This window comes from Streptomyces sp. NPDC005266 (genome assembly GCF_040607655.1).
Lineage (GTDB): Bacteria > Actinomycetota > Actinomycetes > Streptomycetales > Streptomycetaceae > Streptomyces.
The window spans coordinates 136,686-193,754 of sequence record NZ_JBEXHC010000006.1; the positions used below are offsets into that span (position 1 = coordinate 136,686).

Annotated in this window: 55 protein-coding genes, 4 tRNA genes and 1 pseudogene (1 of these 60 cut by a window edge); 50 read left to right on the top strand and 10 right to left on the bottom strand. The window is 69.4% G+C overall.

Features of this window, described 5'->3' with window-relative positions:
* The coding region (locus ABZU99_RS14130) for a pentapeptide repeat-containing protein (protein ID WP_356227846.1) at window positions 1-962 on the bottom strand (962 nt) is incomplete at its 3' end.
* 26 nt (window positions 963-988) lie between these two features.
* On the opposite strand from ABZU99_RS14130, the gene ABZU99_RS14135 reads away from it, so the two are divergent.
* The 9 genes from ABZU99_RS14135 to ABZU99_RS14175 all read left to right on the top strand — a co-directional run bounded on the left by ABZU99_RS14135 (window position 989) and on the right by ABZU99_RS14175 (window position 10,088).
* The gene (locus ABZU99_RS14135) at window positions 989-1,954 is read left to right on the top strand and encodes a complex I subunit 1 family protein (RefSeq protein WP_355940196.1); all 966 of its coding nucleotides are present in this window, start codon (window positions 989-991) and stop codon (window positions 1,952-1,954) included.
* Entirely contained in the window at window positions 1,954-2,553 is a 600-nt protein-coding gene (locus tag ABZU99_RS14140) for an NADH-quinone oxidoreductase subunit I (protein ID WP_356042964.1), read from the top strand. Before ABZU99_RS14135 ends, ABZU99_RS14140 begins: the two co-directional genes overlap by 1 nt.
* Window positions 2,550-3,122 (top strand): NADH-quinone oxidoreductase subunit J, encoded by a 573-nt coding sequence (locus ABZU99_RS14145; protein WP_356042967.1) that lies wholly within the window; start codon window positions 2,550-2,552, stop codon window positions 3,120-3,122. Before ABZU99_RS14140 ends, ABZU99_RS14145 begins: the two co-directional genes overlap by 4 nt.
* Window positions 3,123-3,524, top strand: coding sequence for an NADH-quinone oxidoreductase subunit NuoK (gene nuoK, locus ABZU99_RS14150; protein ID WP_355940206.1), 402 nt, complete (start codon window positions 3,123-3,125; stop codon window positions 3,522-3,524).
* Complete coding sequence (locus ABZU99_RS14155; RefSeq protein WP_355940208.1) at window positions 3,521-5,539, top strand: NADH-quinone oxidoreductase subunit L; 2,019 nt, start codon at window positions 3,521-3,523, stop codon at window positions 5,537-5,539. Before nuoK ends, ABZU99_RS14155 begins: the two co-directional genes overlap by 4 nt.
* Window positions 5,540-5,542: 3 nt before the next feature.
* Window positions 5,543-7,132: an NADH-quinone oxidoreductase subunit M gene (locus ABZU99_RS14160; RefSeq protein ID WP_355940211.1), complete on the top strand. Its 1,590-nt coding sequence runs from the start codon at window positions 5,543-5,545 to the stop codon at window positions 7,130-7,132.
* The gene (locus ABZU99_RS14165; protein WP_355940214.1) at window positions 7,132-8,694 is read left to right on the top strand and encodes an NADH-quinone oxidoreductase subunit N; all 1,563 of its coding nucleotides are present in this window, start codon (window positions 7,132-7,134) and stop codon (window positions 8,692-8,694) included. The genes ABZU99_RS14160 and ABZU99_RS14165 overlap by 1 nt, the downstream gene beginning before the upstream one ends.
* Window positions 8,695-8,835: 141 nt before the next feature.
* Window positions 8,836-9,699: a zinc metalloprotease HtpX gene (gene htpX, locus ABZU99_RS14170; protein ID WP_355940217.1), complete on the top strand. Its 864-nt coding sequence runs from the start codon at window positions 8,836-8,838 to the stop codon at window positions 9,697-9,699.
* Entirely contained in the window at window positions 9,696-10,088 is a 393-nt protein-coding gene (locus ABZU99_RS14175; RefSeq protein WP_355940220.1) for a YccF domain-containing protein, read from the top strand. Before htpX ends, ABZU99_RS14175 begins: the two co-directional genes overlap by 4 nt.
* Before the next feature lie 76 nt (window positions 10,089-10,164).
* Here the strand turns inward: ABZU99_RS14175 and ABZU99_RS14180 are convergent, their stop codons facing one another.
* Entirely contained in the window at window positions 10,165-10,653 is a 489-nt protein-coding gene (locus ABZU99_RS14180) for a YajQ family cyclic di-GMP-binding protein (protein WP_355940223.1), read from the bottom strand.
* A gap of 189 nt (window positions 10,654-10,842) precedes the next feature.
* Here ABZU99_RS14180 and ABZU99_RS14185 point away from each other — a divergent pair.
* The 3 genes from ABZU99_RS14185 (at window position 10,843) to ABZU99_RS14195 (ending at window position 12,619) form a co-directional block, all read left to right on the top strand.
* Window positions 10,843-10,924: transfer RNA gene (locus ABZU99_RS14185), tRNA-Tyr, on the top strand.
* Window positions 10,925-11,072: 148 nt separating this feature from the next.
* A complete protein-coding gene (locus tag ABZU99_RS14190; RefSeq protein WP_355940226.1) occupies window positions 11,073-11,858 on the top strand; it encodes a GntR family transcriptional regulator in 786 nt (261 codons plus the stop codon).
* Window positions 11,859-11,860: 2 nt separating this feature from the next.
* Window positions 11,861-12,619: a glycosyltransferase family 2 protein gene (locus tag ABZU99_RS14195; protein WP_356042972.1), complete on the top strand. Its 759-nt coding sequence runs from the start codon at window positions 11,861-11,863 to the stop codon at window positions 12,617-12,619.
* 155 nt (window positions 12,620-12,774) lie between these two features.
* On the opposite strand, the gene ABZU99_RS14200 is transcribed toward ABZU99_RS14195, so the two are convergent.
* From ABZU99_RS14200 to ABZU99_RS14210, 3 genes are all read right to left on the bottom strand, one after another.
* Entirely contained in the window at window positions 12,775-13,698 is a 924-nt protein-coding gene (locus tag ABZU99_RS14200) for an FkbM family methyltransferase (protein ID WP_355940231.1), read from the bottom strand.
* Between the two features lie 414 nt (window positions 13,699-14,112).
* On the bottom strand, window positions 14,113-18,114 hold the full coding sequence (locus tag ABZU99_RS14205; RefSeq protein ID WP_356042975.1) for a WD40 repeat domain-containing protein: 4,002 nt from the start codon (window positions 18,112-18,114) through the stop codon (window positions 14,113-14,115).
* Window positions 18,115-18,333: 219 nt separating this feature from the next.
* Window positions 18,334-18,546 carry a hypothetical protein gene (locus ABZU99_RS14210; protein WP_356042977.1) on the bottom strand — a complete coding sequence of 71 codons (213 nt, stop codon included), beginning with the start codon at window positions 18,544-18,546 and terminating at the stop codon, window positions 18,334-18,336.
* 303 nt (window positions 18,547-18,849) lie between these two features.
* Between ABZU99_RS14210 and ABZU99_RS14215 the strand changes: the two genes are divergently transcribed.
* The gene (locus ABZU99_RS14215; RefSeq protein ID WP_356043355.1) at window positions 18,850-19,617 is read left to right on the top strand and encodes a DUF1206 domain-containing protein; all 768 of its coding nucleotides are present in this window, start codon (window positions 18,850-18,852) and stop codon (window positions 19,615-19,617) included.
* 195 nt (window positions 19,618-19,812) lie between these two features.
* On the opposite strand, the gene ABZU99_RS14220 is transcribed toward ABZU99_RS14215, so the two are convergent.
* Both ABZU99_RS14220 and ABZU99_RS14225 read right to left on the bottom strand, forming a co-directional pair.
* Complete coding sequence (locus tag ABZU99_RS14220; RefSeq protein WP_355940239.1) at window positions 19,813-20,478, bottom strand: NAD(P)H-binding protein; 666 nt, start codon at window positions 20,476-20,478, stop codon at window positions 19,813-19,815.
* 24 nt (window positions 20,479-20,502) lie between these two features.
* A complete protein-coding gene (locus ABZU99_RS14225) occupies window positions 20,503-21,780 on the bottom strand; it encodes a hydrolase (protein ID WP_356042980.1) in 1,278 nt (425 codons plus the stop codon).
* A 221-nt stretch (window positions 21,781-22,001) separates the two neighbouring features.
* Here ABZU99_RS14225 and ABZU99_RS14230 point away from each other — a divergent pair.
* The 6 genes from ABZU99_RS14230 to ABZU99_RS14255 all read left to right on the top strand — a co-directional run bounded on the left by ABZU99_RS14230 (window position 22,002) and on the right by ABZU99_RS14255 (window position 24,642).
* Window positions 22,002-22,074 (top strand) — tRNA-Thr (locus ABZU99_RS14230).
* A 57-nt stretch (window positions 22,075-22,131) separates the two neighbouring features.
* A tRNA-Met gene (locus ABZU99_RS14235) sits at window positions 22,132-22,204 on the top strand.
* Between the two features lie 85 nt (window positions 22,205-22,289).
* The gene (rpmG, locus tag ABZU99_RS14240) at window positions 22,290-22,454 is read left to right on the top strand and encodes a 50S ribosomal protein L33 (RefSeq protein WP_355940244.1); all 165 of its coding nucleotides are present in this window, start codon (window positions 22,290-22,292) and stop codon (window positions 22,452-22,454) included.
* A 92-nt stretch (window positions 22,455-22,546) separates the two neighbouring features.
* Window positions 22,547-23,008, top strand: a complete 462-nt coding sequence (locus tag ABZU99_RS14245; protein ID WP_355940247.1) for a MaoC family dehydratase N-terminal domain-containing protein — start codon at window positions 22,547-22,549, stop codon at window positions 23,006-23,008.
* Entirely contained in the window at window positions 23,008-23,439 is a 432-nt protein-coding gene (locus ABZU99_RS14250) for a MaoC/PaaZ C-terminal domain-containing protein (RefSeq protein WP_355940250.1), read from the top strand. Before ABZU99_RS14245 ends, ABZU99_RS14250 begins: the two co-directional genes overlap by 1 nt.
* A 96-nt stretch (window positions 23,440-23,535) precedes the next feature.
* A complete protein-coding gene (locus ABZU99_RS14255; RefSeq protein ID WP_356043358.1) occupies window positions 23,536-24,642 on the top strand; it encodes a UDP-N-acetylmuramate dehydrogenase in 1,107 nt (368 codons plus the stop codon).
* Between the two features lie 101 nt (window positions 24,643-24,743).
* Here the strand turns inward: ABZU99_RS14255 and ABZU99_RS14260 are convergent, their stop codons facing one another.
* Together ABZU99_RS14260 and ABZU99_RS14265 are read right to left on the bottom strand one after the other, a co-directional pair.
* Window positions 24,744-25,763 carry an adenosine deaminase gene (locus ABZU99_RS14260; RefSeq protein WP_356043361.1) on the bottom strand — a complete coding sequence of 340 codons (1,020 nt, stop codon included), beginning with the start codon at window positions 25,761-25,763 and terminating at the stop codon, window positions 24,744-24,746.
* 144 nt (window positions 25,764-25,907) lie between these two features.
* A complete protein-coding gene (locus tag ABZU99_RS14265; RefSeq protein WP_356042984.1) occupies window positions 25,908-27,146 on the bottom strand; it encodes a pyridoxal phosphate-dependent aminotransferase in 1,239 nt (412 codons plus the stop codon).
* Window positions 27,147-27,327: 181 nt separating this feature from the next.
* Here ABZU99_RS14265 and ABZU99_RS14270 point away from each other — a divergent pair.
* The 16 genes from ABZU99_RS14270 (at window position 27,328) to ABZU99_RS14345 (ending at window position 47,302) form a co-directional block, all read left to right on the top strand.
* Window positions 27,328-27,400: transfer RNA gene (locus ABZU99_RS14270), tRNA-Trp, on the top strand.
* A 108-nt stretch (window positions 27,401-27,508) separates the two neighbouring features.
* Complete coding sequence (gene secE, locus ABZU99_RS14275) at window positions 27,509-27,799, top strand: preprotein translocase subunit SecE (protein ID WP_355940258.1); 291 nt, start codon at window positions 27,509-27,511, stop codon at window positions 27,797-27,799.
* 81 nt (window positions 27,800-27,880) lie between these two features.
* Window positions 27,881-28,726 (top strand): transcription termination/antitermination protein NusG, encoded by an 846-nt coding sequence (nusG, locus tag ABZU99_RS14280; protein ID WP_355940260.1) that lies wholly within the window; start codon window positions 27,881-27,883, stop codon window positions 28,724-28,726.
* 173 nt (window positions 28,727-28,899) lie between these two features.
* On the top strand, window positions 28,900-29,334 hold the full coding sequence (rplK, locus tag ABZU99_RS14285) for a 50S ribosomal protein L11 (protein WP_030412999.1): 435 nt from the start codon (window positions 28,900-28,902) through the stop codon (window positions 29,332-29,334).
* 142 nt (window positions 29,335-29,476) lie between these two features.
* Window positions 29,477-30,196: a 50S ribosomal protein L1 gene (rplA, locus tag ABZU99_RS14290; RefSeq protein ID WP_355940263.1), complete on the top strand. Its 720-nt coding sequence runs from the start codon at window positions 29,477-29,479 to the stop codon at window positions 30,194-30,196.
* 128 nt (window positions 30,197-30,324) lie between these two features.
* Window positions 30,325-31,206 carry a hypothetical protein gene (locus tag ABZU99_RS14295; RefSeq protein ID WP_355940266.1) on the top strand — a complete coding sequence of 294 codons (882 nt, stop codon included), beginning with the start codon at window positions 30,325-30,327 and terminating at the stop codon, window positions 31,204-31,206.
* A gap of 276 nt (window positions 31,207-31,482) precedes the next feature.
* Entirely contained in the window at window positions 31,483-32,013 is a 531-nt protein-coding gene (gene rplJ, locus ABZU99_RS14300) for a 50S ribosomal protein L10 (protein ID WP_355940269.1), read from the top strand.
* A 116-nt stretch (window positions 32,014-32,129) separates the two neighbouring features.
* Window positions 32,130-32,519, top strand: a complete 390-nt coding sequence (gene rplL, locus ABZU99_RS14305; RefSeq protein ID WP_355940272.1) for a 50S ribosomal protein L7/L12 — start codon at window positions 32,130-32,132, stop codon at window positions 32,517-32,519.
* Between the two features lie 585 nt (window positions 32,520-33,104).
* Window positions 33,105-36,587 (top strand): DNA-directed RNA polymerase subunit beta, encoded by a 3,483-nt coding sequence (gene rpoB, locus ABZU99_RS14310; RefSeq protein ID WP_355940275.1) that lies wholly within the window; start codon window positions 33,105-33,107, stop codon window positions 36,585-36,587.
* Window positions 36,588-36,686: 99 nt separating this feature from the next.
* Entirely contained in the window at window positions 36,687-40,586 is a 3,900-nt protein-coding gene (locus ABZU99_RS14315; RefSeq protein ID WP_355940277.1) for a DNA-directed RNA polymerase subunit beta', read from the top strand.
* A gap of 328 nt (window positions 40,587-40,914) precedes the next feature.
* Window positions 40,915-41,286: a 30S ribosomal protein S12 gene (gene rpsL / locus ABZU99_RS14320; RefSeq protein WP_014054153.1), complete on the top strand. Its 372-nt coding sequence runs from the start codon at window positions 40,915-40,917 to the stop codon at window positions 41,284-41,286.
* Window positions 41,287-41,288: 2 nt separating this feature from the next.
* Complete coding sequence (gene rpsG / locus ABZU99_RS14325; RefSeq protein WP_137979061.1) at window positions 41,289-41,759, top strand: 30S ribosomal protein S7; 471 nt, start codon at window positions 41,289-41,291, stop codon at window positions 41,757-41,759.
* A gap of 38 nt (window positions 41,760-41,797) precedes the next feature.
* The gene (gene fusA / locus ABZU99_RS14330; protein ID WP_356042993.1) at window positions 41,798-43,918 is read left to right on the top strand and encodes an elongation factor G; all 2,121 of its coding nucleotides are present in this window, start codon (window positions 41,798-41,800) and stop codon (window positions 43,916-43,918) included.
* Window positions 43,919-44,143: 225 nt separating this feature from the next.
* Window positions 44,144-45,337: an elongation factor Tu gene (gene tuf / locus ABZU99_RS14335; protein ID WP_356042995.1), complete on the top strand. Its 1,194-nt coding sequence runs from the start codon at window positions 44,144-44,146 to the stop codon at window positions 45,335-45,337.
* 203 nt (window positions 45,338-45,540) lie between these two features.
* Window positions 45,541-46,203 (top strand): hypothetical protein, encoded by a 663-nt coding sequence (locus ABZU99_RS14340; protein ID WP_356227834.1) that lies wholly within the window; start codon window positions 45,541-45,543, stop codon window positions 46,201-46,203.
* Window positions 46,196-47,302 (top strand): SRPBCC family protein, encoded by a 1,107-nt coding sequence (locus ABZU99_RS14345; RefSeq protein WP_356043000.1) that lies wholly within the window; start codon window positions 46,196-46,198, stop codon window positions 47,300-47,302. Before ABZU99_RS14340 ends, ABZU99_RS14345 begins: the two co-directional genes overlap by 8 nt.
* Before the next feature lie 78 nt (window positions 47,303-47,380).
* Here the strand turns inward: ABZU99_RS14345 and ABZU99_RS14350 are convergent, their stop codons facing one another.
* Complete coding sequence (locus tag ABZU99_RS14350) at window positions 47,381-49,327, bottom strand: PIG-L family deacetylase (protein ID WP_356043003.1); 1,947 nt, start codon at window positions 49,325-49,327, stop codon at window positions 47,381-47,383.
* A gap of 356 nt (window positions 49,328-49,683) precedes the next feature.
* On the opposite strand from ABZU99_RS14350, the pseudogene ABZU99_RS14355 reads away from it, so the two are divergent.
* The 15 genes and pseudogenes from ABZU99_RS14355 to rplE form a co-directional block, all read left to right on the top strand.
* A pseudogene (locus ABZU99_RS14355) lies at window positions 49,684-50,107 on the top strand (Uma2 family endonuclease); the annotation flags it as partial.
* A gap of 511 nt (window positions 50,108-50,618) precedes the next feature.
* On the top strand, window positions 50,619-50,927 hold the full coding sequence (gene rpsJ / locus ABZU99_RS14360; RefSeq protein WP_003948644.1) for a 30S ribosomal protein S10: 309 nt from the start codon (window positions 50,619-50,621) through the stop codon (window positions 50,925-50,927).
* A gap of 13 nt (window positions 50,928-50,940) precedes the next feature.
* Window positions 50,941-51,585 carry a 50S ribosomal protein L3 gene (gene rplC, locus ABZU99_RS14365; protein WP_355940295.1) on the top strand — a complete coding sequence of 215 codons (645 nt, stop codon included), beginning with the start codon at window positions 50,941-50,943 and terminating at the stop codon, window positions 51,583-51,585.
* 7 nt (window positions 51,586-51,592) lie between these two features.
* Window positions 51,593-52,249, top strand: a complete 657-nt coding sequence (gene rplD / locus ABZU99_RS14370; RefSeq protein ID WP_355940298.1) for a 50S ribosomal protein L4 — start codon at window positions 51,593-51,595, stop codon at window positions 52,247-52,249.
* Window positions 52,249-52,575 (top strand): 50S ribosomal protein L23, encoded by a 327-nt coding sequence (gene rplW / locus ABZU99_RS14375; protein WP_355940301.1) that lies wholly within the window; start codon window positions 52,249-52,251, stop codon window positions 52,573-52,575. The genes rplD and rplW overlap by 1 nt, the downstream gene beginning before the upstream one ends.
* Before the next feature lie 47 nt (window positions 52,576-52,622).
* A complete protein-coding gene (rplB, locus tag ABZU99_RS14380) occupies window positions 52,623-53,459 on the top strand; it encodes a 50S ribosomal protein L2 (protein ID WP_355940303.1) in 837 nt (278 codons plus the stop codon).
* Window positions 53,460-53,471: 12 nt separating this feature from the next.
* Window positions 53,472-53,753 (top strand): 30S ribosomal protein S19, encoded by a 282-nt coding sequence (rpsS, locus tag ABZU99_RS14385; protein ID WP_030016988.1) that lies wholly within the window; start codon window positions 53,472-53,474, stop codon window positions 53,751-53,753.
* A 44-nt stretch (window positions 53,754-53,797) separates the two neighbouring features.
* Complete coding sequence (gene rplV, locus ABZU99_RS14390) at window positions 53,798-54,145, top strand: 50S ribosomal protein L22 (protein WP_014054168.1); 348 nt, start codon at window positions 53,798-53,800, stop codon at window positions 54,143-54,145.
* Window positions 54,145-54,966, top strand: a complete 822-nt coding sequence (gene rpsC / locus ABZU99_RS14395; RefSeq protein WP_355940306.1) for a 30S ribosomal protein S3 — start codon at window positions 54,145-54,147, stop codon at window positions 54,964-54,966. Before rplV ends, rpsC begins: the two co-directional genes overlap by 1 nt.
* A 5-nt stretch (window positions 54,967-54,971) precedes the next feature.
* Window positions 54,972-55,391: a 50S ribosomal protein L16 gene (gene rplP, locus ABZU99_RS14400; RefSeq protein WP_009715875.1), complete on the top strand. Its 420-nt coding sequence runs from the start codon at window positions 54,972-54,974 to the stop codon at window positions 55,389-55,391.
* Window positions 55,391-55,615, top strand: coding sequence for a 50S ribosomal protein L29 (gene rpmC, locus ABZU99_RS14405; protein ID WP_009715874.1), 225 nt, complete (start codon window positions 55,391-55,393; stop codon window positions 55,613-55,615). The genes rplP and rpmC overlap by 1 nt, the downstream gene beginning before the upstream one ends.
* On the top strand, window positions 55,615-55,902 hold the full coding sequence (gene rpsQ / locus ABZU99_RS14410) for a 30S ribosomal protein S17 (protein ID WP_014054172.1): 288 nt from the start codon (window positions 55,615-55,617) through the stop codon (window positions 55,900-55,902). The genes rpmC and rpsQ overlap by 1 nt, the downstream gene beginning before the upstream one ends.
* A 100-nt stretch (window positions 55,903-56,002) precedes the next feature.
* The gene (rplN, locus tag ABZU99_RS14415) at window positions 56,003-56,371 is read left to right on the top strand and encodes a 50S ribosomal protein L14 (protein WP_003998823.1); all 369 of its coding nucleotides are present in this window, start codon (window positions 56,003-56,005) and stop codon (window positions 56,369-56,371) included.
* 3 nt (window positions 56,372-56,374) lie between these two features.
* Window positions 56,375-56,698, top strand: a complete 324-nt coding sequence (gene rplX / locus ABZU99_RS14420; protein WP_014054173.1) for a 50S ribosomal protein L24 — start codon at window positions 56,375-56,377, stop codon at window positions 56,696-56,698.
* On the top strand, window positions 56,698-57,069 hold the 5' portion of the coding sequence (rplE, locus tag ABZU99_RS14425) for a 50S ribosomal protein L5 (protein ID WP_355940311.1). Its footprint extends 189 nt past the window's final position; the window shows 372 of its 561 coding nt (coding positions 1-372); its start codon is at window positions 56,698-56,700; its stop codon lies beyond the right edge, outside the window. Before rplX ends, rplE begins: the two co-directional genes overlap by 1 nt.

Genomic DNA, 57,069 nt, shown 5'->3' on the forward strand with positions numbered 1-57,069 from the left:
AGGGCTCGGCGAGCCGGCAGGCGGCTGCGGCCGAGCCGTCGGCGGAGGCCGCGAGCAAGCAGACGGTCGCCGACGCCGAGGCGACGTCGGGCGACACCCAGACCGGCATGACGACGTCCGGCGACACGCAGACCGGCATGACGACGTCTGACGAGTCGGACGCGGCTCCGGCCGAGCGCCCGGTTGGTCGCGCGCGTACCGCGAGCGAGGGCTCGGCGAGCCGGCAGGCGGCTGCGGCCGAGCCGTCGGCGGAGGCCGCGAGCAAGCAGACGGTCGCCGACGCCGAGGCGACGTCGGGCGACACGCAGACCGGCATGACGACGTCTGACGAGTCGGGCTCGACCACGGCCGAGCGCCCGGCCCGCCAGTCGGCCGCCCCGGCGGCCGACGGCAGGGCCGAGTCCCCCGCGCCCGCGGAGCGCCCCCGGCGCCCCCGCTCGTCCGACGCCCCCTGGCACAACCCGCGCCCGGCGTGGGACGACGCGGCGAAATCCGGCTCCACGCCGGAGGTCCCCGGGAGGGGCGACGCCGAGCCCGGCCGCGAGCCGGGAGCGGACGGCGGCGAATCCGGCGCCACGGAGCCGGGCGCCGCGGAGCCGGGCGTCACGGAGCCGGGCGCAACGCAGCCGGCCGCCACGGAGCCGGACGCCACGGAGCCGGCCGCCACGGAGCCGGGCGCCGCGCAGCCGGGCGCCGCGCAGCCGGGCGTCACGGAGCCGGGCGCCATGCAGCCGGGCGCCGCGCAGCCGGGCGCCGCGCAGCCGGGCGTCACGGAGCCGGGCGTCACGGAGCCGGGCGTCACGGAGCCGGGCGTCACGGAGCCGGGCGCCACGGAACTGGGCGCCATGCAGCCGGGCGCCGCGCAGCCGGGCGTCACGGAGCCGGACGCCGCGGAACCGGACGCCACGCAGCCGGACGCCGCGAAACCCGGAACCGACGACTCGAGCCACGACGAGACCCACCCCGACACCCCCTCAGGAGGCACCGCGTGAACGACGTCCTCGACGTCACGCTGCGACTGCTCGTCCTCCTGGGCGCGTTCCTGGTACTGCCGCTGGTCGTCGGGCAGACCGAGCACAAGGTCATGGCGCACATGCAGGGCCGGCTCGGCCCGATGTACGCGGGTGGCTTCCACGGCTGGGCCCAGCTGGTCGCGGACGGGGTGAAGTTCGCGCAGAAGGAGGACGTCGTACCGGCCGGTGCCGACCGGCGGGTCTTCCAGCTCGCGCCGGCCGTGGCGCTGCTCCCGTATCTGCTCGTGCTGGTCGCGATCCCGATCGGCCCCGCCGAGGGCGCGGTCGGTCAGGTTGTCGACGCGGGCATCTTCTTCGTGCTCGCCGTGATGGGCGTCGGGGTGCTCGGGTCGCTGATGGCGGGCTGGGCCTCGGCCAATAAGTTCTCCCTGCTGGGCGGGTTGCGGACGGCCGCTCAGCTCATGGCGTACGAGCTGCCGATGCTGCTGGCGGCCGCGTCCGTGGCGATGGCGGCGGGGACGGTCTCGCTGCCCGGCATCCTCGACGCGTTCCAGTGGTGGTGGGTGCCGTGGCAGATCGTCGGTGGGCTGGTGTTCTTCACCGCCGGGCTGGCCGAGCTGCAGCGTCCGCCGTTCGACGCGCCGGTCGCCGACTCCGAGATCATCTTCGGCGCGTACACCGAGTACACCGGGCTGCGCTTCGCGCTGTTCCTGCTCGCCGAGTACGCGGGGATCGTGATCCTGTGCGGGCTGACCACGGTTCTCTTCCTCGGCGGCTGGCACGGGCCGTTCGCCGGTGATCTCGGCTGGCTGTGGACGCTGCTGAAGACGGCCGTCCTCGCCTTCATCGTGATCTGGCTGCGGGTGACCTATCCGCGGCTGCGCGAGGACCAGCTGCAACGGTTCGCCTGGACCTGCCTCATTCCGCTCTCCCTGGCCCAGATCGCCCTCACCGGCGTCGTCAAGGTGGTGATCTCCTGATGGGTATCCCCGGTTCCGGTCTGGCCAAGGGCCTGGCCGTCACCCTGCGCACGATGACCCGGAAGGCGCACACCGCGCAGTATCCGGAGGTGCAGCCCGAGCTGCCGCCCCGTACCCGCGGGGTGATCGGGCTGTTCGAGGAGAACTGCACGGTCTGCATGCTCTGCGCCCGTGAGTGCCCGGACTGGTGCATCTACATCGACTCGCACAAGGAGACGGTCCCCCCAGCCGCTGCCGGCGGGCGTGAGCGCAGCCGCAATGTGCTGGACCGGTTCGCGATCGACTTCGCCCTGTGCATGTACTGCGGTATCTGCATCGAGGTGTGTCCTTTCGACGCGCTGTTCTGGTCGCCGGAGTTCGAGTACGCGGAGGAGGACATCCGCGATCTCACCCATGAGCGGGACAAGCTCCGCGAGTGGATGTGGACGGTGCCCGCGCCTCCGGCCCTCGACCCGGGCGCGGAGGAGCCGAAGGAGGTCGCGGCCGCCCGTAAGGCCGCCGAGAAGCTCGCCGCCGCCGAGGCGGCACAGGCCGAGGCGGCACAAGCAGACGCCGCCCCGGCGGACGACGACTCCGGCCGGAACGGAGCCACATCGTGAGCTCCGCAACGCAGCTGGCGGCGGCCGCCACCGGCCACGGGTTCCTGTCGCCGACCGGTGTCGAAATCGCCTTCCTGCTGGTCGCCGTGGCGACCTTCGCCGCGGCCGTCATCACTGTCACCACCCGGCAGCTGGTGCACGCCGCCCTGTGGCTGGTGGTGGCGCTCGGCGGGCTGGCCGTGGAGTACCTCCTGCTGACGGCGGAGTTCATCGCCTGGGTGCAGGTGCTGATCTACGTCGGCTCCGTCGTCGTCCTCCTGCTCTTCGGACTGATGCTGACCAAGGCGCCCATAGGCCGCTCGCCGGACGCCGACTCGGGCAACCGCCCGGCCGCGCTCGCGGTGGCGGTGGCAGCCGCGGCCGTCCTGGTGTGGGTGGTCGTGGACGCCTTCCGGACCACCTGGATCGAGCTCGACAAGGGCGTGCAGGGCTCCACCGCGGTCTCCGGTGAGAGCCTCTTCCGCCACTGGGTGCTGCCGTTCGAGGCGCTGTCCGTCCTGCTGCTCGCCGCGCTCGTCGGCGCGATCGTCCTCTCCCGCAAGAGCGGCCAAGGCAAGGAGGAGCGCTAGATGCATCTCGCCTACCCCGCCGTGCTCGCCGTCCTCCTCTTCTGCACCGGCCTGTACGGCGTCCTCGCCCGCCGCAACGTGATCCTGGTGCTGATGTCGGTCGAGCTGATGCTCAACGCCGTCAATCTCAACCTCGTCGCCTTCGACGTGTGGCTCCGCGACACCCTGCACGCGGGCCAGGCCCTCACCCTGTTCACCATCGCCATCGCCGCCGCCGAGATCGGCATCGGTCTCGCCATCGTCCTCCTCGTCCACCGCCATCGCGGCACCGCCGACGTCGACAGGCTCCGGGACCTCGCCGACCCCCCGCCGGCCGGCTCCCCGGCCACTGACGACAGCCTGGCAGCACCCACTGACAACGAGGCTGACCAGGCAATTTCCGCCCGGAGGCAGACCGCGTGACGACCACGACCGCCGCCGTCCTCGTCCCCTTGCTGCCCTTCCTCGGCGCCGTCGCGGGGCTGCTGCTCGGCCGCCGCGCGCCCGGGTTCGTACGCCCCCTCGCCGTACTGCCGACCCTCGCCGCCGCCGCGCTCGCGGTGCTCGTCGCCGTGCGGCTGGGTGGGGGAGAGGGCGCCGGGAAGGCGCCGCTGCACGCCGCCACCCGGCTCGCCGACACCGGGTCGGTCCCCATCGACCTCGCGCTGCACATCGACGGCTTCGCCGCGCTGGTCGCGGTGCTGGTCGGCGTCGTCGCGTGCTGTGTGCAGATCTACTCGACCGGCTACCTGCGCGACGATCCCCGCTACCCCTCCTACGCCGCGCTCGTCTCCCTCTTCACCGCCGCGATGCTGCTCGTCGTCTACTCCGACGACCTCATCGTGCTGCTGGTCGGCTGGGAGATCATGGGCATCTGCTCGTACTTCCTGGTCGGCCACTACTGGGAGACCGCCGCCGCGCGCTCCGCCTCCCTGAAGGCGTTCCTGGTCACGAAGCTGGGCGATGTCCCGTTCCTCATCGGCGTCTTCGCCCTCGCGGGCGACACGGGCACCTTCCGCATCAGCGAGATCGTCACCCGGCTGACCTCGGAGACGGCCGGCGCCCCGCTCGACCACCCCACCCTGATCGCGCTGCTGCTGCTCGCCGGGGTCGCGGGCAAGTCGGCGCAGTTCCCCCTGCACACCTGGCTGCCCGACGCGATGGCCGGTCCCACCCCGGTCTCCGCGCTGATCCACGCCGCCACCATGGTGGCCGCCGGTGTCTACTTCATCGCCCGGCTGCTGCCCGTCTTCGTCTCCTCCGCCGCCGCGCTCGCCGTGCTCGCGGCGATGGCGGCCGTGACGATGGTCGGCTCGGCGCTGGCCGCGCTCGCCCAGGACGACATCAAACGCGTCCTGGCCTACTCGACCATCGGCCAGCTCGGCTATATGACAGGCGCGCTGGCCGTCGACGACCGCGGTGCCGCCGTCTTCCACCTCATCACGCACGGCGCGTTCAAGGCGCTGCTCTTCCTCGGCGCCGGCGTGATCATCCACGCGGCCGGTACGAACTCCCTCGCCGCCATGTCCCGGATGAGCGGCCTCGCCCAGCGCATCCCGGACGCCTTCTGGACGACCACGATCGGGCTGCTCGCGCTCGCCGCCATCCCGCCCTTCGCGGGCTTCTTCTCCAAGGAAGCCGTCCTGGGCGCGGCCGAGCACGCCGCCACCGGCCATGAGTCGGCCGTCCCCACCGGCGTCGGCTGGACCGTGCTCGTCGCCGGGCTGCTGACCGCCCTGCTCACCGCCGCCTACGCCGGCCGTCTGTGGCTGCTGGCCTTCCGCGGCACGGGCGAGCGCGTCCCCGACCACGGGAAGCAGCCGGTCGCCATGAACGTCGTCCTGTGGGTCCTCTTCCTCCCCGCGGCCGGACTCGGACTGGCCTACGGCACCCTGCCGGACTGGTTCGACGGCGAGACCCTCGCCCCGACCCTCACCACCTCGGTCCTCGGCACCGGCACGGCCCTCGTCGGCGCGCTCGTCATGTACGGCGCCTGGCGGCACACCTCGGCGCGGGCCGCCCGCGTCCCCCTCGGCGCCGTGGCCGCCCACCCCGACGCCGCCGACGCCGTCTCCGAGGCCGAGGCCATCGCCACCCACAAGGCCGCGTACGGCTCGATCGCCGGAGCCCCCGACCCCGCCGACCCCGGCCGGCTGCTCCTCGGCCCGCTCCACCGCCACGCGGCCGTCGGCTTCCATCTCGACGCCGTCTACACCGCCCTGTTCGTGCGCCCCGTGCGCGCGGCCGCGCAGCTCGTCCGCTTCCTCGACCGCGAGGTCGTCGAGACGTACGTACGCGGCGCGGGCGGCGCGCCCCGCCTGCTCGGCGCCGCCGTCCGCCGCGCCCAGACCGGCAATGTGCAGACCTACCTCGGCGCGCTGCTCGCGGGCTCCCTCGTCCTGGCCGTGGCCGCCGTCCTCGTCGCAGCGGGAGCCTGACCCGTGAACCACACCGTCCAGCAAGTCCTCCTCGCGGCCGTCGTCGTGCTCCCCCTGCTCGGCTGCGTCGCCGCCCTGCTCCCGGCCCCGCCCGGCCTGCGGGGCCGCGGTCCCGACCAGGCCGTGCTGCGGCACGGCGTGACCGTCACCGGTGTCGTGCTCGCCGCCGCCATCGCCCTGGCCGCCGGCTTCGACCACGGTGACCCGGCCCGGATGCAGGCGCAGACGGACATCGCCTGGATCCCGGCGCTGGACATCCGCGTCCACCTCGGCGTGGACGGCGTCTCGCTGCCGCTGATCGTGCTGACCGCGCTGCTGACCTTCCTCTGCGCGCTCTACAGCTACTTCCACCGGCCCGCCGGGCCGTCCCCCAAGGCCTTTGTCGCGCTGCTGCTGCTCCTGGAGTCCGGCACCCTGGCCAGCTTCGCCGTCCTCGACCTGATGCTGTTCTTCCTGGCGTTCGAGATGGTGCTCATCCCGATGTACTTCCTCATCAACCGGTGGGGAGGGGCGGACCGGGAGCGCGCCGCGTGGCGGTTCATCCTCTACACGCTGCTCGGCTCCGTCGTGATGCTGCTCGGCCTCCTGCTCATCGGGCTGAAGGGCGGCACGTTCGACATGGTGGCCCTCGCCTCCGGCGCGGGGGGCGCGGAGCTCAGCCACACCGTCCAGCTGATCGCGGCGCTGGCCATCATCGTCGGGCTCGCCGTCAAGGCCCCGATGTGGCCGCTGCACAGCTGGCTCCCGGACGCCCACACCGCCGCCCCCACCGTCGGCTCCGTCCTCCTGGCGGGGGTCCTGCTCAAGATGGGCACCTACGGTCTCGTCCGTATCGTGCTGCCGATGGCCCCCGAGGCGGCCCACACCTACGCGCCCTATCTCGCCGCGTTCGCCGTCGTCGGCATCATCTACGGGTCCCTCGCCTGCCTCGCGCTCGCCCGCCCCGGCGCCAAGGGCGACCTCAAGCGCCTGATCGCCTACTCCTCCGTCGGCCATATGGGCTTCGTGCTGCTCGGCATCGCCACCCTCACCCCCACCGGGGTGAACGGCGCGCTCTTCGCCAACATCGCGCACGGCCTGATCACCGGGCTGCTCTTCTTCCTGGTCGGCGCGGTCAAGGACCGTTCCGGCACCAGCGACCTCGACCAGCTCTCGGGCACGAACGGCGCGGCCCTGTACGGGCGGGCGCCGCGGCTGGGCGGACTGCTCGCCTTCGGCGCCGTCGCCTCCCTGGGGCTGCCCGGGCTCGCCGGGTTCTGGGGCGAGATGCTCGCCATGTTCGGCGCCTTCGACCCCGCCGACGGGCTGAGCCGCCCGGCATACCTCACCTATATGGCGCTCGCCGGTGTCGGCACCCTCCTCACGGCCGCCTACATGCTCGTCGTCGTACGGCGCGTGTGCATGGGCGACCACCCCGCCGAGCCCGGCACCGGGGCCGAGCCCTCGCGGCCCGCCCTGCCCGATGTGCACGGCCATGAATTCGCCGCCTGGTCCCCTCTGGTGGCCCTCACCGTCCTCGCCGGACTGTGGCCCGCGGCCCTCCTCGGCCTCACCGACCCGGCCGTGCAGCAGCTCCTCGCGGGAGGCAACTGATGACGACCCCGATCGGCACCGGCCTGGCCTCGGCCCCTGCCCCGGACCTCGCCGCGAGCCTGGTCCAGTCCGTCGACTGGCTCGCCGTCGCCCCGCCCACCATCGCGGCCGTGGCCGGCCTCGCCGTCCTCGTCACCGACCTCTTCCTGCCCGAGCGGAAGAAGCCGCTCCTGGGCTGGCTGGCGATAGCGGGCCTTGCGCTCGCCGCGCTCAGCCTGCTGCCGCTCGTCCACGGCGACCGGTCCACCTTCTGCCTGACCTCCGGCGCCCATGCGTGCAGCTATACGGCCGACACGTTCGCCGTCGTCATTCAGTTCCTGGTGCTCGGCGGGGCGCTGCTCACCGCGCTGCTGTCCATCAGTGGCATCGAGGACCTCAAACTTCCCGCGGGCGAATTCTGGTTCCTGCTGCTGTCCTCCGTCGCGGGCGCTGCCCTGCTGCCCGCCTCGCGCGACCTCGCGACCCTCGTCGTCGCCCTCGAAGTGGCCTCGCTCCCGGCCTTCGCGCTCGTGGGGCTGCGCCGCGGCGACCGCCTCTCCTCCGAGGCGGCGCTGAAATTCTTCCTCTCCTCGGTCACCGCGACCGCGGTCATGCTGCTTGGCGTCAGCTTCGTCTACGCCGCCACCGGCAGCATGCATCTGTCCCGGATCGCCGCCGCCCTGAACCATGTCGACCCGCGGCTGGACACCCTCGCCCAGGCGGGCGCCGTGCTCACCCTGGTGGGCTTCGCGTTCAAGACCGCCGCCGTCCCGTTCCACTTCTGGGTCCCCGACACCTATGTGGGCGCGCCGGTCCCGGTGGCCGCCTATCTGTCCGTCATCGGCAAGGCCGCCGGCTTCTCCGGCCTCATCCTGGTGACCGTCCTCGCCTTCCCCTCGTACGCCGATGTGTGGGGCCCGGCCGTCGCCGTCCTCGCCGCCCTCACCATGACCGCGGGGAACGTCGCGGCGCTGCGCCAGCGCCCCGAGCGCGCCTTCAGCGCCGTACGGCTGCTCGCCTGGTCCTCCATCGCCCAGGCGGGCTATCTGCTGGTCCCGATCGCGGCCGCCGGATACGCCGACTCCGCGCAGGACGCCTCCCGGGCCATCGGCTCCACGGTCGCCTACGCCCTCATGTACGCCGCCGTGAACCTCGGGGCCTTCGCCGTGGTCGCCCTGGTGGCCCGTACGAGCCCCGCCAACCGCGTCACCGACTACCGCGGCCTCTACGCCACCCGCCCGGCCGCCGCCCTCGCGCTCGGCTTCTTCCTGCTCTGCCTGGCCGGTCTGCCCCCGGGCGTCATCGGGCTCTTCGCCAAGGTGACCGTCTTCTCCGCGGCCGTGGACGCCGGGCTGGGCTGGCTCGCCGTGGTGATGGCCCTGAACGTCGTGGTCGCCCTGTACTACTACCTCCAGTGGACGGCGGTGCTCTTCCGCGCCCCGGACCCCGCCGCCGGCTCCGTCGTCCGGGTGGCCCGGGCCGCCCCCCTCACGGTCGCCATCGGCCTCGCCGCCGTCCTCGGCATCGCCCTGTCCGGCGCCCCGCAGCTCGTCCTGCGGTTCGCCTCCGGCACCCTGCTGTAGCGGCGCCGGGGGCGCCGGTGACCACTCCCGTGTGCACAAGGGAACTAGTGACCTTCACCTGGCGTTGACCCCTTCAGGAGAGTCCACTGAAAGGTGGAGACACCAAGCAAGGGTCCCCTGCGCACATTGGGAGGGCGTACCGTGCACCGCCGGCACAACGGGCTGAGAACCGCCGTACTTCTCGGGGGACTGTCGGCGATCATCATCCTCATCGGCAGCTTCTTCGGCCGGACAGGCTTGATCATCGCGGTTCTCGTGGCACTCGGGACCAACGCGTACGCCTACTGGAACAGCGACAAGCTCGCGCTGCGCGCCATGCGGGCCCGCCCCGTCAGCGAATTCGAGGCCCCGGGCCTCTACCGCATGGTCCGCGAGCTCTCCACGGCCGCGCGCCAGCCCATGCCGCGCCTCTACATCTCCCCGACCGAGGCGCCCAACGCCTTCGCCACCGGCCGTAACCCCCGCCATGCCGCCGTCTGCTGCACCGACGGCATCCTGCGGCTCCTCAACGAGCGCGAGCTGCGCGGAGTCATCGGCCACGAGCTCAGCCACGTCTACAACCGCGACATCCTCATCTCCTCGATCGCGGGCGCGCTCGCCAGCGTCGTGATGTTCCTGGTCAACTTCGCCTGGCTGATCCCCGTGGGCCGGTCGGACGACGACGAGGGCCCCGGCTTCCTCGGCATGCTGCTGATCATGATCCTCGGCCCCCTCGCGGCCGCCCTCATCCAGCTCGCCGTCAGCCGCTCCCGCGAATACGAGGCGGACGCCTCCGGCGCCCAGCTCACCGGTGACCCCCTCGCCCTCGCCAGCGCCCTGCGCAAGCTCGACGCCGGTACCAAGCAGCTCCCACTGCCCCCTGAGCCACAGCTGGAGACGACCAGCCATCTCATGATTGCCAACCCGTTCGGGGGCCGGGCCGGGATGGCCAAGCTCTTCTCCACCCACCCACCCATGCGGGAGCGCATCGCCCGCCTCGAGCAGATGGCAGGACACCAGCGGTGAAGACGATCCTCAACCTCATATGGCTCGTGCTGTGCGGCTTCTGGATGGCCTGCGGCTACGTTCTCGCCGGTCTGATCCTGTGCGTCACCATCATCGGCATCCCCTTCGGGATCGCCTCCTTCCGCATCGCCGGCTTCGCCCTGTGGCCCTTCGGCCGCATGGCCGTCCCCCGCCGCGACGCGGGCGCCGCCTCCTGCGTGGGGAACGTCCTCTGGCTCGTCCTCGCGGGCTGGTGGCTGGCGCTCGGCCACATCATCACCGGCGTCCTGCTGTGCCTGACGATCATCGGCATCCCGCTGGGCCTCGCCAACTTCAAGCTGATCCCGATCTCCCTGACCCCCCTCGGCCACGAGATCGTCCCCACGGACCAGCCCTTCGCCGCGCGCTGACCGAGGCCACGATCGACCGCCGGATACGCGAACGCCGGGGCCGAAAGCCCCGGCGTGCCGTACCCGGCCGATCCGACTACCGGTAGTTGACGAACTGCAGCGCGAAGTCCAGGTCCTTCCCCTTGAGCAGGGCGATCACCGACTGGAGATCATCCCGGCTCTTGGACGTCACCCGCAGCTCATCACCCTGCACCTGCGCCTTCACGGCCTTCGGGCCCTCGTCGCGGATGATCTTGGCGACCTTCTTCGCGTTCTCCTGCGAGATCCCCTCCTGCAGGGAGGCGAAGAGCTTGTACTCCTTGCCCGACGCCTGCGGCTCACCCGCGTCCAGCGCCTTCAGCGAGATCCCCCGCTTGACCAGCTTGGACTGGAAGACGTCGAGGATCGCCTTCACCCGCTCCTCGGAGTTGGCACGCATCTCGATCCGCTCGCCCGACCACTCGATCGAGGCGCCCACGTTCTTGAAGTCATAGCGCTGGGAGATCTCGCGGCTCGCCTGGTTGAGAGCGTTGTCGACCTCCTGCCGCTCGACCTTCGAGACGATGTCGAAACTGGAGTCGGCCATCTTGAGTTGGCTCCTCGTACGTAGATCCGTCAGTGGCACGGCCCCGCGGACCGCATCAGCCAGCCTAGCGATCTCGGCCATGATCCAGAGGCGATCAACCGGGTGGCGGACCACCCCTCGGCATCAGGTATTGTTTACGTCGTTGCCAGGGAGCAGCGACGCGAAAGCGACGCACCTGGCTATCACCCAGGCGGTGTGCCCGAGTGGCCAATGGGAGCGGACTGTAAATCCGTCGGCTTAGCCTACCCAGGTTCGAATCCTGGCGCCGCCACACTGGGAAAACGGCCCCTGAGCTGCGAAAACGCGGCCGGGGGCCGTTGTCGTTCATGGACGGAGCGGGGCCGTACTGTCCCCAGTGGTCAACACCTCTTGAGGACCTATGCTGAGACCGTCCGGACAACCGAGGACGGTGAGCACGCATGGCCAGGTACGAGCAGATCGCCGACGCGCTCCGGCAGAGCATCCGCGCAGGTCAGCTCCAGCCTGGAGAGCGGCTTCCGGCCGAGGACAAGCTCGCGGCGCGGTACCGGACCAGCGTGCCGACGCTCCAGCGGGCGCTGTCGGAGCTGGTGGCCGAGGGGCTGATCGACAAGCGGCACGGGGTGGGGACCTTCGTCCGTACGCCGCGCCAGCGGGTCGAGCGGAACAACGACCGGCACCAGTGGGAGAAGGACCGGGTACGTCAGCCCCGGGCCGAACGCCTGAAGACCGGATCCACCGAGCACGACACCGGGCTGGAGGTGACCGACCTCGCCTTCCACGCCGAATACCGCGAGGCCAAGGCGGATGACGATCTGGCGGCGGTCCTCGAAGTACCCGTGGGCACGCGGCTGCTGGAGCGGATCTACCGCACCAACGTCCGCGGGGAGGACGCACCGTTCGCTTTCGTGCACTCGTACCTCGTCCACGACGTGGTGGCCGCCAACCCGGATCTGCTCGAGGCCGCCAATGAGCCCTGGCCCGGCGGCACGCAGAACCAGCTCTACACGATCGGCATCGAGCTGGACCGCATGGAGGAGCGCATCACGGCCCGCCCGCCGACCGTGGAAGAGGCCGAAGGGCTCGGCCTCAGGAAGGGCGTCTCGGTGATCGTCCTCCGGAAGATCTCCACCGACATCAACGATCGAGTCGTCGAGGTCTCCGACGTGACCTTGGCCGGCGATCGCACGGAACTCGTCTTCACCACCCCGCTGAAGAGGTGGTGACCATGCCGAACATCATCACCGTCATCACCGCGGTCCACGCCCCGGGCGCCGAGCACCTGCCCGACGCGTACAAGTCGCTGCTCGAACAGGAGCTGCCGGATGGCTGGGGCTGGCAATGGGTCATCCAGGAGGACGGCCAAACCGACGCCGTACCCCCGTATGTCCCCGACGACGCCAGGGTCAGCTTCGGCCAAGGTCGTCACGGACGGGCGGCCATGGCCCGCACGATGGGTCTCTCCCGCGCCGAGGGCGAGTACATCAAGGTGTTGGACGCCGACGACATGCTCACCCCGGGAGCCCTCGCCCGCGACCTGCGTGCGCTGACGGAGAACCCAGGAATCGGCTGGGCCGCCTCGCGGGCCCTGGATCTCCTGCCCGACGGCTCCACCGTGGGTTTCGAGGGCGACCCACCACAGGGACCGATGGCACGCGGCGCTGTGCTCCGGTACTGGAAGGACCACAACTACCGCGCCCCGGTGCTCCCGGGGACCCTCTTCATGCGCCGAGACCTGCTCCTGGCCCTCGGCGGCTGGATGGCCCTGCCGGCATCCGAGGACACCGGCCTGCTCATGGCCCTCAGCGCGGTCAGCCGCGGCTGGTTCACCGCCGAGACCGGCCTGCTCTACCGCAAGTGGCCCGGCCAGGTCACCAGCCAGGCCGCGCACGCCGACGAAGCCGAGCGCGAGGCCCGGTTCGCGGTAATCGAGGCGCGGGCACGCGTCCTGGCGGCCATGGACGGTTGGCGATTCGAGGGGAGCTGAGGGGGACGGCCGGCCGGACGCGGTGATCCACCGCCCCGGGGCCTTTTTGCGCGGCTAAGCGGTTACGGCGAAGTCAAGTGCTGAGCCTTCTCGGCGTCCAAGCCCTCGGCCAGGCCGAACGGCGAGGGATCAGCGGCGAACTTCACCGCATCCGCTTAGGGCAACGTCTGGGCATCGACCCGGGAGAAGATCAGGTCGCTCTCCTCGACGATCGGTCCCCGCCAACGTTCGGGTGCTCTCGGTTCTCGCCGCAAAGCGGCCGGATAGCTGCCCGCCGCGTAGTCGTTGGCCAGGCGGTAGGTGTGGAAGCCCTGCTTCTTCAGGGCTTCCAGCAGTTCCTCGGCGGAGTCACCCAGTTTCGACATCCGCTGGGGAGTGACTTCGATCGTGATCTCCACGTCGGGGCGGAGCCGGTCGAGGACGGGGGTCAGCCCTCGGACCACCCCGCCTTCCGCGCCCTCGACGTCGATCTTGATCACCCTGGCCCGCGTGATCTCTTCTTCCGCAAGGAGATCCGGCAAGGGCTGGGCTGCGATCTCGAAGGTGGACTCAGCTGGGCCGTCGTAGGGAACGATGCTGTTCGCTCCCATGTTGCGCGAGCTGGCGAGTATGAAGGTCAACAACTCGTCGCGGTCGGAGACCGCGGCGTTGACCGCGCGCACGTTGGTGCACCCATTCCGCCGCGCCTGGTCCAAGAGCACCTGGTGGAACGTCGGCGACGCCTCGACCGCCACCACCTTGCCGCCGTCCCCGACGAGGCGTGAGGCCAGGACGCTGTAGTAGCCGATGTTGGCTCCGACGTCCACGAACACATCGCCTGGCTTCAGCCTGCGCTGCAGCCAGCGCGTCAGGTGCGGCTCCCAGACCCCGAAGAGGTGGAGATAGCGCTGAATGAGGTCCTGCGTGTCGACGGCGAACGTGGCGCCGAACCGCGTACGGGCCATGCGGCGCTGAGGATGATCCCTCAGCGCGGCGTTCAGATACCGCTCCACCATGGCCCGCTTTCCGACCGTGCCCGGCGCGTAGCGGACGTACCCGCGGCCGAGACTCACCGCGGCCTGTTCGAGCGGACGTATCACCGGGACCTCCTGGTCAGGCGGGGCCGGCCCTGCTTGCCGCTCGCCCCGAGATCTTCCCTGCGCGCTCATGGAAGCGCCCGACCGCTGGTGACGGGGGATGCACCAGCGGTCGGGCTGTACCCAACAGTAACAAGGTTGCTTGCGTGCGGATACCAACTGCTCCGACGCAAAGAGGGGATGTGACCGTGATCACGTACCGCGGCCGCGCTTCTCGAGTGTTCCGCCTGCCCAAACCCGTACATGCCCTCGCCCACCGGACGTCGACGGCCGCGGCCGTCGACGAACTCGTCGCGCCGCCGGCCGCGCCATGGTCCTCGGGCCCGCGCCGACCCACCGCATCCGGCGCACCCCCACCCATGCTCTGGTGCTCGGACCGGCGGCTGACAACGGCCCGATACGGGCATACGGGCGCGATCACCGACCGCACGGAGGCGTGTACGAGAGACGGGGCAGATACTCGTGCCAGTTGTCCGGCGTCAGGACGCCCCGGGTCATCGAGCAGATGCGACGGACGGCCTCGTCGACGTCCAGGTTCCACAGCCGGACGGTATCGGCGCCGCTCGACACTCCGAGCATGCGGCTTTGGGGACTGAACGACAAGAAGTTGCCTGTCTTGGCGTTGGGGCTCATCGACTGACCAATGGGAGCGGCCTCGGACGGGGCGGTGACGTTCCAGAGTCGGACCGTGTCGTTGCCGCCGCTCGCCAGGGTGCTGCCGTCCCGGCTGAACGTCAGCGAAACGATCGCATCGGTGTGGCCGGTGAGAGGGGAGCCCAGCCGGGTTGCCCTGCGGGGATCGGTGATGTCCCAGAGCCGGACCGTGTTGTCGTCGCTGCCGCTGGCCAGCGTATGGCCGTCCGGACTGTAGGTGAGCGCGTTGACGGGCCCGAGGTGGCCGGTGAGCGGCGCGCCCAGCGGTGCCGCGTGGCGTGGGTCGGTGAGGTTCCACAGCCGAATGGTGTTGTCCGCGCTGCCGCTGGCGAGCGTACGGCCGTCGGGGCTCCAGACGAGGGCGTTGACGTAGCCCTTGTGGCCGGTGATCGGCGCGCCGAGTCGACGAACGTGGGACGGGTCGCTGACGTCGTACAACTGGATGGTGCGGTCGTCATACGCGGTCGCCAGCGTGCGCCCGTCCGGGCTGAAGCCCAGGGCGCCCGCGAACCGTGTCCGCAGTGCGATGGGCGGCCCGGCAGCGGCAGGCCGAGTCGGATCGGTGACGTTCCAGAGCCGCACCGTGCGGCCCCCGGTCATCACCGCGAGGGTGTTGCCGTCGGGGGAGAAGACCGGTTCGCGTATCGCACCCTTCCCGGGCAGGAACGGCTTGCCCAGCGGCACCGGCAGGCTGGGTCTCTCCACGTTCCACAGCCGAACCCTTTGGTCGCGCGCGGCCGTGGCGAGCACCCGCCCATCCGGGCGGAACGCTCCGACGCGGCCGACCATGTCCGACGTTGGTATCGACCACAGGCGGACGGTGTTGTCGCCGGTCCCGGTGGCGAGGGTGCGGCCGTCGGGGCTGAAGCCCAAGGCGTACATCTCGCCGCTGCTCCCTGCGAGCGGCTCGCCGACCTGCGACGGGTATGCCGGATCACTGACGTTCCACAGGCTCGCCGTACTGTCCTCGCTGGCGGCGGCGAGCATGGTTCCGTCAGGGCTGAAGGCCACGGACCATATGGGACCGGAGTGGCCGGTGAGCGGCGCGCCCAGCGGCGCCGCGTGACGTGGATCGTCGACGTTCCACAGTCGGATGGTGTTGTCCGCGCTGCCGCTGGCGAGAGTACGGCCGTCAGGGCTGAAGGCCACGGAGTGAACCAGGTCCGTATGGCCGGTCAGCACCGTGTCGATCGGCTTCGGGTGACGCGGATCGGCCATGCCCCACAGCCTGATCGTGTCATCGTCGCCACCGGCTGCCAGAGTCCGGCCGTCGGGGCTGAACGCCACGGCGCGCACGGCGGCGGTGTGGCCGGTCAGAGCAGCGAGCCTCCTCGGCCGGCCCGGGTCGCTCGTGTCCCAGAGGCGAACGGTGCGATCTTCAGTGGCGGAGGCCAGAGTGTGTCCGTCCGGGCTGAAGGCGAGCAGGTAGCTCGTGCCGTTCTTGCCGGGCAAGGGCGCACCGAGCGGGCGCGGGTGGCTGGGGTGCCGCACGTCCCACAGACGGATCGTGCCGTCGTCGCCGGCGCTGGCGAGGGTGCGACCGTCCGGGCTGAAGACCGCGCTGCTCACCCAGCTCGTGTGGCCGGTGAGGGGCTTGCCCAGGGGTTTGGGGCGAGTCAGGTCGCTTACGTCCCACAGCCGTACGGTCCGGTCGTAGCTGGCGGTGGCCAGGACCCGCCCGTTCGGGCTGAACGAGGTGAGGTAGACGGCGCCGGTGTGGCCGAGCAGCGGAGTGGCCATGGGCGCGTTCACTATCGAGATCAACCGGTTGTTCGTGCCCTCGTCGTCCGGCCGCAAGCGGTGTGCCACCAGGGCAAGCTGGGCGGACAACGACGGATCCGTGTGCTGGAAGCGATCGGCTTCGGTGACCACCTGCTCGAACACCGCATCGTCCCGCTGCTGCCACGCGACCACCGCCGCACCGGCAGCCACCATCGCCAGGACGACCAGAGCCGACACCGCACCCCGGCTGATCCAGACGATGCGCTTGCGCAGCCTGACCGAGGCAGCGAGGAATTCCACCGCGCTCCGGGTCAGAAAGGTGTCACCGGCGGACTTCGCCCAGTCGCGGGCCTGTTCCAGCCGGGAACCCCGGTAGAGCAGTGAGTTATCGCGGTGCGAGTCCTCCCAGGCTCTGCCGTCCTCCTCCAGTCGCTGGCGCAGCAGGTGGTCGTTCCTGCCCTCGTCGATCCAGTCGCGCAGGCGTGGCCAGGCGTGCAGCAGCGCTTCATGGGTGATCTCCACGGTCTCCGCGTCGAGTGTCACCAAGCGGGCGCGCGCCAGCGCTTCGAGCGATTCCTCCGTTTTGTTGGGGTCCGTCGACTCCTCCGACAACTGGCGCCGCATCCCCCGCCTGCGGGTGGCCTGGGTGTCTTCGCCCAGCCGGACCAGCCTGAGGAGGAGCAGCCTCGCGGCCGTGCGCGCCCCGGGATCGAGGCCGGACCAGGCCCGCTCGGCAGTCGCCGCCACCGCTCCCTGGATCCCGCCCGCCGCGCGGTAGCCGGCCAGCGTCAGCCTTCCCGCCTTCCGCCGCTGCCAGGTGGCGAGCAGGGCGTGGGACAGGAGCGGCAGCACCCCCGCGTCATGCGTCCCACGCAGGCCGTCGGCGCTCACTTCCCGGACGATCAGCTCCGCCAGCCCCGGTTCGAGTTCCAGTCCCACGGCCTTGGCCGGGCCGGTCACCGCTTCGCGCAGCTCCGTCGTGGTCAGTGGTCCGAGCACCATGTGCCGGTGTTGCAGCGCGTCGGCCAGTTCGGGATACCCCAGGCACTGCTCGTAGAAGTCCGCGCGTATGCCGAGGACGACGAGCACGGGTGCCGGGTCATCGGAACCGGCGGGCGAGCACGCGGCATGGAGGAGCTGGATGAACGTGCGCCTGTTCGCCTCGCTGGAGCCGAGGGTGAACGCCTCCTCGAACTGATCCACGATGACGACCGGACGAGCGGCGGAGGATGTCTCGCGCCCCGCCCACGCCGTGACGGCCTCCCGCACCGCGTGCGCGAAGTGTGGAGTACCGGGCTCCTTCGCCGCCGCTTCCTTCGCGACGACGCGGGCGAGTTCGGGGATCCGGCGGGTCAGCTCCGCAAGAGGATCGCCTCCCGGCACCAGGTGCAGAATCCCCCTCGCCCGGCTGTTCCGGTCGCCCAGCGCGCCGTTCCGTACCGCGGACACCAAGCCGGCGTTCAGCAGGGAGGATTTTCCCGCCCCCGAAGCGCCCACGAGCATGACCAGGCCACCCGTCTTCTCCGCCGCGCGCAGTTGAGCGACGAGGCATCCCGTGCTCCGCTCTCGGCCGAAGAACCACCGGGCGTCCTGCTGACGGTACGAAGCCAGCCCCCGGTACGGGCACACACCACCGGGAACGGCCCGGGCTTCGGCCGATGGCTGTTCCTCCTCCTCCGCGGATCCCGCGGGGCCCTCCCCGACCGGGTCGGCCACCGCACGCTCCCACAGGCGCTGCCACTGGGCCATGTCGTACAGGCCCGTTGACACCGGCGCGGGCCGCGAGCGACGTGCTTCGGGAATCAGGACGTGCAACACCGCCGCGAGGGCGCCGAACTGGGCAGGCACATTCCTGGCTCGTCGCCAGTCGCTGATCCGCTGAGCGGACACCCGTACGGGCCGCCCCCGTTCGTCGACCCGCTGAAGCCGAACGACCGACTCGGCCACGCTCTTGAGCGGAGGGTTACCGGCCTCCTTGTACAGCAGCGCAAGGCGTTCCGCGAAGGCTGTGCGTGCCCCTGAGCCGGAACTCAAGGTCTCCACTCCTTACTTCCCCCGCGGCTGGACATCCGGACCGGAAAACTTACTTTATATGGATGACCTGCACTTAAGTCGATGACCCGAGACCGGAACCTCCTCGGCGGGAGGCACAACTGGCAGGATCACGACGCACCCGGCACGGCGCGGCTCGAAACCGCCCCACCGTTCGGCGCCGGTCCCCACGAGGGGAGGGACCGGAACCGAACGATGGGGCGTGTGGAGTCAGGAGGCCGTGGCCGCGTCGCTCAGGGCGGCGAGCATGCTGCGCAAAGCGGGCCGCTCCAGGGAGGTCTCCCGGGTCGCCGCCGAGATCACCCGAACCGGCTCGGGGCTGCGGACGCTCCGTGCGAGGAGGCCCGGGGTGCGGGTTGCGCAGCCCCAGCCACGCATCAGGCCCACACCGAGGCCGGCCTGCGAGGAAACATGATCGGTCACCTGACCAGCGCTCGGTCGCTCCCGGTCGGTCCCGGTCATCCCGCCATCTCCGCACGTCCCTCAGCGCTGTATCTGACGTCCCGTCAGATAGGTGCGGGCTGGAGGCGGTCGCCGCAACCAGCGAGACAAGCGCCCGTTTCCGGGCATCCATGCCGGGCACACGCAGTCCAAAAGTGGGAGGAAACGGTGAACGCATCGTCGATCGCACGTGGTCTGGGCTCGGCAACGCGCATACGCACGCGCCTCCGTACCCGTAGGCCCCGTACCGGCACCCGCACACCCGGCGAGGCGGGCGGCCGCGCCATCGAGGCGGCCGCACGCTGGGGGCTGACCGCCCGGGGCGTGCTCTATCTGCTCATCGGCGTCCTGGCGCTGCGCATTGCCTTCGGTGACCGTGGCCAGCAGGCCGACCGGGGCGGGGCGCTCGAGGAGCTGGCCAAGCAGCCGTTCGGCTCGCCGCTGGTCTGGGCGGTCGGCGCGGGGCTGGCCTGTATGGCGCTGTGGCGGCTGTCCGAGGCGGTCTTCGGGGCCGCCGGTCCGGACGGGGGCAAGGCGCGGAAGCGGCTGGCGGGGGCGGCGCGCGCGGTGTTCTACGGCGTGGTCGCGTACTCCGTGCTCTCGTTCGCCGCCGGGGAGAAGGGCAGCGGCTCCAGCGACCGGCAGTCCCAGGATGTGACGGCGCGGTTGCTCGACCTGCCGTACGGCCGGTGGCTGGTCGGCCTCGGCGGAGCGGCGGTGGCCGTGGCCGGGGTGTGGATCGCGGTACGGGCGATCCGGCACACCTTCGTCAAACACCTCAAGGTGTCCGCGATGTCCCCGCGGATCCGGCGGGCCGTGGAGGCGCTGGGGGTCTGCGGCGGGGTGGCGCGCGGGGCCGTGTTCGCGGTGGCGGGCGGCTTCGCGGTGTCGGCCGCGGTCCGTTACGACCCGGACAAGGCGAAGGGCATCGACGACACGCTGCGGAGCTTCACGCGGACGGCGGCGGGGCCGTGGCTGCTGGTCGCGGTGGCGGTGGGGCTGGCGCTGTTCGGGGTGTTCTCGTTCGCCATGGCGCGCTGGCGCAAGGTCTGAGGCGCAAGGTCTGTGGCCCCGGGTCTGTGGCCTCGGGTCTGTGGCGCAAGGTCTATGGCCTCGGGTCTGTGGCCTCGGGTCTGTGGCGCAGGGTCTGTGGCCCAGGGCCTGTGGCGCAAGGTCTGAGGCCCGAGGTCTGTGGCGCAAGGTCTGTGGCCGGGGCCACCCGGGCCCCGGCCCGCCGCAGAAGCCCGGCTACCCCTGTTCGACCACCGCCCGCACCGCCTCCTCGATCGGCGTATCGCCGTTGATCAGCTCCAGGGTGCGGTGCGCGGTGCGGGGCTCGTCGAGGAGGGCGGCCAGGACCGCCGCGACGTCGTCGCGCGTGACCTCGCCCCGGCCCGTGTGCTCGGCCAGGTTCACCCGGCCCGTGCCCGGGTCGTCGGTCAGCCGGCCCGGCCGCAGGACGGTCCAGTCGAGGTTCTCCCGGGCCCGTACGTCGTCGTCCGCCGCGGCCTTCGCGCGCAGATAGGCCGCGAACACGGGGTCCGTACCGGGCGGGGGCTCGCGGTCGGCGCCCATCGAGGACACGATGAGGTACCGCCGCACCCCGGACCGTTCGGCCGCGTCCGCGAAGAGCACCGCGGCCGCGTAGTCGACCGTCTGCTTCCGTTCGATGCCGCTGCCGGGGCCCGCGCCGGCGGCGAAGACCGCCGCGTCGGCCCCCTCCATGTACGTGGCGACGTCCTCGACGGTGGCCTGCTCCAGGTCGCAGACGACCGGTTCCGCGCCGGCCGCCAGCAGATCGCCCGCCTGCTCGGGTTTGCGGATGATGCCCGCCACCTCGTCGCCGCGCGCCGTGAGCAGTCGCTCCAGCCGCATCGCGATCTTCCCATGTCCACCAGCGATGACAATGCGCATGAACCCGACCGTACGCCGGTTGTCCTACGGCTGCTCGTCGCCGCCCTGCGACCGGGTCTGACGCGGCAGGTCGAGGGCGACCGCGGCGGCCGAGTCGCAGTACTCCCGTACCGCGCTGGTGCGGGCCACCAGCCGGCCCTCGTGGATCACCACGCGGCTGTACGCGAGCGAGAGGACACCCGCGAGCCCGTCCCCGCGCACCGCGAGCAGCTCCGCCGGGAACCCGGCCTCCACCCGTACGTCGGGCAGCCCGATGGCCGCCCGGGCCCGCCCGCACACCGCCTCGTACGCCTCGTCGGGGCGCAGCCCGTCCCGCGACGCCAGCAGGAAGGCGGCCTCCAGGGGGTCGCCCCGGCCCACCGGGTTGGCGGCGTCCCGTAGCGCGCCGCTGCCCGCGGCCACCCGGACGCCCGCCGAGCGCAGCAGCCGCACCGGCGCCCAGCCGGCGCCGTGCGTTCCCCGCCCGCCCCGGTCCTCCAGACCGGCGCAGTCGCCCTGGGGAAGACAGACGACGGTGACGCCGGCCGCCGCGAGCCGGTCGGCGATGCGCGCCGCCACCTCGCGCGGCAGCCGGGACAGCCCGCCGCAGGGGCCGATGGTGACGCCCGGCCGCAGTCCGCCGGCCATCGCGGCGAACCGGGCGAGCCGGGCCGGGTCGTCGCCGTCCGTATGGAGGTCGACGGCGCAGCCGTGGCGGGCGGCGAGGTCCAGGACGGCCTCGGCGTGGCCGGCCGGGTCGGGGTCGAGGTCGGGGCAGCCGCCGATGACCGTCGCGCCCGTCCGCACCGCGTCGCGCAGCATGGCGAGCCCGTCCGCCCCGGCGGCGCCGGTCAGCACCCGGGGCACCGCCACCGCGTGGAGGTCGATGAGTCCGCGCAGCGTCCGGCGCGCCTGGAGGACGGCCTCCAGGGAGCTCAGTCCGTGCACCCCGCCGATGCGGACATGGGTGCGCAGCGCGGTCGCCCCATGCCCGAGGTGAAGCAGCGCGGCCTCCGTCGTACGGCGCTGGATGTCCTCGGGGGCGTACGGGACCGGGCCGGCGATCTCGGCGGTGAGGGCGGTGTCGCAGTGGGCGTGCGGTTCGGCGGGGGCGGGGAGCAGCAGATGGCCGCCGAGGTCCAGCCGGGTGCCGGGGCCGGGCGCGAGGCTGCCGGCCGTGCCGACTGCCTCGATCCGCCCGCCGCCGAGCCGGACGTCCACGGTGCGGCCGTCGGCGAGCCGGGCTCCGCCGAGCACCAGCGCGGCGGAACCGGGGGCCGCGCCGTCGTTCCTGGAGGGAGGCTGCGGCTGGCTGTCGGGCATCGCACTCCTGGGAATCGCAGGGCGTACGCGGGCGCGGGGAGGCGCGCGACGGGTGCGTGCGCAGCCAAGATCGCGCGGCGCGATCCGAGCCTAGGACGCGGTGGGGGCGGCTTCGCGGAGGAGCCCAATAGTCGTACCGGTGTGGTGCCTGAGCCACCGGTGACAGGGCGCCGATACGGATTTCACCTTCGGCGGTCGACCGTGTAATGTCTTCATCGCTCGCCCCAATAGCTCAGTCGGCAGAGCGTCTCCATGGTAAGGAGAAGGTCTACGGTTCGATTCCGTATTGGGGCTCTGATGTGTGAGGCTTCCCGTTCGAGTTAAAGTCGTACGGGAGGTCCCTCGCATCACAGCGGTGTAGCTCAGTCGGTAGAGCAAGCGGCTCATAATCGCTGTGTCACCGGTTCAAGTCCGGTCACCGCTACTGACAGTAGCCGATTGCGGGGTCGGTCCTTCGATCGGCTACTCTTTCTGCGTTAATCCCCATCCGTTCGTCAAGGAGCACTCACGTGGCTGCCACCGACGTCCGCCCGAAGATCACGCTGGCCTGCGTGGAGTGCAAGGAGCGGAACTACATCACCAAGAAGAACCGGCGCAACGACCCGGATCGTCTTGAGCTCAAGAAGTACTGCCCGCGTTGCAACGCGCACACCGCGCACCGCGAGACGCGATAGCAATAAGCTCTGATTCGAGGCCGCCCCCACTCGCGGGGGGCGGCCTCGTTTCGTTGGTTCGTTGGTAATTCGATCGCAGGAGGTGCGAGGCGATGGCGCTCGACCAGTCGTTCGTGGGGCGGAGCTACCCGCCCACCGCCCCGTATGAGGTCGGCCGGGAGAAGATCCGCGAATTCGCCGAGGCGATCGGCGACCCCCACCCGGTCTACACCGACCCCGAGGCGGCACGCGCGCTCGGCTACCCCGATGTGATCGCCCCGCCGACCTTCGTCTTCGCCATCACCTTCAAGGCGGCGGGCCGGCAGGTCGTCGAGGACCCGCAGCTGGGGCTCGACTACAGCCGGGTGGTCCACGGCGATCAGCGGTTCGAGTACACCCGGCCGGTACGGGCGGGTGACCAGCTGACGGTCACCTCGACCATCGACTCGATCAAGTCGCTGGCCGGCAACGACGTCCTGTCCGTCCGCGGCGATGTGCACGACGGAGCGGGTGATCATGTGGTGACGTCCTTCACGACGCTGGTCGCCCGCGCGGCCGACACGGAGGAGAGCTGATGGCGGCCAAGGTCGGATACGACGACGTGGAGGTCGGCACCGAGGTGCCGCTGCGCGAGTTCCGGGTGACCCGCGCCGGCCTCGTGCGGTACGCGGGCGCGTCGGGTGACTTCAACCCGATCCACTGGAACGAGAAGTTCGCCAAGGAGGTCGGGCTCCCCGACGTCATCGCGCACGGCATGTTCACCATGGCGGAGGCGGGCCGTGTGGTGACCGACTGGATCGGTGACCCCGGGGCCCTCGTCGAATTCGGCGTCCGCTTCACCAAGCCGGTGGCCGTCCCGAACGACGACAAGGGCGCGGTCGTCGAGATCGCCGCCAAGGTCGCCGCCAAGGACGACGAGGCCCGTACGGTGCGCCTCGACATCACGGCCACGAGCGCCGGCCAGAAGGTGCTGGGCAGGGCCCGCGCCGTGGTCCGGCTCGCCTGAGCCCACTCCCGTACGAGGTGCCGCCCGCCCCCGGACCGTACCGGGGCCGGCCGCCCCGAGGCCGTCCCCCATGGCCTCGTGGCTGCCCCCATCGCCGTGCCCGGGCCACGGACAGGGCCCAGGGGGCGCACCCGTACTCTTGAGCGCGTGCAGGAACTCCACGACGCCCCCCTCGCCCCGCTCACCACGTTCCGCCTCGGCGGACCGGCGACCCGGCTGATCAGGGCCACCACCGACGACGAGGTGGTCGCCGCCGTCCGGGAGGCCGACGCGACCGGCACCCCGCTGCTGGTGATCGGCGGCGGCTCCAATCTCGTCATCGCCGACAAGGGCTTCGACGGCACCGTCCTGCACATCGCGACCAGCGGCCTCACCCTCGACGGGACCCGCCTGGAGCTCGCCGCGGGCGAGAACTGGTCGGCCGCCGTGGCCCGCACCGTCGAGGCGGGGCTGGCCGGGATCGAATGCCTGGCCGGCATCCCCGGCTCCGCCGGTGCGACCCCGATACAGAACGTCGGCGCGTACGGTCAGGAGGTCGCCACCACGATCACCGAGGTGGTCGCCTACGACCGACGCGCCGACGAGATCGTCACGATCCCGAACGCCGACTGCGCCTTCTCCTACCGCCACAGCCGCTTCAAGGCCGACCCGGACCGCCATGTGGTGCTGCGGGTCCGCTTCGAGCTGGAGGACGCGGACGGGCTCTCCGCGCCGGTCCGGTACGCCGAGACCGCCCGGGTCCTCGGCGTCGGGGTGGGGGACCGGGTGCCCGCCGCCATCGCCCGCGAGACGGTCCTGGGCCTCCGCGCGGGCAAGGGCATGGTGCTCGACCCCGAGGACCACGACACCTGGTCGGCGGGGTCCTTCTTCACCAACCCGGTGCTGACGCAGGACGCGTACGCCGCCTTCCTCGCCCGGGTCGCCGAGCGCCTCGGGCCGGACACCGCGCCGCCCGCCTTCCCGGCGGGGGAGGGGTACATCAAGACCTCCGCCGCCTGGCTGATCGACAAGGCGGGCTTCACCAAGGGCTACGGCGCCGGCCCGGCCCGCATCTCCACCAAGCACACCCTCGCGCTCACCAACCGGGGCGAGGCCACGACCGAGGATCTGCTGGCGCTCGCCCGCGAGGTGGTGGCGGGGGTCGAGGAGGCGTTCGGGGTGACGCTGGTCAACGAGCCGGTGACGGTGGGCGTGAGCCTCTGAGATCACCTACGGAAGTCCGTACGGGGTCTCAGTCCGCCAGCCACTCGTCGATCCCCGCCAGCCCCTTGCCGGTGGCGTACTTCGCGCGGGACATGGGCGTCTCAGTCCGCCAGCCACTCGTCGATCCCCGCCAGCAGCTTCCGCCGTACGTCTTCCGGAGCGGCTGAGCCACGCACCGACTGCCGCGCCAGCTCGGCCAGTTCGGCGTCTTTGAAGTCGTGGTGTTCGCGCGCCAGCTCGTACTGCGCCGCCAGCCGTGATCCGAAGAGCAGCGGGTCGTCGGCGCCCAGCGCCATCGGCACCCCCGCGTCGTACAGCGTTCGCAGCGGTACGTCCTCGGGCTTCTCGTAGACGCCGAGCGCCACGTTGGACGCCGGGCACACCTCGCAGGTCACCCCGCGGTCGGCGAGCCGGGCGAGCAGCCGCGGGTCCTCGGCCGCGCGCACCCCGTGGCCGACCCGCGCCGCGCCGAGGTCGTCCAGGCAGTCGCGCACGCTGGCCGGACCCGAGAGCTCACCGCCGTGCGGCGCCGCCAGCAGCCCGCCGTCCCGGGCGATGGCGAAGGCGCGGTCGAAGTCGCGGGCGAAGCCGCGCCGCTCGTCGTTGGAGAGGCCGAAGCCGACGACGCCGCGGTCCGCGTAGCGCACGGCGAGCCGGGCCAGGGTGCGCGCCTCCAGCGGGTGCTTCATCCGGTTGGCGGCGACCAGCACCCGCATCCCGAGCCCGGTGTCGCGGGAGGCGGTCTCGACCGCGTCCAGGATGATCTCCAGCGCCGGGATCAGCCCGCCGAGCCGGGGGGCGTACGAGGTGGGGTCGACCTGGATCTCCAGCCACCGGGCGCCGTCGCGCACATCCTCCTCGGCGGCCTCGCGCACCAGCCGCCGGATGTCGTCGGGCTCCCGCAGACAGGACCGTGCGATGTCGTACAGCCGCTGGAAGCGGAACCAGCCGCGCTCGTCGGTGGCGCGCAGTCTCGGCGGCTCGCCGCCGCTCAGCGCCTCGGGCAGATGGACGCCGTACTTGTCGGCGAGTTCGAGGAGCGTCCCGGGGCGCATGGAACCGGTGAAGTGGAGATGCAGATGCGCCTTGGGGAGCAGATGTACATCGCGTGCCATCTGCAGATACTGCCGTACGTCCGGACCCTCCGGTACCGCTTTCACCGAACGTGGGCTTGCCCGCACAGGAATCCGGGCCGGATGCGCCGGCCGGATACGACAGCGGGCGCCCGGCCTCGGCCGGGCGCCCGCTGTCGTATGGGCGGCGGGTCAGTCGCGCGCCTCGCCCAGCAGCTTCTGGAGCCGCGAGACCCCCTCGACGAGGTCCTCGTCGCCCAGCGCGTAGGAGAGCCGCAGATAGCCCGGCGTGCCGAAGGCCTCACCCGGCACCACCGCGACCTCGGCCTCCTCCAGGATCAGCCCGGCGAGCTCGACGCTGTTCTGCGGCCGCCTGCCGCGGATCTCCTTGCCGATCAGCCCCTTCACCGACGGGTACGCGTAGAACGCGCCCTCCGGCTCCGGGCACTCCACGCCGCCGATCTCGTTCAGCATGCGCACGATCGTGCGGCGCCGGCGGTCGAACGCCTCGCGCATCTTCGCGACGGCGTCCAGGTCGGCGGAGACGGCGGCGAGCGCGGCGGCCTGAGCGACATTGCTCACATTGGAGGTGGCGTGCGACTGCAGGTTGGTCGCGGCCTTCACCACATCCTTGGGACCGATGACCCAGCCCACCCGCCAGCCGGTCATCGCGTACGTCTTGGCGACCCCGTTGACCACGACGCACTTGTCACGCAGCTCGGGCACCACGACCGGCAGCGAGTGGAACTGGGCGTCGCCGTAGACCAGGTGCTCGTAGATCTCGTCGGTCAGCACCCACAGCCCGTGCTCGGCCGCCCAGCGCCCGATCTCCTCGATCTGCTCGCGGGAGTAGACCGCCCCGGTGGGGTTCGACGGGGAGACGAAGAGCAGCACCTTGGTGTGCTCGGTGCGGGCCGCCTCCAGCTGCTCCACGGAGACGCGGTAGCCGGTCGTCTCGTCGGCCACGACGTCCACCGGGACGCCGCCGGCCAGCCGGATCGACTCCGGGTAGGTGGTCCAGTAGGGAGCGGGGACGATGACCTCGTCGCCCGGGTCCAGGATCGCGGCGAACGCCTCGTAGATCGCCTGCTTGCCGCCGTTGGTCACCAGGACCTGGGCCGCCTCGACCTCGTAGCCGCTGTCCCGCAGGGTCTTCGCGGCGATCGCCGCCTTGAGCTCGGGCAGTCCGCCGGCCGGGGTGTAGCGGTGGTACTTGGGATCGCGGCACGCGGCCACCGCGGCCTCGACGATGTAGTCGGGCGTGGGGAAGTCCGGCTCACCGGCGCCGAAGCCGATCACCGGGCGGCCGGCGGCCTTGAGGGCCTTGGCCTTCGCGTCGACGGCAAGGGTGGCGGACTCGGAGATGGAGCCGATGCGGGCCGACACCCGCCGGTCGGTCGGGGACTGTACTGGGGGAGTAACAGCGGTCATATGTGCATCGTCGCAGACCGGGGAAGTGGGCGGCAGGTGGGTTTACGGCACCTTCGGGCGCTTCTCGTTCGACGCCCGGCCGACAAGCACGTACACTCATGCGTCGTTGGCCGCTCAGCAGCCGTTCCGCCCCGCACACTCCGTGCAGCCGGGTGGATGCGGTAGGTTGGGGGTGCCGCGAAGGGTCGTAGCTCAATTGGTAGAGCACTGGTCTCCAAAACCAGCGGTTGGGGGTTCAAGTCCCTCCGGCCCTGCTACACGCACTGAGGTTCAGGGTGCGTGCATGCGTACGCAAGGACAAGCACCGCTGTGCGGCCGGGCCGGACGCGGCACGGCCACGACCCGGATTCAGGTGAGGATGAGTGACGGAAGCCCTGGGCTCCACCGCGACGCCTGAGAGCGGTCGTCCTGAGGACGAGGTGGCGACCAAGAAGGGCCGCCGTGGTGGCAAGCGCGCGAAGAAGGGGCCCTTCGGCCGCCTCGCGCTTTTCTACCGACAGATCATCGCTGAGCTGCGCAAGGTCGTCTGGCCCACTCGCAGCCAGTTGTCGACGTACACCAGTGTGGTGATCGTCTTTGTTCTGATCATGATCGGCATCGTGACCGTGATTGACTATGGGTTTAACAACGCCATCAAGTACGTCTTTGGCTGAGACCCCGCGAATGGGCGGCCGCTGTCATGGCGTCGCCTCTTCGCACGTTCCACCCCTTGAAGCCAGGAAGAAGCAGCCACCGTGTCTGACCCGAACCTGAACGACGCCGCCGAGCCCGTCGAGTCCCGTGAGGACGAGCTCGACATCGTCGAGGCGGCGGATTCCGACCAGGCTGAAGCAGCCGACGCCGCGGCGGGCGAGCCCGCAGAGAAGGAAGCGGTCCACGTCGAGGACGAGGCTGCCATCGAGGCCGTAGAGGCCGACGAGGCCGGTGCCGAGGAAGCGGCCGCGGAGGCCGAAGAGGCCACGGTCGACCCGGTCGAGGCCCTGCGCGAGGAGCTGCGCGGGCTGCCCGGCGAGTGGTACGTGATCCACACCTACGCGGGCTACGAGAAGCGCGTGAAGGCCAACCTGGAGCAGCGTGCCGTCTCGCTGAACGTCGAGGAGTTCATCTACCAGGCCGAGGTCCCCGAGGAAGAGATCGTCCAGATCAAGAACGGCGAGCGCAAGAACGTCCGCCAGAACAAGCTCCCCGGCTATGTGCTGGTGCGCATGGATCTGACGAACGAGTCGTGGGGCGTCGTCCGTAACACCCCGGGCGTCACCGGCTTCGTGGGCAACGCCTACGACCCGTACCCGCTGACCCTGGACGAGATCGTCAAGATGCTCGCCCCCGAGGCCGAGGAGAGGGCCGCCAAGGCCGCCGCCGAGGAGGGTGGCGCGCCGGCGCCGAGCCGCAAGGTCGAGGTCCAGGTACTGGACTTCGAGGTGGGCGACTCGGTCACGGTCACCGACGGCCCGTTCGCGACGCTCCAGGCGACGATCAACGAGATCAACGCCGACTCGAAGAAGGTCAAGGGCCTGGTCGAGATCTTCGGCCGCGAGACCCCGGTCGAGCTGAGCTTCGACCAGATCCAGAAGAACTGACGGCGACGCAGTCGTACGGACGCTTCCGAGCAGGTCAGACGGGCCCCTTGCGGCCGGTCTGACCTGCTCGGTTTTAAGGCGCACAGCTATACCCGTTATCGTTGTGCGGTATGCCTCCATCCGGATGATCCGGACCGGAGGCGAAATACCTCTCACAAGGACCCGGAGAGAGCATGCCTCCCAAGAAGAAGAAGGTCACGGGGCTGATCAAGCTCCAGATCCAGGCCGGCGCCGCTAACCCGGCTCCGCCGGTCGGCCCCGCGCTGGGCCAGCACGGCGTCAACATCATGGAGTTCTGCAAGGCCTACAACGCCGCGACCGAGTCGCAGCGCGGCATGGTCGTGCCGGTGGAGATCACGGTCTACGAGGACCGTTCCTTCACCTTCGTGACCAAGACTCCCCCGGCCGCCAAGCTGATCCTCAAGGCCGCGGGCGTGGAGAAGGGCTCCGGCGAGCCGCACAAGACCAAGGTCGCCAAGATCACCCGCGACCAGGTCCGCGACATCGCCACCACCAAGATGCCCGACCTGAACGCCAACGACCTGGACGCCGCCGAGAAGATCATCGCCGGCACCGCCCGTTCCATGGGCATCACGGTCGAGGGCTGACACTCCCCCGTACGAGGGCTGACACTCCCCCGTACGAGGGCCGACACTCCCCCCTACGAGGGCCGACACGCCCTCGTAGCACCTCCGTGGGAGGGCCACGCGCTGGCCCGGACCACGAACTCCACACACATCAGGAGCAGCAGTGAGCAAGCGCAGCAAGACCCTCCGCGCTGCGGACGCCAAGATCGACCGGGAGCGTGCCTACGCCCCGCTCGAGGCCGTCCGTCTGGCGAAGGACACCTCCACCAGCAAGTTCGACGCGACCGTCGAGGTCGCCATGCGTCTGGGCGTCGACCCGCGCAAGGCCGACCAGATGGTCCGCGGCACCGTGAACCTGCCGCACGGCACCGGTAAGACCGCCCGGGTCCTGGTCTTCGCGACCGGTGACCGTGCTGCGGCCGCGGAGGCCGCCGGCGCCGACATCGTCGGCTCCGACGAGCTCATCGACGAGGTGTCCAAGGGCCGCCTGGACTTCGACGCCGTCGTCGCCACCCCGGACCTCATGGGCAAGGTCGGCCGTCTGGGCCGGGTGCTCGGTCCGCGTGGTCTGATGCCGAACCCGAAGACCGGCACCGTCACCCCGGACGTGGCCAAGGCCGTCACGGAAATCAAGGGCGGCAAGATCGAGTTCCGCGTCGACAAGCACGCCAACCTGCACTTCATCATCGGCAAGGTGTCGTTCGAAGAGGCGCAGCTGGTGGAGAACTACGCCGCGGCGCTCGAGGAGATCAACCGTCTCAAGCCGTCCGCCGCGAAGGGCCGCTACATCAAGAAGGCGGTCCTGACCACCACGATGGGCCCCGGCATCCCGCTGGACGCCAACCGCACCCGCAACCTGCTGGTCGAGGAAGAGGCCGTCTGAGCCGGGCTGGAACCGTAGCCGCCGGGCCCCGCATCTCCTGTATGAGGTGCGGGGCCCGGCGCATGTGCGCCGGCGCATCTCCGCTAGAGTCTCGCCAGACGTAAAAGCTAGTTAAATAAGGGGGAGCCGTGCGCGGTACTCAGTTCGGTATGCGTTGCGCGATAGCAGCCGGTGGCGTCGTTCTCATGGTCGGCCTCACCGCGTGCGGGAGCGAGAAGTCCGGTGGTGACGACAAGGCGGGCGACAAGGCGGGCCAGTCGCTGGGGTCCCCGCTGTCCGCGCTGAAGCTCGCTTCGGAGCGTACGGACGCACAGCACTCGGCCAAGGTCGAGGGCACCACGCAGATGGGTCAGGGCAGCTCCGAGATGTCCGGCGACATGGACTGGGCCGACGGCATCCGGGCCAACATGACCATCACGCAGAAGGGCGGGGCGGTCGCCTCCTCGCCGGTCGAGGGCAAGCCCCTGCAGGCGCGGTACACCCCCGACGCGATGTTCATGAACATGGGCCCCGAGTTCGCCGCGCAGGCGGGCCACGGCAAGCACTGGATCAAGTACGACTACGACGCGCTGGTCAAGCAGGCGGGCCCCTCGGGCGCGTTCCTCAAGGACCAGATGCAGAACAACAACCCGTCGCGCTCGGTGCAGCTGCTGCTCGCCACGGGCAAGGTCAAGAGCGTCGGCTCGGAGGACGTGCGGGGCGTCAAGGCCACCCACTACACGGGCACGGTCAAGGTCTCCGAGATCGCCAAGATGCAGTCCAAGGACCTGAGCCAGTCGGAGCTGGACGCGCTGCAGAAGCAGCTGGAGACCTCCGGCATGGACACCGAGACCATCGACCTGTGGATCGACGGCAAGAACCTGCTGGTCAAGAAGCGTGAGCAGGCCCAGAGCAACAACGGAGCCTATGACTCGACGGTCTTCTACTCGGACTACGGCACCACGGTCTCGGTCCAGGAGCCGGCCTCCTCGGACACCATGGACTTCCAGCAGCTGGCGCCCCAGCAGTAGGGCCGATTTGCCTGGCCGCGGCCCGTTCGCGTAGTCTTCTGCAGAAGCCAAAGACCGCTGGTTGTCGCTGTGTCTCCGCAAGGGGGCGCGGTGGCTGAAGGATCCGCTAGCCGCGGACGACCTGCGTAGGTGACTGTGGTTGCAACTCCCGAGCGGGCCCTGGGCCCGGCCGGTCGAGTCACGCCCCGTGCGCCTGCGCCGGGGCGTTTTCGTGTTGTTCAGTCTCCTTCCTTCAGGCCGAAGCGGTCCTCATCACCCGGAAGGAGGCCGAGGCTCATGGCGAGTCCTGACAAGGTCGAAGCCGTCGAGGAGATGCGGGAGAAGTTCCGTACCTCCAACGCCGCCGTTGTGACCGCGTACACCGGTCTCACCGTTGCGCAGCTCAAGGAGCTGCGTCGTTCGCTCGGTGAGAACGCTCAGTACCGTGTGGTGAAGAACACGCTGACCAAGATCGCAGCCAACGAGGCCGGGATCAACCAGCTCGACGACCTGTTCGCGGGTTCGTCGGCCGTCGCCTTCGTGACCGGTGACCCGGTCGAGGCGGCGAAGGGTCTCCGTGACTTCGCCAAGGAGAACCCCGCTCTCGTGATCAAGGGCGGTGTCCTTGACGGCAAGGCGCTGTCCGCCGACGAGATCAAGAAGCTTGCGGACCTCGAGTCCCGCGAGGTTCTGCTCAGCAAGCTGGCCGGTGCCTTCAAGGCGAAGCAGTCCCAGGCTGCCTCCGTCTTCCAGGCGCTGCCCTCGAAGCTCGTCCGCACCGTGGACGCGCTCCGTGCCAAGCAGGCCGAGCAGGGCGGTGCCGAGTAATTCGGCTCGCTTTCTGATCCTCACCGCCTGAGCGCGGCAAGGGTCGCAGCGGGCCGACGTACGCCCGCCATTCATGCACATCCGGCACCCGCCGAATTAGTGGAAGGACCGCCACCATGGCGAAGCTCAGCCAGGAAGACCTGCTCGCGCAGTTCGAGGGGATGACCCTCATCGAGCTCTCCGAGTTCGTGAAGGCCTTCGAGGAGAAGTTCGACGTCACCGCCGCCGCGGCCGCCCCGGTCGTCGTCGCCGGTGGTGCCGCCGGTGGCGCTGCCGCCGAGGCCCCGGAGGAGAAGGACGAGTTCGACGTCATCCTCACCGGCGCCGGCGACAAGAAGATCCAGGTCATCAAGGTCGTGCGTGAGCTGACCTCCCTGGGTCTGAAGGAGGCCAAGGACCTCGTCGACGGCACCCCGAAGCCGGTCCTCGAGAAGGTCAACAAGGAGCAGGCCGACAAGGCCGCCGAGTCCCTCAAGGGCGCCGGCGCCTCCGTCGAGGTCAAGTGACCTTTTCGGCCCCCGCCACGCGCCGGTAGGCGCACGACGGTGAGGCCGGGCTCCGCGAGGGCGATCACCCGTTGGGGTGGTCGCCCTTCGGTGTTCCTGGGACGGCTACACCGTCTTCCGGGTTCCGGCAGGTATGGTGATCTTCGTTGCCCGTCGCCACGCCCTGTGACGATCTCGCCGGAGTGGGGGGCCTTGACGAACGGCACGCAGCGCGCAATTCTCAGGACGCGACGTCACACCGATCCGTAAGTCCGAGGCATGGATCGTCGGCGAAGCGGGCAGTATCGATATGCGCTTCGAGCGCAGGGCTGCCGACAAGGGCGTGTAGGACAACGAGGGGCGAGGCCCCTCACCGGAGGGAGAGATTGGCGCTGCCGGTCTCAGAAACTCGGCGCTGGACATCAGTGTGCCAGGGGGCTACACTGACCCTTTGCGCTGCCTGTTAGCTGCTCCCTGCCCGTCACCAGGGGCATACCCACCTGAGAGCACTGCCGATGGAACCGCCCTGACCAGGGATTCCATCCATGGGCTCCAGAGGGGACCGGTACGCGCGTAGTGAGTCCGAGCCCTCGGAAGGACCCCCTCTTGGCCGCCTCGCGCAACGCCTCGACTGCCAATACGAACAATGGCGCCAGCACCGCCCCGCTGCGCATCTCCTTTGCGAAGATCAAGGAGCCTCTCGAGGTTCCGAACCTCCTTGCGCTGCAGACCGAGAGCTTCGATTGGCTGCTCGGCAATGCCGCCTGGAAGGCTCGCGTCGAGGCTGCGCTGGACAGCGGTCAGGACGTCCCCACCAAGTCCGGTCTGGAAGAGATCTTCGAGGAGATCTCCCCGATCGAGGACTTCTCCGGGTCGATGTCCCTGACCTTCCGTGATCACCGCTTCGAGCCCCCGAAGAACTCGATCGACGAGTGCAAGGAGCGCGACTTCACCTACGCCGCGCCGCTCTTCGTCACGGCCGAGTTCACCAACAACGAGACCGGTGAGATCAAGTCCCAGACGGTCTTCATGGGCGACTTCCCGCTCATGACCCCGAAGGGCACCTTCTGCATCAACGGCACCGAGCGTGTCGTCGTCTCGCAGTTGGTCCGTTCCCCCGGTGTCTACTTCGACTCCTCGATCGACAAGACGTCCGACAAGGACATCTTCTCGGCCAAGATCATCCCGTCCCGGGGTGCCTGGCTGGAGATGGAGATCGACAAGCGCGACATGGTCGGTGTGCGTATCGACCGTAAGCGTAAGCAGTCCGTCACCGTCCTGCTCAAGGCGCTCGGCTGGACCACCGAGCAGATCCTCGAGGAGTTCGGCGAGTACGAGTCCATGCGCGCCACCCTGGAGAAGGACCACACCCAGGGCCAGGACGACGCGCTGCTCGACATCTACCGCAAGCTGCGTCCGGGCGAGCCGCCGACGCGTGAGGCCGCGCAGACGCTGCTGGAGAACCTCTACTTCAACCCGAAGCGCTACGACCTGGCCAAGGTCGGCCGCTACAAGGTCAACAAGAAGCTCGGCGCCGACCAGCCGCTCGACGCCGGCGTGCTGACCACCGACGATGTCATCGCGACCATCAAGTACCTGGTCAAGCTGCACGCCGGTGAGACCGAGACGGCCGGGGAGAACGGCAGCACGATCGTCGTCGAGACCGACGACATCGACCACTTCGGCAACCGTCGTCTGCGTAACGTCGGCGAGCTCATCCAGAACCAGGTCCGTACCGGTCTGGCCCGTATGGAGCGCGTCGTCCGCGAGCGGATGACCACCCAGGACGTCGAGGCGATCACGCCGCAGACCCTGATCAACATCCGGCCGGTCGTCGCCTCCATCAAGGAGTTCTTCGGCACCAGCCAGCTGTCCCAGTTCATGGACCAGACCAACCCGCTGTCGGGCCTGACCCACAAGCGCCGTCTGTCGGCGCTGGGCCCGGGTGGTCTGAGCCGTGAGCGGGCCGGCTTCGAGGTCCGTGACGTGCACCCCTCGCACTACGGCCGCATGTGCCCGATCGAGACGCCGGAAGGCCCGAACATCGGTCTGATCGGCTCGCTCGCCTCCTACGGCCGGGTCAACGCGTTCGGCTTCGTCGAGACCCCGTACCGCAAGGTCGTCGAGGGTGTCGTGACCGACCAGGTGGACTTCCTCACCGCCGATGAGGAGGACCGCTTCGTCATCGCCCAGGCGAACGCGCCGCTGGCCGAGGACAACACCTACGCCGAGTCCCGCGTGCTGGTCCGCCGCCGCGGCGGTGAGGTCGACTACGTCCCGGGCTCCGAGGTCGACTACATGGACGTCTCGCCGCGCCAGATGGTGTCGGTCGCGACCGCCATGATCCCCTTCCTCGAGCACGACGACGCCAACCGCGCGCTCATGGGCTCGAACATGATGCGCCAGGCCGTGCCGCTGATCAAGGCGGAGTCCCCGCTGGTCGGCACCGGCATGGAGTACCGCTGCGCGGTCGACGCCGGCGATGTCATCAAGGCCGAGAAGGACGGTGTCGTCCAGGAGGTCTCCGCCGACTACGTCACGGTGGCCAACGACGACGGCACGTACACCACCTACCGCGTCGCCAAGTTCTCCCGCTCCAACCAGGGCACCTCCTTCAACCAGAAGGTGGTCGTGGACGAGGGCGCCCGCGTCATCACCGGCCAGGTGCTGGCCGACGGCCCGTCCACCGAGGACGGCGAGATGGCGCTCGGCAAGAACCTGCTCGTGGCGTTCATGCCGTGGGAAGGCCACAACTACGAGGACGCGATCATCCTCAGCCAGCGGCTGGTGCAGGACGACGTCCTCTCCTCGATCCACATCGAGGAGCACGAGGTCGACGCCCGTGACACCAAGCTCGGCCCCGAGGAGATCACCCGGGACATCCCGAACGTGTCCGAGGAGGTCCTGGCCGACCTCGACGAGCGCGGCATCATCCGCATCGGCGCCGAGGTCGTGGCCGGAGACATCCTGGTCGGCAAGGTCACCCCGAAGGGTGAGACCGAGCTGACCCCGGAGGAGCGGCTGCTGCGCGCGATCTTCGGTGAGAAGGCCCGTGAGGTCCGTGACACCTCGCTGAAGGTGCCGCACGGCGAGATCGGCAAGGTCATCGGCGTGCGCGTCTTCGACCGCGAGGAGGGCGACGAGCTGCCGCCCGGCGTGAACCAGCTGGTCCGCGTCTACGTGGCGCAGAAGCGCAAGATCACCGACGGTGACAAGCTCGCCGGCCGTCACGGCAACAAGGGTGTCATCTCCAAGATCCTGCCGGTCGAGGACATGCCGTTCCTGGAGGACGGCACCCCGGTCGACATCATCCTCAACCCGCTGGGTGTCCCGTCCCGAATGAACCCGGGACAGGTCCTGGAGATCCACCTCGGCTGGCTGGCCTCCCGAGGCTGGAAGGTCGAGGGCTCCGAGGACTGGATGCAGCGGCTGCAGGCGATCGGCGCGGACGAGGTCCAGCCCGGCACCAACGTCGCGACCCCGGTCTTCGACGGCGCCCGTGAGGACGAGATCGCCGGTCTCTTCGAGTCGACGATCCCGAACCGCGACGGCAACCGCCTGGTCCAGCCGTCCGGCAAGGCCCGGCTCTTCGACGGCCGCTCCGGCGAGCCGTTCCCGGAGCCGATCTCGGTCGGCTACATGTACATCCTCAAGCTGCACCACCTGGTGGACGACAAGCTGCACGCCCGCTCCACCGGTCCGTACTCGATGATCACCCAGCAGCCGCTGGGTGGTAAGGCTCAGTTCGGCGGCCAGCGCTTCGGAGAGATGGAGGTGTGGGCGCTGGAGGCTTATGGCGCCGCGTACGCCCTCCAGGAGCTGCTGACCATCAAGTCCGACGATGTCACCGGCCGCGTGAAGGTCTACGAGGCCATCGTCAAGGGCGAGAACATTCCCGAGCCCGGCATCCCCGAGTCCTTCAAGGTGCTCATCAAGGAGATGCAGTCCCTGTGCCTCAACGTGGAGGTGCTGTCCTCGGACGGCATGTCCATCGAGATGCGCGACACCGACGAGGACGTCTTCCGCGCTGCGGAGGAGCTCGGTATCGACCTGTCCCGGCGCGAGCCGAGCAGCGTCGAAGAGGTCTGACGGGTCTGGCCGGGGCGGTACGTACGCATCCGTCCCGGCCTCTCCCCGGACCCCCAGTCAGACCCGAAGACACGACCCTGAAAGAGGGATTGACGACAAGTGCTCGACGTCAACTTCTTCGACGAGCTGCGGATCGGCCTCGCCACCGCTGACGACATCCGTCAGTGGTCCCACGGTGAGGTCAAGAAGCCGGAGACCATCAACTACCGCACCCTCAAGCCCGAAAAGGACGGACTCTTCTGCGAGAAGATCTTCGGTCCGACCCGGGACTGGGAGTGCTACTGCGGCAAGTACAAGCGCGTCCGCTTCAAGGGCATCATCTGTGAGCGCTGTGGCGTCGAGGTCACGCGCGCCAAGGTGCGCCGTGAGCGGATGGGCCACATTGAGCTGGCCGCTCCCGTCACCCACATCTGGTACTTCAAGGGCGTCCCGTCCCGGCTGGGCTACCTGCTCGACCTCGCCCCGAAGGACCTCGAGAAGGTCATCTACTTCGCCGCCTACATGATCACGTGGGTGGACGAGGAGCGCCGTACGCGCGATCTGCCCTCGCTGGAGGCCCATGTCTCCGTCGAGCGCCAGCAGATCGAGCAGCGTCGCGACGCCGACCTGGAGGCCCGCGCCAAGAAGCTCGAGGCGGACCTCGCCGAGCTGGAGGCCGAGGGCGCCAAGGCCGATGTGCGCCGCAAGGTGCGTGAGGGCGCCGAGCGTGAGATGAAGCAGCTGCGCGACCGCGCGCAGCGCGAGATCGACCGTCTCGACGAGGTGTGGAACCGCTTCAAGAACCTCAAGGTCCAGGACCTGGAGGGCGACGAGCTGCTCTACCGCGAGCTGCGTGACCGCTTCGGCACGTACTTCATGGGCGGCATGGGCGCCGCTGCCCTGCAGAAGCGCCTGGAGTCCTTCGACCTCGACGAGGAGGCCGAGAAGCTCCGCGAGATCATCCGGACCGGCAAGGGCCAGAAGAAGACCCGTGCGCTCAAGCGCCTCAAGGTCGTCTCCGCCTTCCTGCAGACCCGCAACAGCCCCAACGGCATGGTGCTGGACTGCATCCCGGTGATCCCGCCGGACCTGCGTCCGATGGTGCAGCTGGACGGTGGCCGCTTCGCGACCTCCGACCTGAACGACCTGTACCGCCGTGTGATCAACCGGAACAACCGTCTCAAGCGTCTCCTTGACCTCGGTGCCCCCGAGATCATCGTGAACAACGAGAAGCGGATGCTGCAGGAGGCCGTCGACGCGCTGTTCGACAACGGCCGCCGCGGCCGCCCGGTCACCGGTCCCGGTAACCGTCCGCTGAAGTCCCTCAGCGACATGCTGAAGGGTAAGCAGGGCCGGTTCCGTCAGAACCTGCTCGGCAAGCGTGTCGACTACTCGGCCCGTTCGGTCATCGTCGTCGGCCCGCAGCTCAAGCTGCACCAGTGCGGTCTGCCCAAGGCCATGGCGCTGGAACTCTTCAAGCCGTTCGTGATGAAGCGCCTGGTGGACCTCAACCACGCGCAGAACATCAAGTCGGCCAAGCGCATGGTCGAGCGCGGCCGCACGGTCGTGTACGACGTGCTCGAAGAGGTCATCGCCGAGCACCCGGTGCTGCTGAACCGTGCGCCGACCCTGCACCGCCTCGGTATCCAGGCGTTCGAGCCGCAGCTGGTCGAGGGCAAGGCCATTCAGATTCACCCGCTCGTCTGCACCGCGTTCAACGCGGACTTCGACGGTGACCAGATGGCCGTGCACCTGCCGCTGTCCGCGGAGGCGCAGGCCGAGGCCCGCATCCTGATGCTGTCCTCGAACAACATCCTCAAGCCCGCCGACGGCCGTCCGGTGACCATGCCGACGCAGGACATGGTGCTGGGTCTGTTCTTCCTCACCACCGATGAGGAGGAGCGGGAGGTCAAGGGCGAGGGCCGGTCCTTCGGCTCGGTCGCCGAGGCGATCATGGCGTTCGACGCCCGGGAGCTGTCGCTCCAGGCGAAGATCGACATCCGCTTCCCGATCGGCACCGTCCCGCCGCGCGGCTGGACCCCGCCGCTCCCCGAGGAGGGCGAGCCGGCCTGGCAGCAGGGCGACAGCTTCCGGCTGCGGACCACCCTGGGCCGTGCGCTCTTCAATGAGCTGCTGCCCGAGGATTACCCGTTCGTCGACTACTCGGTGGGCAAGAAGCAGCTCTCCGAGATCGTCAACGATCTCGCCGAGCGCTACCCCAAGGTCATCGTCGCGGCGACCCTGGACAACCTGAAGGCGGCCGGTTTCCACTGGGCCACCCGCTCCGGTGTCACCGTCGCCATTTCCGACGTGGTCGTGCCCGAGGCCAAGAAGGCCATCATCGCGGGCTACGAGGCGCAGGACGAGAAGGTCCAGAAGCAGTACGAGCGCGGTCTGATCACCAAGGACGAGCGCACCCAGGAACTGATCGCGATCTGGACCAAGGCGACCAACGAGGTCGCCGAGGCGATGAACGCGAACTTCCCGAAGACCAACCCGATCTTCATGATGGTCGACTCGGGCGCGCGCGGAAACATGATGCAGATGCGTCAGATCGCCGGTATGCGTGGTCTGGTGTCCAACGCGAAGAACGAGACCATCCCGCGGCCCATTAAGGCATCGTTCCGTGAGGGTCTGTCCGTGCTGGAGTACTTCATCTCCACCCACGGTGCCCGTAAGGGTCTCGCGGACACCGCCCTGCGTACCGCCGACTCGGGTTACCTGACCCGTCGTCTGGTGGACGTCTCGCAGGACGTGATCATCCGCGAGGAGGACTGCGGCACCGACCGCGGCCTCAAGCTCGCGATCGCGTCCAAGGGCGCGGACGGCGTGCTGCGCAAGGCCGACGACGCCGAGACCAGCGTGTACGCGCGCTGCCTCGCCGAGGACATCGTCGTCGACGGGAAGGTCCTGGCCCCGGCCGGCACCGACCTGGGCGATGTGCTCATCGACGAGCTCGTGCGCCACGGCGTGGAGACGGTCAAGACCCGCTCGGTGCTCACCTGCGAGTCCGCCGTCGGCACCTGCGCCATGTGCTACGGCCGCTCGCTGGCGACCGGCAAGCTGGTGGACATCGGCGAGGCGGTCGGCATCATCGCCGCCCAGTCCATCGGTGAGCCCGGCACCCAGCTGACGATGCGTACCTTCCACACCGGTGGTGTGGCCGGTGAGGACATCACCCAGGGTCTGCCGCGTGTCGTCGAGCTCTTCGAGGCCCGTACGCCCAAGGGCGTCGCGCCGGTCTCGGAGGCGGCCGGCCGCGTCCGGATCGAGGAGACCGAGAAGACCAAGAAGATCATCGTCACTCCGGACGACGGCTCCGACGAGACCGCCTACGGCGTCTCCAAGCGTGCCCGTCTGCTGGTGGGCGAGGGTGACCACGTCGAGGTCGGCCAGCCGCTGACCGTGGGTGCCATCAACCCGCACGACGTGCTGCGCATCCTCGGCCAGCGCGCCGTCCAGGTGCACCTGGTGGGCGAGGTCCAGAAGGTCTACAACTCGCAGGGTGTGTCGATCCACGACAAGCACATCGAGATCATCATCCGGCAGATGCTGCGCCGCGTGACGATCATCGAGTCCGGCGACGCGGAGCTGCTGCCGGGCGAGCTCGTGGAGCGCTCGCGCTTCGAGTCCGAGAACCGTCGTGTGGTCCAGGAAGGCGGCCACCCGGCCTCCGGCCGGCCGCAGCTGATGGGTATCACGAAGGCCTCGCTGGCGACCGAGTCCTGGCTGTCGGCGGCGTCCTTCCAGGAGACGACCCGGGTGCTCACCGACGCGGCGATCAACGCCAAGTCGGACTCCCTGATCGGCCTCAAGGAGAACGTGATCATCGGTAAGCTCATCCCGGCCGGTACGGGCCTGTCCCGCTACCGCAACATCCGGGTCGAGCCGACCGAGGAGGCGAAGGCCGCGATGTACTCGGCCGTCGGTTACGACGACATCGACTACTCGCCCTTCGGCACGGGCTCCGGCCAGGCGGTTCCGCTGGAGGACTACGACTACGGTCCGTACAACCAGTAAGCCCCGGTTCGTACGTTCCGAGCGCTCACAGGGCGGTCACCCCATGGCGGGGTGGCCGCCCTGCGGCTATGCTCCGGGTTGGTGTGTCCAGCGCGTGTGCATTTGTTTTGACCGGAGCCGATGCGATAGGTAGGCTCTGACCTTGTGCCTGGGGTCCCTGGGCCCCCGTGCGTGCATGCGTCCGCGTGGGGGACCGAGGTGTCGACACCACAATCCGCACTCTCCTGACATCCGCAGGGGGCTGCGGTGCGCGACACACCCGACCGCGTGGGTCGGAGAAATCCCAGGTTAGCTTTACCGAGACTGGCACACAGAAACCGGAGAAACGGTGCCTACGATCCAGCAGCTGGTCCGCAAGGGCCGCCAGGACAAGGTCGAGAAGAACAAGACCCCCGCACTGGCGGGGTCGCCGCAGCGCCGTGGCACGTGCACCCGCGTGTTCACCACGACGCCGAAGAAGCCGAACTCGGCGCTCCGCAAGGTCGCGCGTGTCCGGCTGAGCAGTGGGATCGAGGTCACCGCCTACGTCCCGGGCGAGGGGCACAACCTGCAGGAGCACTCCATCGTGCTCGTGCGCGGCGGTCGTGTGAAGGACCTGCCGGGTGTTCGCTACAAGATCATCCGCGGCTCCCTCGACACGCAGGGCGTCAAGAACCGCAAGCAGGCTCGCAGCCGCTACGGCGCCAAGAAGGAGAAGTAAGAATGCCTCGTAAGGGCCCTGCCCCGAAGCGCCCGGTCATCATCGACCCGGTCTACAACTCTCCTCTGGTGACCTCCCTCATCAACAAGGTGCTGCTGAACGGCAAGCGCTCCACCGCCGAGCGCATCGTTTACGGTGCCATGGAGGGCCTGCGGGACAAGACCGGCAACGACCCGGTCATCACCCTCAAGCGCGCGCTGGAGAACGTGAAGCCGACCCTCGAGGTCCGCTCCCGCCGTGTCGGTGGCGCCACCTACCAGGTGCCGGTCGAGGTCCGCCCCGGCCGTTCCTCCACCCTCGCCCTGCGCTGGCTCGTGGGCTACTCGCGCGCTCGTCGTGAGAAGACCATGACCGAGCGGCTCATGAACGAGCTGCTGGACGCCAGCAATGGTCTGGGCGCCTCCGTCAAGCGACGTGAGGACACCCACAAGATGGCCGAGTCCAACAAGGCCTTCGCGCACTACCGCTGGTAGTCGCTACCCCATCGAGAACCGAGAGAAGACTGAGCCATATGGCCACCACTTCACTTGACCTGGCCAAGGTCCGCAACATTGGGATCATGGCCCACATCGACGCGGGCAAGACGACCACCACCGAGCGGATTCTGTTCTACACCGGCGTGAGCTACAAGATCGGTGAAGTTCACGACGGCGCTGCCACCATGGACTGGATGGAGCAGGAGCAGGAGCGCGGCATCACGATCACGTCGGCCGCGACGACCTGTCACTGGCCGCTTGAGAACGTCGATCACACCATCAACATCATCGACACCCCGGGCCACGTCGACTTCACCGTCGAGGTGGAGCGTTCGCTGCGCGTCCTCGACGGTGCCGTGACGGTGTTCGATGGCGTCGCCGGTGTGGAGCCGCAGTCCGAGACGGTGTGGCGTCAGGCGGACCGCTACGGCGTTCCGCGTATCTGCTTCGTCAACAAGCTCGACCGTACCGGTGCGGAGTTCCACCGCTGCGTCGACATGATCACGGACCGCCTGGGCGCGGTTCCGATCGTCATGCAGCTGCCGATCGGCACCGAGGCCGACTTCAAGGGCGTGGTCGACCTCGTCCGTATGAAGGCGCTGGTCTGGTCCGCCGAGGCGACCAAGGGCGAGATGTACGACACCGTCGACATCCCGGACACCCACACCGAGGCCGCCGACGAGTGGCGCGGCAAGCTGCTCGAGACCGTCGCCGAGAACGACGAAGAGATGATGGAGCTGTACCTCGAGGGCCAGGAGCCCACCGAGGAGCAGCTGTACGCGGCGATCCGCCGTATCACCATCGCCTCCGGCAAGGGCGGCGGCACCACCGTCACCCCGGTGTTCTGTGGCACCGCGTTCAAGAACAAGGGCGTACAGCCCCTGCTCGACGCCGTGGTCCGCTACCTGCCGTCGCCGATCGACATCGAGGCGATCGAGGGACACTCGGTCAAGGACCCCGACGAGGTCATCAAGCGCCGCCCCTCCGAGGAGGAGCCGCTGTCGGCCCTGGCGTTCAAGATCGCGAGCGACCCGCACCTCGGCAAGCTCACCTTCATCCGTGTGTACTCCGGCCGCATGGAGGCCGGCACCCAGGTGCTGAACTCCGTGAAGGGCAAGAAGGAGCGCATCGGCAAGATCTACCGGATGCACGCGAACAAGCGTGAGGAGATCGACTCGGTGGGTGCCGGCGACATCGTCGCCGTCATGGGTCTGAAGCAGACCACCACCGGTGAGACCCTCTCCGACGCGTCGAACCCGGTGATCCTGGAGTCGATGGACTTCCCGGCCCCGGTCATCGAGGTGGCCATCGAGCCGAAGTCCAAGGGCGACCAGGAGAAGCTGGCCGTCGCGATCCAGCGGCTTGCCGAGGAGGACCCGTCCTTCCGCGTCAAGACCGATGAGGAGACCGGCCAGACGATCATCTCCGGCATGGGCGAGCTGCACCTCGATGTGCTGGTCGACCGTATGCGCCGCGAGTTCAAGGTCGAGGCCAACGTCGGTAAGCCGCAGGTGGCCTACCGCGAGACGCTGCGCAAGCCGGTCGAGCGCCTCGACTACACGCACAAGAAGCAGACTGGTGGTTCCGGCCAGTTCGCCAAGGTGCAGATCGCGCTGGAGCCGCTCGAGGGCGACGGCTACGAGTTCGAGAACAAGGTCACCGGTGGCCGTATCCCGCGGGAGTACATCCCGTCCGTGGACGCGGGCTGCCAGGAGGCCATGGAGTTCGGCGTGCTGGCGGGCTACCCGCTGACCGGTGTCAAGGTGACGCTGATCGACGGTGGCTACCACGAGGTCGACTCGTCCGAGATGGCCTTCAAGATCGCCGGCTCGATGGCCTTCAAGGAGGCCGCCCGCAAGGCCAGCCCGGCCCTGCTGGAGCCGATGATGAAGGTCGAGGTCACCACGCCCGAGGACTACATGGGCGATGTGATCGGCGACATCAACTCCCGTCGCGGTCAGATCCAGTCCATGGAGGACCGGAGCGGCGCCAAGCTGGTCACCGGCCTGGTTCCGCTGTCGGAGATGTTCGGCTACGTGGGCGACCTGCGTAGCAAGACCTCCGGCCGTGCCAGCTACTCCATGCAGTTCGACTCCTATGCCGAGGTTCCCAAGAACGTGGCCGAGGAGATCATCGCGAAGGCCAAGGGCGAGTAACGCGGGTTCATCCGCATTCCTCACCCTTTAGGCTGGAGCAAAGGCATCGGGGCATTTCGTCACAGAGCGCTCGAAACAGCGCTCTGCGGCGGAGCCCCGGACGCCGCCCCCCATACGAATTCGGCGCAAGGGCATCCCCCTCGGGGTCCTGGCCGGTTCGGTAAGACACCTGAACCCATCCGCAAAGTGTGGATGCGTACAGAACCACTCCCCAGGAGGACCCCAGTGGCGAAGGCGAAGTTCGAGCGGACTAAGCCGCACGTCAACATCGGCACCATCGGTCACGTCGACCACGGTAAGACGACTCTTACCGCGGCGATCACCAAGGTGCTGCACGACAAGCTCCCGGACCTGAACCCCTTCACGCCTTTCGACGAGATCGACAAGGCCCCGGAGGAGCGTCAGCGCGGTATTACCATCTCCATCGCGCACGTGGAGTACCAGACGGACTCCCGTCACTACGCGCACGTCGACTGCCCGGGTCACGCGGACTACATCAAGAACATGATCACCGGTGCCGCTCAGATGGACGGCGCCATCCTCGTGGTCGCCGCCACCGACGGCCCGATGCCGCAGACCAAGGAGCACGTCCTCCTGGCTCGCCAGTCCAACGTGCCGTACATCGTCGTCGCGCTGAACAAGGCCGACATGGTGGACGACGAGGAGATCCTGGAGCTCGTCGAGCTCGAGGTCCGTGAGCTCCTCTCGGACTACGAGTTCCCGGGCGACGACGCGCCGATCGTGCGTGTCTCCGCGCTGAAGGCGCTCGAGGGCGACCCCGAGTGGGTCAAGTCCGTCGAGGACCTGATGGCCGCGGTGGACGAGTCGATCCCGCAGCCCGAGCGTGACGTCGACAAGCCGTTCCTGATGCCGATCGAGGACGTCTTCACCATCACCGGTCGCGGTACGGTCGTCACCGGCCGTATCGAGCGTGGTGTGCTGAAGCTCAACGAGAACGTCGACATCATCGGCATCAAGACGGAGAAGACCTCCACCACGGTCACCGGCATCGAGATGTTCCGCAAGCTGCTCGACGAGGGCCAGGCCGGTGAGAACGTCGGTCTGCTGCTCCGCGGCATCAAGCGCGAGGACGTCGAGCGCGGCCAGTGCATCATCAAGCCGGGCTCGGTCACCCCGCACACCGAGTTCGAGGCCCAGGCGTACATCCTGTCCAAGGACGAGGGTGGCCGCCACACGCCGTTCTTCAACAACTACCGTCCGCAGTTCTACTTCCGTACCACGGACGTGACGGGCGTTGTGACCCTCCCCGAGGGCACCGAGATGGTCATGCCGGGCGACAACACCGAGATGACCGTCCAGCTGATTCAGCCGGTCGCCATGGAGGAGGGCCTGCGGTTCACCATCCGTGAGGGTGGCCGTACCGTCGGCGCCGGCCAGGTCACCAAGGTTCTCAAGTGACCAGAGGCTGATGGGTCCTGCCGCTGAGGCAGGGTCATCGGCCACGGGCGGGCCCGCACATCGCAGGATGTGCGGGCCCGCTTTTTTGTGCCGTATCGCGCACTCTCCGCCTCCGATGACTGGCTTGCGGTCGTTGGGTACCCGTCCCCGAGATTTCCCGTCGGTCGCCCGACGGATCCGAGGCAAGGAGAGTGAGAGAGTTGATGACCAATGGCAAGATCGCTATAGCAGTCGTGGGGGGGTACCTCCTCGGCCGGACAAAGAAGGCGAAACTCGCCCTCGGGCTCGGCATGATGCTGGCCGGTAAGAAGATCACGCTGGATCCGCAGCAACTCGCCAGGACGGTCGCCGGTGCGCCGGTGCTCAGCGGACTGAACGCGCAGGTACGCAAGGAACTCGTCGACGCCACGAAGTCGGCCGCGACCAAGGCCCTGACCACGCGTGCGAACGGCCTCGCCGAGTCGCTCCAGGAGCGCACCGCGAGCCTCAAGGGCGTCGCCGGGGACGAGCGCGATGACGACGAGCGCGCCGACGACGAGCGCGCCGACGACGAGCGCGCCGACGACGAGCGCGCCGACGACGAGCGTGATGACGACGAGCGTGATGACGACGAGCGCGCCGACGACGAGCGCGATGACGACGAGCGCGATGACGACGAGGCGAGCGCCGACGAGGCGAGCGCCGACGAGGGTGAGCGCCGCTCGAAGCCGCGCCGCGCCGCGTCGGCCAAGGCACCGGCCGGCCGCGCTCGGAAGGCCGCCTCCACCGCCACCAAGAGCGGCACCAAGGGCGCCGCGAAGAAGACAGCCGCCAAGAAGACGGCCGCGAAGAAGACCGCGAGCACCGGCGGTGGCCGCCGTGGCTGACACCCTGAGCAAGTTGAAGGACGAGTTCGTCAAGAGCCCGGCCGCCGACCGCCTCAAGGACGAGCTGCGGAACTATGTCCAGGCCCGCGCCCAGCACGCGGTCTCCGGCCTCGGCAGCGGCCTCGCCAAGGGCACCCAGGCGCTCGCCGAGGGCAAGTCACCGGGCCAGGCCGTCTTCAAGGCGGGGACCTCTCACCTCAAGGACTCACTCAAGGACAAGGTCAAGGGATTGTTCGGCAAGGGGCGCGGCAAGAGCGGCGGCGGTAAGTCGAAGAGCGTCACGGTGGTCGAGGACATCGACGTCGGCGTACCGGTCCGTGAGGCGTACGACCAGTGGACCCAGTTCCAGGAGTTCTCCACCTTCGCCAAGGGCGTCGTCAGCGTCGAGAAGGCCGACGACACCACCAGCAACTGGAAGGTGAAGGTCGCCAAGTCCACCCGCAGCTGGAAGGCGAACGTCACCGAGCAGGTGCCCGACGAGCGGATCAGCTGGACCACCGAGGGCGCGAAGGGCACCGTCAAGGGCGTCGTGACCTTCCACCCGCTCGGGGACAACCTCACCCGGGTGCTGCTGGTCCTGGAGTACTTCCCGAAGGGCCTGTTCGAGAAGACCGGCAACATCTGGCGCGCCCAGGGCCGCCGGGCGCGGCTCGACCTCAAGCTCTACCGCAAGTTCATCATGATGCGCGGCGAGGCCACGGACGGCTGGCGCGGCGAGATCCAGGACGGCGAGGTCGTGGTGGACCACGAGACGGCCGTGGCGGAGGAAGAGGAAGCCGCGGACCAGTCCGAGGCCGAGTCCGGGTCTGAGTCCGAGGCCGAGTCCGGGTCTGAGACCGAGGCGGAGGCGGAGGACGGGACCGAGGACGCGGACCTTGAGGACGAGCAGGACGTGCCCGAGGAGCCGGAGGAGTCCGACGAGGAGTACGCGGACACCGAGCCCGAGGCCGAACCCGAGGACGGGTACCAGGAGGAGCCCGGGGAGGAGCCGGTGGACGCGTACGACGAAGAGCCCGGCGAAGCGCCCGAGGAAGAGCTGGAGGAAGAGCCCGACGCCGACGAGCACCCCCGGCGGCGCAAGGCGGTGGCCCGGCGCTGATTGGCACGCCGCGTGCCCCACTGCCCGCGGGCCCCACCGCTTGGACTGCGGCCGGGGCCCGCGGGCATGCGGCGGGCATCAGGCCCGCGAGGTGGGGCGGGGGCGCCAGATCCAGGGGGCGGCGTCCGGGGCGATGCCCACCACGCAGACGCCGTGGTGGCCGTCCGGCAGCAGCGCGGGGGTGCCCACCGGCGTCAGATGGCCGGGGGCGCGCAGCGGCCGTTTGCCCGCACCCGTGCCGTACTGGATCTGGACCTCGCCGTCGAGGTCCTTGCCGAGCAGCAGCAGCGTTCTGGCCTTGGTCCGGGCGCCCGGCTCGACCGCGGTGTGGGCGGCGATCGCCCCGTAGCCCGCGAAGTGCGGCACCGCGGCGTCGGCCGCGCCGTGGACCGCGGGCACGGTGGCGGCGGGGGTGCGGTAGATCAGCGCGAGTGAGCCGTCGGGGGCCACCGCGGCGCCCACCGGATCGCCGCCGGGGCGCGGCAGTCCGGCCGGTGGCCGCAGCGTCACCGGGCCGCCCGCGCGCTCCTGCGCCCAGTGGTGGACGGTGTCGCGGCCCGCGGCCACGACATGCACCCGCCCCTCGCGGTCGAGCAGCGCGGTGAGCCCGTCCTGGATCTCGGCGCCGCCGAGCCGCTGCCAGGGGGCCCAGTGGCCCGCGGCGTCCCGTACCCGGGTGGCCAGGCCCTTGTCCGCGGTGCGTACGAAGAGGTGGACCCGGCCGTCCGGGGTCGCGACCGCCGCCGGGCAGCCGACCCGGCGCCCGTGTTCGGGGGTTGTCTCGGGGGTGCCGAGTCCGGTCCAGGCGCGGAACGGCCCCTCCGCGCGGCGCTGTTCCAGCACCACGATCTCCCGGAGGTTGGCCCCGCCCTGCCCCGCCAGCGCCGCGAACCGCAGCGCGATGAGCACCTGCCGCCCGGCGGCGTCCCGTACCGCGGTGAGGGCCGGCGCCAGCGGCCCGCCGCCCAGCCCCAGCGGCGCCCCGAACCGCCCGCTGCCGGGCGTGGTCTCGCGCCACCGCACGGCCTGGGTGCCGAGCACGCCGTAGGCGACCACCCGGCCCTCGCGGTCGGTGGTGGGAGAGGGGAGGGCGGTGGGGTAGCGGTAGTGGGTCGAGCGGATCCAGCCCTTCCGGTTCTGTAGTGGGCGCAGGCCGCCCTGGCCGTAGTCACCGCAGCCCGCCGTGTTGCCGCACTCCCACCGCGGCGAACCGCCGTACGACTTGATCACCCGCGCCTTGTCCGCCAGCACCGCCGGCGGCAGATTGTGCGGCCAGCGCTGGTTGTAGTAGCCGCGGAACGAGGTGGTGGTGAAGCGTGGCGCGTGCCGGTCCCGTCGCGTCGACTCGGCCACCCACTGCCCGATCGCCTTCCAGGTGAACAGCGCGACCGGGGTGTGATCCCGGTGGTCCGAACAGCCCGCCTGGTCGTTGTCCTTCGGGTGCAGCGCGTTGTGCACCTGGAAGTCGGGGTCCGGGTCGAGGGTGTGGATCAGCGTGGGCCGGTAGCGGTCCATGATCTCGGCGAGCACGTCGACCAGCGTCTGATGGCCGTACGAACTGGAGTGCTCCACCGGCGAGCCGGCCGCCAGCAGCGTACGCATCACGGTGCCCGGGACGTCCCACAGCGCCGGGATCCGTACCCCGCCCTCCGACAGCATCGCGATGTTGAGGAACACCAGCCGGACCCGGCGCGCCCCGTTGGTCAGCACATTGGTCTCCGCCGTGACCCCGCCGGGCAGCCGCAGCACCGCCCGCTGCCACGGCGCGAACTGGTTCAGCCCGAGCATCTGCGCGTACGCCTGCCGCAGCCCCTGATGGCGCGAGGACGAGTACGCCGCCTTGTCCGCCGGCGGTATCGGCGTCCTGGGCACATGGTTGATCCCCCGCGCCTCGCCCGCCGTGACATACACGCTGACGACGGGGACCCCGGAACGCAGTACATGCTCCAGGTCCGGGTTCATGAAGTACAGATCGTCATCGGGGTGGGCCATCACCTGGAGCAGCAGCGCTTCCTTGTTGCCCACCGCCGATGTGAACGGCTCCGCCGCCCCCGGCGCGGTCGGCTCAGCCGACCCCCCGGAAACCGGCCCCGCCACCCGGGCCCGCCCGCCGCCGCTGCACCCGGCCGCCGTGCCGGCGGTCAGAGCCGCCAGGGCGGCCAGTGTCTGCCTGCGCGTCGTGCCAGGCAGCGTCCATCGACTGTTCAACTTGGTGACCCCGTCACTTCGGCGGCGCGCGTTGCCCGCGGCCGTGCTCACGTGATAGGGGACGGCGAGTGATCTTCAGAGGTTGTCCGGCGGTCGAGAGGTGTCGATCACAGCTCGGACACAGCCCGTCCACATCGGCCACCCGGCAGGCCTCGGTTGGCGATGAGCATTCATTTCATGCGCCGGCGATGTATCTGCTGGAATCGGGGCTGCGCAGGGCCGTCCCGGAGGAGTTCCGGGTGCGCCGCGAGATGACGTCGTGCTGGGGCCCCGCAACGCTCCGGAGCCCGATGTCCTGGTGGTGCGCGGAAGCCGAGCGCGGTTTGCGGCAGACCCGGTACGAGGCGGCCGACGTGCCGCTCGCCGTGGAGGTCCGTCCCGCCGGACTCCGAGGACCGGGACCGTGACACCAAGCCCCGTACGTACGCCGCCGCGGGCATCCCGCACTTCTGGCTGGTCGGGATGGAGGGCGAGCGGGACCACCCGGCGGTGCACACCTACGAGCCGGACCCGGTGACCAAGGCCTACGGGCTCACCGGGATTCACCACGAACAGCTGAAGCTGACCGTCCCCTTCGCCATCGACATCGATCTCGCGGAATCGATCGTATGTAGCCCAGCCGGTGGCGGCCGCGGTCCAAACGGAGCCCAGCCCGGTGGCTCTTTTCGTGCTCGGCTTTGTGCCTCGGCGCACTCTGCCGCACCATGAGGGAGAAGCGGGCCCGAAGGTTGGACGGGGCGACACCGGGGTAAAGTCTCCGGCCCGATTCGCGACCTCAGTGCCCTGTATGGCACACTAACCAGGTTGCTCGGTTGAGTACCAATGCTGCGCGCCTCCCGCCGGGAGGACTGGAAGCGAGTCCCGCAGTACTCGTCGTCCCTGCTCAGGGGCGGAAGTACGGGAATCTTCCGGGAAGTGTCAGCGGGGCCCCAGCCAGGCGCCCGGTGGGTGACCTTCCCCCACAACCCCCTTCCTCAGGGATTTCCCGTGTGGAGATTTGGAAGAAGGGGCGCGACACGCCCGACCGCGTGGGTCGGGGGTGGACGGGGAGGGCCGCGAACGCCACCGGGTCCCAGAGCGTTACGAGAGACAGGACTACGAAGTAGCCATGGCGGGACAGAAGATCCGCATCCGGCTCAAGGCCTACGACCACGAGGTCATCGACTCCTCGGCGAAGAAGATCGTCGAGACGGTGACCCGCACTGGTGCGTCGGTCGCGGGCCCGGTGCCGCTGCCCACAGAGAAGAACGTGTACTGCGTCATCAAGTCGCCGCACAAGTACAAGGACTCGCGCGAGCACTTCGAGATGCGTACGCACAAGCGCCTCATCGACATCCTCGACCCCACGCCGAAGACCGTTGACTCGCTCATGCGTCTCGACCTGCCGGCGGGCGTCGACATCGAGATCAAGCTCTGAGGTGACGCGCGAGATGGCTAAGCAGATCAAGGGCGTCCTGGGCGAGAAGCTCGGCATGACGCAGGTGTGGGACGAGAACAACCGTGTCGTCCCGGTCACCGTCGTCAAGGCCGGTCCCTGCGTCGTGACCCAGGTCCGTACCGCTGACGCGGACGGCTACAACGCCGTCCAGATCGCCTTCGGCGAGATCGACCCGCGCAAGGTGAACAAGCCCCTCAAGGGCCACTTCGCCAAGGCCGACGTGACCCCGCGCCGCCACCTTGTGGAGCTGCGTACCGCTGACAGCAGCGAGTACACGCTCGGCCAGGAGGTCAAGGCCGAGGTGTTCGAGTCCGGTGTGAAGGTCGATGTGACCGGCACCAGCAAGGGCAAGGGCACCGCCGGTGTCATGAAGCGCCACGGCTTCGCCGGTCTCGGCGCCGGCCACGGCACCCAGCGCAAGCACCGCTCGCCGGGCTCCATCGGTGGCTGCGCCACCCCGGGCCGCGTGTTCAAGGGCCTGCGCATGGCCGGCCGCATGGGCAACGAGCGGGTCACCACCCAGAACCTGACCGTCCACGCCGTTGACGCGGAGAAGGGTCTGCTCCTGATCAAGGGAGCGGTTCCTGGTCCGAACGGCGGCCTCGTCCTGGTCCGTACCGCGGCCAAGGGGGCCTGAGGTAACGATGAGCACCATTAACATCCTTTCGCCGGCAGGCGATGAGGCCGGGACCGTCGAGCTCCCCGCGGAGATCTTCGACGCGCAGGTCAGCATTCCGCTGATCCACCAGGTCGTCGTCGCCCAGCTGGCCGCTGCCCGCCAGGGCACGCACAAGACCAAGACCCGCGGCGAGGTCCGTGGCGGTGGCAAGAAGCCGTACCGCCAGAAGGGCACCGGCCGCGCCCGCCAGGGCTCGACCCGCGCGCCGCAGTTCGCCGGCGGTGGCGTCGTCCACGGCCCCGTGCCGCGTGACTACTCGCAGCGCACCCCGAAGAAGATGAAGGCCGCCGCCCTGCGCGGTGCTCTCTCCGACCGGGCGCGCCACGACCGTATTCACGTCGTGACCGCTCTGGTGGACGGCGACATCTCCACCAAGGCCGCGAAGAACCTGCTGGGCAAGATCAGCGAGCGCAAGAACGTGCTCGTGGTCGCCGAGCGGAGCGACGAGGCCGCGTGGCTGTCCGCCCGCAACCTGCCCCAGGTGCACATCCTGGAGCCGGGCCAGCTGAACACGTACGACGTGCTCGTCTCCGACGACCTGGTCTTCACCAAGGCCGCCTTCGAGTCCTTCGTGGCTGGTCCCAAGGCCAAGGCCGCTGAGACCGAAGGGAGCGCCGCCTGATGAGTGAGGCGACCGCTGTCACCAGCAAGACCTTCACGGACCCCCGCGACGTTCTCGTCAAGCCGGTGGTCTCGGAGAAGAGCTACGCGCTGCTCGACGAGAACAAGTACACGTTCATCGTCGCGCCCGGCGCCAACAAGACCCAGATCAAGCAGGCCGTCGAGGCGGTCTTCTCGGTCAAGGTCACCGGGGTAAACACGATCAACCGGCAGGGCAAGCGCAAGCGGACCAAGACCGGCTACGGCAAGCGCAAGGACACCAAGCGCGCCATCGTGACCCTCGCCGAGGGCGACCGTATCGACATCTTCGGCGGCCCGGTCTCCTAACGGAGATCGGAGCGTCCAGAAGTCCGGAATCTTCCGAGGACTGAGAAATGGGTATCCGCAAGTACAAGCCGACGACCCCGGGCCGTCGTGGCTCCAGCGTCGCCGACTTCGTCGAGATCACGCGGGACACGCCGGAGAAGTCGCTGGTCCGCCCGCTGCACAGCAAGGGTGGTCGTAACAACGCCGGCCGCATCACGGTCCGCCACCAGGGTGGCGGTCACAAGCGTGCGTACCGCGTGATCGACTTCCGCCGTCACGACAAGGACGGCGTCCCGGCGAAGGTCGCGCACATCGAATACGACCCCAACCGCACCGCGCGCATCGCGCTGCTGCACTACGCCGACGGCGAGAAGCGCTACATCATCGCGCCGCGCGGCCTGTCGCAGGGCGACCGGATTGAGAACGGCCCCGGTGCCGACATCAAGCCCGGTAACAACCTGGCGCTGCGCAACATCCCGGTCGGTACCACGATCCACGCCATCGAGCTGCGGCCCGGCGGCGGCGCGAAGTTCGCCCGCTCCGCGGGTGCCTCCGTGCAGCTGCTGGCGAAGGAGGGCTCCATGGCCCACCTTCGTATGCCGTCCGGTGAGATCCGCCTGGTCGACGTCCGCTGCCGCGCCACCGTTGGCGAGGTCGGCAACGCCGAGCAGTCGAACATCAACTGGGGCAAGGCCGGCCGCATGCGCTGGAAGGGCGTCCGCCCGACCGTTCGTGGTGTGGTCATGAACCCCGTCGACCACCCGCACGGTGGTGGTGAGGGCAAGACCTCCGGTGGTCGCCACCCGGTCTCGCCGTGGGGTCAGAAGGAGGGCCGTACGCGCTCGCCGAAGAAGGCCAGCAACAAGTACATCGTCCGCCGCCGCAAGACGAACAAGAAGCGCTAGGAGCGGGTTTAGATGCCGCGTAGTCTCAAGAAGGGGCCCTTCGTCGACGACCACCTGAGCAAGAAGGTGGACACGCAGAACGAAGCCGGCACCAAGAACGTCATCAAGACCTGGTCCCGCCGCTCGATGATCGTCCCGGCCATGCTCGGCCACACGATCGCGGTGCACGACGGCCGCAAGCACGTCCCGGTGTTCGTCACCGAGTCGATGGTCGGCCACAAGCTCGGCGAGTTCGCGCCGACCCGCACCTTCCGCGGCCACGAGAAGGACGACCGCAAGTCGCGTCGTCGCTGATCGGCGGAGTTGCGAAGACTATGACTGACACCGAAGGGACAACCATGGAAGCCAGGGCCCAGGCGCGGTACATCCGCGTCACGCCCATGAAGGCCCGCCGCGTGGTGGACCTCATCCGTGGCATGAGCGCCACGGAGGCTCAGGCGGTCCTGCGTTTCGCCCCGCAGGCCGCGAGCGTGCCGGTCGGCAAGGTGCTTGACAGCGCCATCGCCAACGCCGCGCACAACTACGACCACACCGACGCCGACAGCCTCGTCATCTCCGAGGCATACGTCGACGAGGGCCCGACCCTGAAGCGGTTCCGTCCGCGCGCCCAGGGCCGCGCCTACCGGATCCGCAAGCGGACCAGCCACATCACCGTGGTCGTCAGCAGCAAGGAAGGAACCCGGTAATGGGCCAGAAGGTTAACCCGCACGGGTTCCGGCTCGGCATCACCACGGACTTCAAGTCCCGGTGGTACGCCGACAAGCTGTACAAGGACTACGTCAAGGAAGACGTCGCCATCCGCCGGATGATGACGAAGGGCATGGAGCGCGCCGGTATCTCCAAGGTGGAGATCGAGCGCACCCGTGACCGCGTCCGCGTCGACATCCACACCGCCCGGCCGGGCATCGTCATCGGCCGTCGCGGCGCGGAGGCCGACCGTATCCGCGGCGAGCTGGAGAAGCTCACCGGCAAGCAGGTGCAGCTGAACATCCTCGAGGTCAAGAACCCCGAGGTGGACGCTCAGCTGGTGGCCCAGGCCGTCGCCGAGCAGCTCTCCTCCCGCGTCTCCTTCCGTCGTGCGATGCGCAAGTCGATGCAGAGCTCGATGAAGGCCGGTGCCAAGGGCATCAAGATCCAGTGTGGTGGCCGTCTCGGCGGCGCCGAGATGTCCCGCTCGGAGTTCTACCGCGAGGGCCGCGTGCCCCTGCACACGCTCCGTGCGAACGTCGACTACGGCTTCTTCGAGGCCCGTACGACCTTCGGCCGCATCGGCGTCAAGGTGTGGATCTACAAGGGCGACGTCAAGAACATCGCCGAGGTCCGCGCCGAGAACGCCGCCGCCCGCGCCGGCAACCGCCCGTCGCGTGGTGGCAGCGACCGCCCGCAGCGCCGTGGTGGCGAGCGCGGTGGCCGTGGCCGTAAGCCGCAGCAGCAGGCGCAGAGCGAGGCCCCCAAGGCCGAGGCTGCTGCTGCTCCGGCTGCTGAGAGCACCGGAACGGAGGCCTGACCGACATGCTGATCCCTCGCAGGGTCAAGCACCGCAAGCAGCACCACCCGAAGCGGTCCGGCATGGCCAAGGGCGGTACGGAGCTGGCGTTCGGCGAGTACGGCATTCAGGCCGTGACGCCGGCGTACGTCACCAACCGTCAGATCGAGGCCGCTCGTATCGCGATGACCCGCCACATCAAGCGTGGCGGCAAGGTCTGGATCAACATCTACCCGGACCGTCCGCTGACGAAGAAGCCTGCCGAGACCCGCATGGGTTCCGGTAAGGGCTCGCCGGAGTGGTGGGTCGCGAACGTCAAGCCCGGTCGGGTGATGTTCGAGCTGTCCTACCCGAACGAGAAGACTGCGCGTGAGGCGCTCACCCGCGCTGCTCACAAGCTCCCGATGAAGTGCCGGATCGTGCGGCGCGAGGCAGGTGAGTCGTGATGGCGGCCGGTACCAAGGCGTCCGAGCTGCGTGAGCTCAACAACGAGGACCTCGTTGGGAAGCTGCGTGAGGCCAAGGAAGAGCTGTTCAACCTCCGCTTCCAGGCGGCGACCGGACAGCTCGAGAACCACGGCCGGCTGAAGGCCGTCCGCAAGGACATCGCCCGGATCTACACCCTGATGCGGGAGCGCGAGCTCGGCATCGAGACGGTGGAGAGCGCCTGATGAGCGAGACGAATGTGACTGAGAACGCAACGCAGAACCGCGGCTTCCGCAAGACCCGTGAGGGTCTGGTCGTCAGCGACAAGATGGACAAGACCGTCGTCGTCGCCGTCGAGGACCGGGTCAAGCACGCGCTGTACGGCAAGGTCATCCGCCGTACCAACAAGCTCAAGGCGCACGACGAGCAGAACGCCGCGGGTGTCGGCGACCGCGTCCTCCTCATGGAGACCCGGCCGCTGTCCGCGACCAAGCGCTGGCGCGTCGTCGAGATCCTCGAGAAGGCCAAGTAATTCCTGCGGGCAGCAGCACGCAGGACAGTTCCGCCAGGCTCGGCAGGGGCTTGATACATCAAGCCCCTGCCGGGAACCGGCAGACGATCAGGAGATAGACGTGATCCAGCAGGAGTCGCGACTGCGCGTCGCCGACAACACGGGCGCGAAGGAGATCCTTTGCATCCGTGTTCTCGGTGGCTCCGGTCGCCGCTACGCGGGCATTGGTGACGTCATCGTCGCCACCGTCAAGGATGCGATCCCCGGTGGCAACGTGAAGAAGGGTGACGTCGTCAAGGCGGTCATCGTGCGCACCGTCAAGGAGCGCCGCCGCCCGGACGGTTCGTACATCCGCTTCGACGAGAACGCGGCCGTCATCCTCAAGAACGATGGCGACCCCCGCGGCACCCGTATCTTCGGCCCGGTGGGCCGTGAGCTGCGCGAGAAGAAGTTCATGAAGATCATCTCGCTCGCGCCGGAGGTGCTGTAACCGATGAAGATCAAGAAGGGCGACCTGGTCCAGGTCATCACCGGTAAGGACAAGGGCAAGCAGGGCAAGGTCATCGCGGCCTTCCCCCGCGAGGACCGCGTCCTGGTCGAGGGTGTCAACCGGGTCAAGAAGCACACCAAGGCCGGACAGACCGCTCGTGGGTCGAAGACCGGCGGCATCGTGACGACCGAGGCCCCGATCCACGTGAGCAACGTTCAGCTCGTGGTGGAGAAGGACGGCAACAAGGTCGTCACCCGCGTCGGATACCGGTTCGACGACGAGGGCAACAAGATCCGCGTTGCCAAGCGGACCGGTGAGGACATCTGATGACTGCCACCACCACTGCACCGCGTCTCAAGACGCGCTACCGCGAAGAGATCCAGGGCAAGCTGCAGGAGCAGTTCTCCTTCGAGAACGTCATGCAGATCCCGGGTCTGACCAAGGTCGTGGTCAACATGGGTGTGGGCGACGCCGCCCGCGACTCCAAGCTGATCGAGGGCGCCATCCGCGACCTCGCCACGATCACCGGCCAGAAGCCGGCCGTCACCAAGGCCCGGAAGTCCATCGCGCAGTTCAAGCTGCGTGAGGGTCAGCCGATCGGTGCCCACGTCACCCTCCGCGGTGACCGCATGTGGGAGTTCCTGGACCGCCTGGTGTCGCTCGCGCTGCCCCGTATCCGCGACTTCCGCGGCCTGTCG

Bases quoted from the DNA above. Each gene is read 5' to 3' on its own strand.
- rpsG (WP_137979061.1), top strand. From the start codon at position 41,289: ATGCCTCGTAAGGGCCCTGCCCCGAAGCGCCCGGTCATCATCGACCCG.
- rplD (WP_355940298.1), top strand. From the start codon at position 51,593: ATGAGCACCATTAACATCCTTTCGCCGGCAGGCGATGAGGCCGGGACC.
- ABZU99_RS14165 (WP_355940214.1), top strand. From the start codon at position 7,132: ATGACGACCCCGATCGGCACCGGCCTGGCCTCGGCCCCTGCCCCGGAC.
- ABZU99_RS14140 (WP_356042964.1), top strand. From the start codon at position 1,954: ATGGGTATCCCCGGTTCCGGTCTGGCCAAGGGCCTGGCCGTCACCCTG.
- ABZU99_RS14195 (WP_356042972.1), top strand. From the start codon at position 11,861: ATGCCGAACATCATCACCGTCATCACCGCGGTCCACGCCCCGGGCGCC.
- rplJ (WP_355940269.1), top strand. From the start codon at position 31,483: ATGGCGAGTCCTGACAAGGTCGAAGCCGTCGAGGAGATGCGGGAGAAG.
- ABZU99_RS14250 (WP_355940250.1), top strand. From the start codon at position 23,008: ATGGCGGCCAAGGTCGGATACGACGACGTGGAGGTCGGCACCGAGGTG.
- ABZU99_RS14265 (WP_356042984.1), bottom strand. From the start codon at position 27,146: ATGACCGCTGTTACTCCCCCAGTACAGTCCCCGACCGACCGGCGGGTG.
- nuoK (WP_355940206.1), top strand. From the start codon at position 3,123: ATGCATCTCGCCTACCCCGCCGTGCTCGCCGTCCTCCTCTTCTGCACC.
- rpsJ (WP_003948644.1), top strand. From the start codon at position 50,619: ATGGCGGGACAGAAGATCCGCATCCGGCTCAAGGCCTACGACCACGAG.
- rplK (WP_030412999.1), top strand. From the start codon at position 28,900: ATGCCTCCCAAGAAGAAGAAGGTCACGGGGCTGATCAAGCTCCAGATC.
- ABZU99_RS14340 (WP_356227834.1), top strand. From the start codon at position 45,541: ATGACCAATGGCAAGATCGCTATAGCAGTCGTGGGGGGGTACCTCCTC.
- rplX (WP_014054173.1), top strand. From the start codon at position 56,375: ATGAAGATCAAGAAGGGCGACCTGGTCCAGGTCATCACCGGTAAGGAC.
- rplV (WP_014054168.1), top strand. From the start codon at position 53,798: ATGGAAGCCAGGGCCCAGGCGCGGTACATCCGCGTCACGCCCATGAAG.
- rplP (WP_009715875.1), top strand. From the start codon at position 54,972: ATGCTGATCCCTCGCAGGGTCAAGCACCGCAAGCAGCACCACCCGAAG.
- rplB (WP_355940303.1), top strand. From the start codon at position 52,623: ATGGGTATCCGCAAGTACAAGCCGACGACCCCGGGCCGTCGTGGCTCC.
- rpsQ (WP_014054172.1), top strand. From the start codon at position 55,615: ATGAGCGAGACGAATGTGACTGAGAACGCAACGCAGAACCGCGGCTTC.
- rplL (WP_355940272.1), top strand. From the start codon at position 32,130: ATGGCGAAGCTCAGCCAGGAAGACCTGCTCGCGCAGTTCGAGGGGATG.
- rplW (WP_355940301.1), top strand. From the start codon at position 52,249: ATGAGTGAGGCGACCGCTGTCACCAGCAAGACCTTCACGGACCCCCGC.
- ABZU99_RS14225 (WP_356042980.1), bottom strand. From the start codon at position 21,780: ATGCCCGACAGCCAGCCGCAGCCTCCCTCCAGGAACGACGGCGCGGCC.
- ABZU99_RS14245 (WP_355940247.1), top strand. From the start codon at position 22,547: ATGGCGCTCGACCAGTCGTTCGTGGGGCGGAGCTACCCGCCCACCGCC.
- fusA (WP_356042993.1), top strand. From the start codon at position 41,798: ATGGCCACCACTTCACTTGACCTGGCCAAGGTCCGCAACATTGGGATC.
- rplC (WP_355940295.1), top strand. From the start codon at position 50,941: ATGGCTAAGCAGATCAAGGGCGTCCTGGGCGAGAAGCTCGGCATGACG.
- ABZU99_RS14190 (WP_355940226.1), top strand. From the start codon at position 11,073: ATGGCCAGGTACGAGCAGATCGCCGACGCGCTCCGGCAGAGCATCCGC.
- rpsS (WP_030016988.1), top strand. From the start codon at position 53,472: ATGCCGCGTAGTCTCAAGAAGGGGCCCTTCGTCGACGACCACCTGAGC.
- rpmC (WP_009715874.1), top strand. From the start codon at position 55,391: ATGGCGGCCGGTACCAAGGCGTCCGAGCTGCGTGAGCTCAACAACGAG.
- ABZU99_RS14180 (WP_355940223.1), bottom strand. From the start codon at position 10,653: ATGGCCGACTCCAGTTTCGACATCGTCTCGAAGGTCGAGCGGCAGGAG.
- ABZU99_RS14220 (WP_355940239.1), bottom strand. From the start codon at position 20,478: ATGCGCATTGTCATCGCTGGTGGACATGGGAAGATCGCGATGCGGCTG.
- rpsC (WP_355940306.1), top strand. From the start codon at position 54,145: ATGGGCCAGAAGGTTAACCCGCACGGGTTCCGGCTCGGCATCACCACG.